Below are 53,726 nucleotides of genomic sequence, written 5' to 3'. Positions count from 1 at the left end.
GGCGACAACGAAGGTCTGACCGATCGACAGCACCACCAGGATCGCGGCGGCAAGCAGGATCGCCTGCATGTTGGCGACGCTGAGGAAGACTGGCGAGGTGACGCCGAACAGGATGACGAGACCGACCAGGCCGACGACGGATGCCCAGTCGGCCCAGAAGGAAGGATCGATGAGGAGAGCCGCCAGGGAGGGACGGCTCTCCTCGTGGACGCCCGCCTGTCGGGAGGCGGGCGCGTTGTCGGCTGGAAGGCTCACTTCAGCATCTCGCGCAAGGGATCCGGATAGTCGCCGCCTGGACGCGGGAAGTTCTTCAGCGAGGCTTCCGCATTGTCCTTGTTGATGAGGAGCACCGGCGCAGGCACGTTGGCGGGGAGTTCCTTACCCATTGCGGCAAGCTTGCACGCCTCGACGCCCATTGCGCCGACCACATAGGGGTATTGCGCGACGGTGGCCGTGAGTTCGCCGGCGGCGACCGATTTCAGAGCGTCGACAATGCCGTCGAGGCCGATCACCTTGACGTCCTTGCCGGACGTCTGCACGGCTCGCTCGACGCCGAGCGCCATGATGTCGTTGGCGGCAAAGAAGCCGGCGAGATCCGGATGCGCGGCCAGGATGTCGGTGGCAGCAGTCAGCGCCTTCTCGCGATCCCAGTCGGCGCTCACCATAACCACCACTTCCAGCTTGCCCTCGACCGCCTGCTTGAAGCCCTTGATGCGGGCGTTCGAGCCGACGTCGCCGACGATACCGGCAATCAGCGCCACCTTGGAGCCTTTCGGCACCAGCTTCAGCATCTCCTCGCCGGCCAGCGCGCCGGCAGCGACGTTGTCGGTGCCGATATAGGTCGAGACGGCGAAGCCCGCGGCCTTGGCCTGTTCGGCATCGATGGTCGAGTCGATGTTGACGATCGGCTTCTTCTTCTGGGCGACCGGCACCAGCGCCTGCACCAGGTTGGAGACGCTGATCGGATTGACCAGGTAGCAATCGTAATCCTGCAGGGCCATGGCCGTCAGCTTGTCGGCCTGCCCCGTCGCATCGCCCATATTGGCGGCGGCCTGCACGGTGACACCAACGCCGTCGGCCTTGGCCTGTTCCTCTATGCCCTTCTGCATGGTCTGGAAGAACGGATTGTCGAGGCCTTTGACGATCGCCGCGACCTTGGCGTCTTCGGCTTGCGCGGGCGCGGCTAGCTGCGTGGCAAGCAGGCCAGCGCCGAGGGCCAGGCAATTGAACATGCGCATATATCTTCCTCCTCCGGATTTTTGGTTGTCGGCTCGTTGTTCTGCGAACGGCATGGCTGACGAAACACGCGCGACCCCGGCGCTTGCGTTGGAAAGACAAGCTTGTGCGCGCACAAGGCGCCCGGTTCGGGTTTCTTTCATATCAGGCGTTGCTCCTCCCAGAGCGCTGATGATATCACATCAGCGTTATCGCATGTTTGGAAATAATTTTACGTACGTCAAGAATTAAAATGGAGCGCAGTGCATTTTTAGTGTGGTCGGCGTCTGTGACGTGCCGCCATTGTGTCTTTAGCAGACGGAGTTCCGAAGACCACGCTTGCGCTCTATCAAAAAGATCGAACCGGCGATCATCGAGGAACCGCACGGTCCGCTGTTCGGAAATGGCTGCGCGTGGCTCGCCGGCTATTTCGCCCGCGGGAGCGACGGCTCCGTCTCGTCCATCATCTGTTTGACGGCATCGGCTGACCTGCGCATCTCCGCCTCGTCCATCGCCCAACCGGCGAAGCGTTCCAGCAGAGCGGCGAACGTCACAAGGTCCTGCTCATTCCACTGCGTCAGCGATCCTGCAAAAATCCGCCATTTGGTCTGGCGCACCGCCGTCACGAGGCGCTCGCTCTTGGCGGTGAGCTTGAGGCATATTCGCCGGGCATCGAGCTGCGACGCGACGCGGAAGGCGTAACCACGCTCGACGAGATCCGCGGAGATGCGACTGGCACGGGAGGGATCGATTCCCATGCGCTCGGCGATGACGCCGACCGTCACCTCGTCCTGCGGGGTGTCGCTGGCGACCGCGCTGAGCGCGATGATCGCATCGAGATGACTCAATTCCAGCGAGGGGTCGATGCGGGCCAGGATCAAACGGCCGAAGTCCCGGCGCTGGACCGAGCGGCGCATCTTGCTCATCACCGCATCGATGGCCGCCACAGCCCCGGCTGCCGCTTCGGACAGGCCATGGCCGCGCGCCAGATCGGCGAGATCCTGATCGCCTCGCGTCTGGCACAGGTTGGAAAATCGGTCGGCCTTGCCCGGCTCGGCATCGTTGCTGCTCATCCCGCAGCGCGCTAGCAAATATATATGCCGATGTCAATTATATGCTAGTAGCATATATTTGATGTTGACATACATCTGCTGTGAGCACATAAACCGCGCCCATGCGTTGGAGGTACCCCATGAGCCTTGACTCAACTCTTCCGGATGCGCCGCCCGTGGAGGCCGAAGCCAGGCCCGATCTTACAACATTGATCGTCTATTGCGGTGCGCTGGTTGCCATGTTCATGGCCACGATCGACATGCAGATCGTCGTCACCGCCTTGCCCACCATTGCCGGAGAGCTCGGCAACCTGCATCTGTTTGGCTGGGTGGGTGCCGCCTATCTGCTCTCTACCGCCGCGGTCTCGCCGTTCTACGGCAAGCTTGGCGATATGTATGGTCGCAAGAATGTCGTCCTGACCGCCATCGGCCTGTTCGTGCTGGGCTCGCTGGTCTGCGGCATGGCATGGTCGATGGAAAGCCTGATCGCCGCGCGCGTGCTCCAGGGCATCGGCGGCGGCGGCCTGATGGTTTCCGCCTTCGCCATGATCGGCGAATTGTTCTCGCCGCGCGACCGCGCCAAGTACCAGGGTTACAGCTCGGCGGTGTTCGCGCTGTCCTCGGTCCTAGGCCCGTTGGCCGGCGGCTACATCACCAGCCTGTTCGGCTGGCGTTGGGTCTTCCTGGTCAATCTGCCGATCGGTATTATCGTTATGGCGGTGCTGGCATTCGCCATGCGCAGCCGCTTCAACGAGAAGAAGCACCATGTCGACTATCTCGGCGGCGCACTGCTGGCCATCGGCACGACGGCCATCGTCTATTGGGGCTACCATGTGCTTGACCCCTCCGGGCCGGACACATTCACCTTCGTGCTGCCGCTGCTTGCGCTGGTCGCAATCATCTTGTTCATCATGGTCGAACGGCGGGCCGGGGAGCCGATTGTGCCTTTGCGGCTGTTCGCCATCTCGACGGTCAGCATCGTCTCGGGCGTCTCGCTGGTTGCCGGAACGGTGACGCTGGGCATGTTCTTCTATTTCGCCCTCTATATGCAGACGCTGACGGGTCTCAGCCCTGCCGAAGTCGGCTTCCTGTTCCTGCCGGCCTCGCTGACGTCGATGGTCATCTCGATCGTCGCCGGACGGGTCATTGCCGCAACCGGACGCTACAAATGGATGCCGGTGGTGGCGATGGGGATGGGAGGCCTGCTGATGATAGGCTTTGTCTTCATCAACCAGCATACGCCGATCTGGGTGCTGGCGGCGATGATGGCTACATTCGGCATCTCGATGGGCCTGCAGTTCCAGGTGCTGATCGTGGCGATCCAGGCAGCCGCACCCTTGCAGGACATCGGCGCGGTGACCTCGCTGATCACGCAGGCGCGCACGCTTGGCGCATCGCTTGGTCTTGCGCTGAACGGCGCGGTGATGATCTGGGCCTTGAACCGGCAGACCGCGGAGCTTCCCGCTGATGCCGCCGCCTTGCTGCCGCAGGGCTTGAACGGGCTCACCCCGCACATCGCTTCGAGCCTGCCCGCCGCGATCCGCGAGGTGGTGCTCGATCATTATTCCAGCGGGTTCAACGTGATGTTCATCTGGGTGGCGGCGCTCTACTTCGTCGCCATGGGGCTGACGCTGCTGCTGGAGAACAGGGAAATCCCGAGGCGGGCCTGAGCCGCCGAGCCGGACGGAACTCGGACAGATTGAAGTCGCGTCAGCGCCTTCCCGATTTCAATTGAAATCATCCGGCTCTGGCGCCGGCCGCTCCGCCGGCCCCGTCGCCTGTCTCCTGGTCCTGCACCATCGAAAGCGCCGTGCCCGGCTCGCCCTCCCACAGGATAAGGCTGGCAGCACCCACCAGCCCGGCGCGGTCGCCGAGCTCGGCCGGCACGATCGGCACGTCGCGATAGGCCTGCATGGCCCGCTCCTCGATCGTTGCCCTGATCCCCGGGGCCAGCAGGTCGAAGCCGTTGGCGAGTCCGCCGCCCATGACGATCACCTCGGGCGAATAGAGATGCAGAAGGTTGGTAAAGCCGATGCCGAGCCATTTCGCCTCCGCCTCGACCAGGTCGCGCGCCGCCGCGTCGCCTGTCCGCGCGGCTTCGATGACATGCCGGGCCGAGACGTCGCCGTCATTGGAGAGCCGCCGCAACTGCGAGCCGTCGCCGGGCGCGGTGAGCCGCGTCGCCCGGCGCCCGAGAGCGGTGCCCGAAGCGACGGCCTCGAAGCAGCCGACATTGCCGCAGAAGCAGCGATCGCCTTCTCCGGTGATCGTCATGTGGCCGATCTCGGCCGCCAGGCCGCGCCTGCCGTGATAGATGTGGCCGTCGGCGATCACGCCGCCGCCGATGCCGGTCGACACGGTGACGAAGACCAGCGAGCCGGCGCCGCGTCCGGCGCCGAAGCGCCATTCGCCGAGCGCTGCCGCATTGGCATCGTTCTCCAACCGCACCGGCAGGCCGAACTGCCGGCTCAAAATGTCGATCATCGGCACGTTGTGCCAGCCGGAGAGCGTCGGCGGTCCGATGACGATGCCTGCCTTGGGATCGAGCGGACCAGGCGCGCAGGCGCCGATACCGATCACTTTGGCCTGCGGGTGGTCGTCCAGCAGCTTGTCGGCGAGCGCGATGATCCGGCCGATGACCGCCTCGGATCCTGCTTCGGTCATCGTCGGTTCCGAGACGCGCGCCACAACCTCGCCGCCGCGCCCGATCAGCGCGCCGCGCAGCTCCGTGCCGCCGAGGTCGAAGGCTAGCGCAAGCGTGCTCATCAGGCGGCGGCCTTCAGTCCGTGCAGCCAGGCCATGCGCCGCGCGAGGTCGGGATCGCCAAAGGCGAGCGAGCCCAGCACCACAGTGTCTGCGCCTGCGGCGCGCAGCAGCGGCACCGTCTCGTGGCGAATGCCGCCATCGGCTGCCAAAATGATGTCGGCCTCGCGCCCGGCCTGTCGCATCAGCGCGCGCGCCTCGATCAGTCGCGGGCAGGCCTTTTCGGACAGGCTTTGCCCCTTGACGCCGATCGCGGTGCCGAGCAGCGTCACGAAGGCGACGTCAGGCAGGAACGGCTCGATCGCGTCGACCGGCGTTTCTAGCCGCAGCACCACGCCCGCCTCGGCGCCGAGCTCATGCGCCAGTTTCACCGCGCGCAACCCGGCCTCGCCGTTTTCGGCGTGGATGGTGACGAGGTCGGCGCCGGCCTCGATGAACTGGCGCGTCTGCGCCTCGACGATTTCCGCCTCGACCATCAGATGCACATGGATCGGTTTGGCGGTCAGCCTGGCGATGCGTGCCACCAGATCCGGGAAGAACAGGAAGCCGGGGGTGAAGCGGGCGTCCGCCACGTCGATGTGGTGCAGGTCGGCATGGGCTTCGATCCGCTTCAGGTCGCGCTCCATGTTGGCGAGATCCGCCGACCAAAGCGAGAATTCGCCGATGAGCCGGTTGCGCGGCAGCGCGGCTATGGCCGCCGGTCCGGAGAGAAGTTTGGCGATCATGACGGAATGAGGCTCCGGGCTTTCGAGTGGGAATGAAGGAAGAAGTTGATCTGCTCATGCAGCTCGGCGAAATGCTTCGCGCTGTCGCGCGCCTTGGGCGTTACTTTCGTGAAGGTCGCGCCGGGTATTGCCGCAGCCAATGCATAGGCGGTCGACAATGGGTGCACGGCATCGATTTCGTTGCCGATGACCAGCGCCGGAATGTCGAGCGCGGCAGCGTCGCGTTCCGAAACGCCGGGTCCATCGCCGGCGATGTCGGCAAGCACCCGCGCGAAGGCTTTGGCGTCGGGCCGGTCGAAATAGCCATGCAGCGAAGCGAGATTGTCAGGCGCGTCGCGGTAGAGCCGCGTGGCGGTCTCGGATTGCGCGAAGATCCTCCTTGCCTCGTCGGCGCTATGTTCGAGGATGAGCTCGGCGGCCTCGGCGATCGGTTCCATGTTCTGCGGCGCTGGCGAAAACGTCCATGCCGGTCGCAGCAGGATAAGGCCTGTGACGCGCTCCGGATGGCGGCAGGCGAGGCGCAGCGCGATTCCTGCGCCCATCGAGACGCCGCCGGCAACGAAGCGGTCGAGGCCGGCCCGGTCGGCCGCGGCAAGCACATCGTCAGCGAACATTTCGAACGAGAACGGTCGCCGTTCACCGAAGCCTGAGCCGCCATGGCCGCGGCATTCCAGCGTGATACGGCGGAAGCCGGTGGGGCAAGTCTGGGCGACCTGCGCCTCACCGCCGCCGAGCCCGTGCTGGAACACCACCGCCGGGCCTTCGCCCGTGTCGGTGCGGAGCAGCGTCGCGCCGTCGCGAAGAAGCGCAATCTGGCCCGCCATCACACCAGCTCCTTGAGAAAACGCGCGACGCCCGGCGCCTCCCTGGCAGAGAGCCCATGCGTCACCAGCGGCCCGTCGAAGCCTGTGGCTTTCAGCCGGGCGATGAAGTCGGCGAAGTCGACCACGCCCTGTCCGGCCGTGGCAAAGCGGCCGTCGGCGAAGCGGTCCTTGGCATGCGCCAAAGAGACATGGCCAGCCACGCACTCGACCGCTTCGGCAACGATGGAGCGTGCCTGTTCGGCATTCGCTCGCTCGAACAGATTGGCTGGATCGAGCACGATGCGCAGCCGCTTCGAGCCCATCTCGCCGATCAGTCGTATCGCGTCTTCAGCCGATGTGACGATGTTGGCTTGTTCCGGCTCGATGCCGAGATCGATGCCGTGGCGCTCGGCAAGCCGAAGCGCCTTTTCCATCTCGCGCGCCATGTCGGCCCAGGCCGTGGGATCGGAATTGTCGGGATGGTACGCCCACTGATCCTCGGCGTTGCGCGTCCCGGTGCAGAGCGTGACGAGCGGGATCGAAAGCCTGGCCGCGGTTTCGATGACAACCGCCAGCCGTCGCAGTCCGTCCTGGCGCATCCGGCTGTCCGGATGCGCCATGTTGTATGTGCCGGAGAGAGCGACGAGACTGATTCCGGTCGCCTTGGCAGCGGCACCGACAGTGTCGATCGCCGCGTCCGGAACCGCGTCCGGCATCGACGGCAGGCCGGCGCAGGCGAGGTTGAACTGCGTGGCCGCGAAGCCCGCATCACGGACAGCGGCAAGCACGCCGGTCGGCTCGCTGCCCGGGAAGGTCTTGGCGAACACGCCGACCTGCATCAGACCGCTCCCGTCACGCTGGCGAGCGCGACGCGCTCGCCGCTCTCAACCGAGCGGGCGATCGCTACCATGGCGCGGATCGAGGCGAGCCCGTCCTCGACCGTGGCGCCGCGCTGCGGCGCGCCGTTGAGCACCGTGTCGGCGAGGCCCTCCAACTGGCGACGGAAGAAATGGCCGTCGGCGCCGAGCGGCTTGCGCGAGGTCGCGTCCTTCTCGTGGAAGATGTCGACCTCGCTGGCGCGGAAATACCAGGGATTGAAAGTCTTCGCGATCACCGAGCCGTTCTGGCCATAGAGCTGGAAGCCTTCGTGCCAGTCCATGCGCACGGCGACGGTGAGGTCGAGATGGCCGAGCGCGCCATTGGCGAATTCGGTCTCGACGAACCAGCAATAGGCGCCGAAGCGCTCGTTGAGGCGGGCACGAACGGCGGTGATCTCGCCGCACAGCAAGCGCGCCGTGTCGACGAGATGCGAGCCATGCGCCAGCATGAAGTACTGCCGCAGGTCCGCCTTCGGATTGCCGCCCGGCTTCTTCGCCAGCTTGCTTGTGATGGGCAGCGGCTGCACTGCGTCGGTGTTGGTGTAGCGATGGGTGGAATCGCAATACCAGGCCTTGAGCGCCAGGATCTCGCCCATCTCGTCGCGCACGAAATCGCGCGCCGCTTCCAGCGCCGGGTCGAAGCGCTTCATGTGCCCGACCTGCAGCACCTTGCCCGAGCGCTTGACCGCTTCGGCAAGCTTCTCGCCTTCCTCGACCGAGACGCCGATCGGCTTTTCGCACAGCACATGCTTGCCCGCTTGCAGCGCCTTGATCGACATCGGCACGTGATAGGCGTCCGATGTGGCGACAATCACCGCCTCGAGCTCCGGATCGGCGAGCATTTCGTCATAGTCGCCATACATCTTGCGCGGCTCGTAGGTGGCGCCCATCCGCGCCAGCAGATCGGGCGCCGCATCGCAGATCGCGTAGAGATCGGCGTTGCTTGCCTTCACGCAGGATTCCAGATGCGCGAACTGCGCGATCGGCCCGCAGCCGAGCACACCGACACGAAGGCGACGGTCTTGCTTGTGGATCATCGTCTCACGCCCCGTAGCCGCGCATGGTCTGGCGGTTGGTCTTGACCGCGCCGGCCGGATCGGCGGCGGCAGTCTCGGATTCCTCCTCAAGCACCAGCCAGCCGTTGAAGTTGGGGGCAGCACTTGCGATCTCGATCACCTTTGCCGTGTCGCAGACGCCCTTGCCGAGCATCGCCCAGGTGCCGTTCGCATCGACGTCCTTCAGATGCACGTAGCGGATGCGGTCGCGATAGGTCGTGAGCGTGTCGGCCATGTCCTTGTGGCCGCGCAAGATGTGCCCCGTGTCCGGCACCCAGCCGACCAGCGAAGCGTCGATCAACCCAAAGATGCTGTCATAGTCGGCGCGGTCAAACAGCAGCGTGTTGTGGTGCGAGCTCGGATGCACCGCGACCTGGACGCCGGCCTTGCGGCCGAGCTCGCCGGCACGGTTGTAGACTTCGGCCGCGATGGCAAACTTGTCCTCGCGCGGACCGTCCGACACGACCGTCGCCGAGCCCATCGACACCAGCGTGCCCGGAAAGGGGGCGGCGAAGTCGATCCAGCGCTTGGCTGTGTCGAGGTCCTCGCCAATTTTCTCTTTGAGCGTAAAGCCGCTTTTCGAGCCGAAGGCGAAGGAGACGAGCGTGAGGCCGGACGCCTTCAGCGCGGCGGCGAATTCGGCCGGCTTGTCGGCATAGCGGCCGATCATCGTGTCGGTGATCTCGATGCCGGCATAGCCGCCGTCGGCGATCGCCTTGATGAGATCATCGGGGCCGCCGGTGAACCGGTCTCCCAGCATTTCCCAGGTGAAGGTCTGGCAGCCGACTTTGAGGTCTCTCACGTTCATCCTTTCATTCCTTGGTTCTCCGCGGGACGTGCCTATTTGACCGAGCCCGCGGTCATGCCGGCGAGGAAGAACCTCTGGGCAATGAGGTAGATCAACAACAGCGGCAATGAGCCGAGCACGCTCATCGCCATCATCTGGTTCCATTCGAAAGCGTGCTGCCCCATCAGAAGCTGGATGCCGATGGGGACGGTGCGCATGGAGGTCGACTTCGTCAGCGTCAGCGCGAAGAGGAATTCGTTCCAGCACAACAGGAAAGTATAGACCGACGTCGCCACGATACCAGGCAACGAGATCGGCACGATCACCCGCCAGAGCGCTGTCCAACTGGTGCCGCCGTCGACGGCGACAGCTTCGTCGAGATCGCGGGGCAAGGTGTTCAGATAGCCCGTCATCAAAAGGATCGCGTAGGGCAGGGTGAAGACCAGATAGGTCAGGATCAGCGCGATATAGGTGTCGAAGATGCGATACGAGACGACGAGCCCGAAGAAGGGGATCAGAAGCGTGATCGGCGGGATGGTCTGCGTGCTGATGATGAGGGTGTTCAGGCTGCCCTTGCCGCGGAAATTGAAGCGGCTGAACCCGTAGGCCGCCAGCAAGGCGATCAGCACCGTCAGCACAGTCACCACGAAGGCCACGAAGTAGCTGTTGAAGAAGAAGCGCAGCTTGACCGGGTCGCCAAGGATCTCTGCATAGGCTTCCAGCGTGAAGGCCTTCGGCAGGATGGTCGGCGGCAGGGCGAAGATCTCGGTGTTCGATTTGAACGAGCTGCTCAGCATCCAGTAGATCGGGAAGGCCGCGAAAAACAGCCCCGCGACAAGCGCGATATGCAGCGCGACGGTGATCAGCCTGTCCTTCGTCGTGTGCCTTTTCCTCATGGTGATTACCGGGCCTTCTGATAACGGATGTAGAACAGCGTCAGGCCAAGCGAGATCAGCAGGATGACCACGGCGCTCGCCGACGCCTGGGACAGGTTGTAGCTCGAGAACGCCAGCTTGTAGGTGTAGGTGCTGAGCACCTCGGTCGAGTAGATCGGACCGCCGCCCGTCGTGATCCAGATCAACGGGAAGACCTGCATCGTCCAGATGAAATCGAGCAGCGAGATGCTGATGATGATCGGCATCAGCTGGGGAATGGTGATGAAGATCAGCTTCTGGTAGGCCTTCGCCCCGTCGATATCGGCGGCCTCGTAGAAATCCTTGGGGATGCCCTGCAGGCCCGCGAGCAGGCTGACCATGAAGAGCGGGTAGCCCGCCCAGATATTGGCGAAGGTGACGGCGTGCAGCGCGGTCTCGGGCGAGGAAAACCACTCGATCTTGGAGCCGATGAGACCCAGCTGCATGAGAATGCTGTTGACGACACCGTTGGGCTCGAGCAGCAGGCGCCAGATCACCGCTATGATCACCGCGGTGAAGAGCCAGGGCAGTATGTAGAGCACGCGCAGGATGTTGCGCAGCGTCGGATTGATGCGGTCGCTGTTCAGCATGAGCGCGAAGATCATGCCGATGGTCATGTGGAAAACGACGCTCATGCAGGTGAAGTAGAGCGTGTGCCACAGCGAGGCCCAGAACACGGGATCGGCAAAGATCGCCTGGTAGTGTTTCAGCCCGGCAAAGGACGGGTCGCGACGCAGCACCGCGCTGTTCTGGAACGAATAGGAAATCACCGTCACCATCGGCAGCAGCATGAGCAGGCCGATGATCACCAGCGAGGGCGACAGATAGAGATAGGGTGCGACCGTTCGTTTCAGTCTGTGACGGGAGCGCTTCTGCCGGGTCATGTGCCAACCTTGGGGTACGCCTTCGAGAGAAGGCGAGCTTCGCGAACACTCGCGTCGCCGGTACGTTGTTGCCGGGAGGCCTGCCCGAAGTCAGGCCTCCCGGTCGAAGATCGTGAAACAGGCCGATCAGAATTTAGCCGTCCATCCTTTCTGAGCGTTGGCCGCGGCTTGTTCCGGAGACTGCTCGCCGGCCAGCATCTTCTGGGCTTCGACGTCGAACTGGGTCATCAGGTCTTCCGCCACCGGCAGACCCGTGAACTCATTGGCGAGGTAACCGGTCTTGAAGATTTCGAAAGCCTTGCCGAAAGCCTTGTCCGAGGTCACGAAATCGGGCTTGGCGTTGACATTGCCCGGGAAGGCGTTGGCCAGCGACACCAGCTTGGCGTTGACCTTCTCGCTCATCAGATATTGGACGAGTTTCCAGGCCTCCTCCTGATGCTTCGAGCCGGCGGAGATGCCGATGCCCCAGGAGGCGTAGGGAAGACCGCGCTTGCCGTTGTAGTTCTCCACGACCGGGACCGGAATGAGGTCGAAGTTCAGCTTCGGATTGCGCTTGCGGATGAGGTTCACATGCGCGAGCGAGTCGATCATCATCCCCACCCGGTCGTTGACGAATTCCTCGACCTTTTCCTGTTCGGTCTTGGTGGCGATGCCGGGCGAGATGGTGCCCGCGTCGTTGAGCGATTTGACGAAGGTGAGCATGTCCACCACCGGCTTGCCCTCGAGGGCGGGCTTGCCGTCAGCCATCATCGACTGGCCCGACGCCCAGACCCACGACATCATGTCGTTCTGGACGCCGGACGGCGACTGCAGCGACAGCGGCAGCACCCAGCCATACTGGTTCTTGTCGGCACGGGTCATCTTCTTGGCGGCCTCGAGGAACTCCGCGCGGGTCGATGGCAGCTTGGTGACGCCCGCCTGGGCGGCGAGATCCAGATTGACGAATACCGGATAGACGAAGGAAGCGACCGGGAACATCACGGCCTTGCCGTCCACCTTGATGATGTCCGCGACTTGCGTCTTGTCGAACTTGCTCGCATCCATCATCGGGTTCATGTCGGCGAGCGCGTTCTGCGCGTTAAGATTGTTCACCCAGGCGCCATCGAGGCCGACGACATCGCTCAGCGTTCCGGTCGCCGCGCCGACCGAGATCTGATCCCGCGTGGCGGCATAGGGGCCACTGACCAGCGTCACCTTGATGCCGGGATTCGCGGCCTCGAATTCGTCCATGATCTTCCGCAGCGAGCCTGCGGGCAATTCGGGCTCCCACCATTGGGCGAATTCCAGGGTCGTGTCCGCCATGGCGCTGGTTGCGCCAAGCAGCCATGCGGCCGCGGCCATCTTCAGCATGGCGGGCTTTATCCGAAATGTCATTTTCTCCTCCTTCTTTGAGATCGGCCGCACAATGCGGGCGATCGTCTGGTTTATTCAGCAGTCTTCATTCGCAGGCGCTTCGCTCCCGCCTGCTGGCCTTGCCGCAAATCTTCAGATCGCCAGATGCGTTTCGGGATCGAAGAAATGGAGCTTGTTATCATCCAGGGCCAGCCGGATTTCCGAGCCGGAGCGGACTGCGCTTTCCGGTTCGAATTTTGCCACCGCATTCGACGCCAGGCCGAAATCCCTCACCGCGTCCGGGTCGCCTGAATCCACCCGGACCGCGTCGATGTTGAGATGGACGATGTGTTCGGACCCGAGCTCTTCGATCGAGGTCACCTTTGCAGGGATCGTCTGGTATTTGCGGCCGGATTCGAGGCTGCTGTCATAGAGATGCTCGGGCCGGATCCCGAACACGATCTTGCGCCCCGCATACGACCTCAAGCCCGGTCTTCGCTCGAAGGCTGCATCCCGCAGCTGGATGGCGAAGGTGCCGGCCGTCAGTTCGTCGCCCGTCAGCGTCCCTTCGAAAAGGTTCATCGAAGGCGAGCCGATGAAACCGGCGACGAAGGCGTTCACCGGCGATTCATAGAGCCGCTTCGGTGTGTCGACCTGCTGCAGCACGCCGCCTTTCAGCACCGCGACCCTGTCCCCCATCGTCATCGCTTCGGTTTGGTCGTGGGTGACGTAAATGGTCGTCACGCCGAGCTGCTTCTGCAGGCTGGTGATCTCGGCGCGCATTTGCACGCGCAGTTTTGCGTCCAGATTGGAGAGCGGCTCGTCCATGAGAAAAGCAGCCGGCTCGCGCACCATGGCGCGGCCCATGGCGACCCGCTGACGCTGCCCGCCGGAAAGGTTGGCGGGCTTGCTGTCCAGCAGCGACGTCAGCTGAAGGGTCTTGGCGATCTCGTCCACGCGCTTCTTGCGCTCGGCCTTCGGCTTGCCCGCCAGCCGCATCGAGAAGGCGATGTTTTCGAACACCGTCATATGCGGGTAGAGCGCATAGCTCTGGAAGACCATCGCGATGTCCCGGTCCTTGGGCGGCATGTCGACGACGTCTATGCCGCCGATGCAAAGGCTGCCGCTGGTGATGTCCTCCAATCCCGCGATCATTCGCAAGGCAGTGGATTTGCCGCAGCCGGACGGTCCAACCAGGATCAGGAACTCGCCATCCTCGATCGACAGGTTCAATCGGTCGATCGCACGAAAACTGTTCCCGTAGGTTTTGCAGATATTCTCAAGAATGACTTCCGCCATATTCCTCCCTCCACAAGTCAAAGCCGATGATTTTGTTCTTCGCCTTGGCTTTTTTGCTTGTGAGAATTTGCTCGGGTAGTTTCAGCCTATGTTCCGGGATCGAGGCGCGCATATTTCACTTCGACCGCCGATGGCGCGCTCGCCGATGCCAGCAATTCCGTGACTTGGTTGTCGGTCGGAAGCGCCTCGCGTCCGCCGCGCCCGGTTATCGAAAGCGCCGCCGCCGCGGCCGCGAGTGCCACCCGGCCCGCGGTGTCGGCTCCGCGCGTCAATGCATGGGCATAGGCGCCATGAAAGCAGTCGCCGGCACCGGTCGAGTCGACGATCGCAACCCGGTGCGGAGGCAGGTGCCAGAGCGTTGTCTCCTCGCGCCCGCGGTAATAGACGCCTCGGCCGCCGTCGGTCAGAACGACTGCGGATCGGGATGGCGACCACAAGGCATCAAGCATCTCGGCGGGCGCTCGGCAGCCCGTGGCGGTCCGCGCAAAGCCGAGCGGAAGAATGAGATGGTCGCAGAGCGCCATCAGCCTGTCCGTGGCTGGGCCGGCGCTCCATTCGACATCGCCGAGGATCGCGAGGCCGAGATCACGAGCCCGGGCCACGGCATCCAGCGAGCGGATCGCGTAGCTGTCGACGATCAGGACAGTCGCGCGGCTGAGGATATCGTCCGGAAAGTCCGGTGCGGTGCCCAGCATCGCGTCGTCGTCATAGGCGATGAACCGGTCCCCGTCCGAGCCGACGGTGATGCGCGAGCGTACCGGGCGCGCGTCGGGATGGCGTGGCGCGAATGCGGTTTCGACGCCGCTGGCGACGAGGTCGCACAAGGCGGCATCGTCATCGGCGCTGCCCAGCCACCCGATAAACCCGGCGCTTCCGCCAAGCCGCGCGACGGCGGCAAGGGCCGTCGCGACATTTCCGCCGAAAGCGCGCGTGCTTTGCAGAACCTTTCCCTTGCCCGCCGACAACGGCTGATCGACATAGACGATGTCGTCGATCGCAATGGCGCCGAAGCCGAGGATCGAGGGGACGGCGCGCATCGTTCAGGCGCCCGCCTTCGCGAGCGCTTCTTGCGCCGAAAGCCCGTCATGGATGACGCCCCGAAAGGCAAGCGCTGCCTTCTGAGGATCGCCGTGCCCCCAGAGATTGCGGCCCACCACGGCGCCGCGCGCGCCGGCGCGGATGGCGTCCGCCGTCTGCCGAAGCGCGCCGAGCAGCGTGTCGGTCTTCGGGCCACCGGCGATCACGACCGGCACCGGGCAGGTCCGGACGGTCTCCCGGAACGACTCGAAATCGCCCGTGTAGCCGATCTTGATGACGTCGACGCCGGACTCGTAGCCGATGCGCGCCGCATAGGCGATCTCGTCGGGGGTGAAGATGATCTTTGCCCCGTCGGTGAAATCGCGCGGATAGATATGCGCCACCACCGGCATGCCGTAGCGGGCCGCCGCATTCACCGAATCGGTCAGCCAGCGTATGTATTTGCCCTCGGTCGCGCCTCGCACCGGAATGGCCACGGCCAACGCATCGGCGCCAGCGCGCACCGCATCTTCGGGCGTCGCGATCAATTCGCTGATGCGGTCGTCCGGCGTGAAGCAGCCGGCCTGGATCACCAGGGCAGCCTTGCCCGCATATTGCGGCCACAGATGGCGCGCGGTGCCGGGCTGGATGCTGACGTAATCGGGCTTGCCCGCCATGACGCGGGCCAGCGCGCCGGGCAGATCGGCAAGGCCGCCTTTGCGCACGTCGCCATAGCCGACGAAGTGGTCGACCGCGCCGCCAAATAGATTCCCCGATGGATGCGAAAAGAGGCGCGCGAGGCGCACTTTGGTCCCTAGGCTCATAATTCCCTAATCTCTTGATTTGCAAGGCCGGCGGCCTGTGATACTGGCCATCGTTTTCACATGCTGTATAAAAATTTTACGCGCGTCAAGATTTAAAATGCGCTATAGCGAGTCACGAAAATTGTCCGTCGCCGTCGTGATGGCTTGTCTCGGGTGTCGCCGATTGGGAGGTCGAAAGGGAAATGCAAGCAAATTCAGGAGCGAAGCTCGGCATCGGCGTCATCGGATGCGGTAACATCTCGATGACCTATCTGCGCAACGCGGCACTTTTCGCCGGCGTGGAACTGCGCGCTTGCGCCGATATCTCCGCCGAGATGGCTGTCTTGCGCGGGAAGGAATATGGCATCCGCGCGCTCGGCGTCGATGCGTTGCTCGCCGACCCGGAGGTCGATCTCGTCCTCAACCTCACCATTCCCGCGGCGCATTTCGACATCTCGTTTTCGGCGCTCTCGGCGGGAAAGCATGTCTTCACCGAAAAGCCGCTCGCCACCTCGGCCAGCGACGGCCGCAAGTTGGTGGCGGAGGCGGCGAAACGGGGATTGCTGCTGGGCTCGGCTCCCGACACGTTCCTCGGCGCCGCCGGACGCCGCGCGCGCCGCCTGATGGACGAGGGCGCGATCGGCCGCGCCGTGACCGGCACCGCCTTCATGATGGGGCGCGGCATGGAGCACTGGCATCCCAACCCGCAATTCTACTACCAGCCAGGCGGCGGCCCGGTCTTCGACATGGGGCCGTACTATCTGACGATGCTCGTCAACCTGCTCGGCCCCGTGACGCGTGTCATGGCGATGGCCACGCGCGGCCAGGAGGAGCGGCTGATCACCGCCGACGGCCCTTACAAGAACACCAGCTTCAGGGTCGGCACGCCGACCAACATCCTGTCGCTGCTCGAGTTCCGCTCCGGCGCCACCTTCACTTTCGGTGCCTCCTGGGATGTCTTCAAGCACTCCAACCACCCCATCGAGCTGCACGGCACCGAAGGGTCGCTCAGGCTGCCAGACCCCGACACCTTCGGCGGCACGGTCTCGCTTTCCGCGCGTGGTGCCGAGTGGACGGATTTCGCCGGCGAAAGCGAGCTCTACGGCGCGCGCAACTGGCCTTATGCGGCGCCGGATCGCGCCAATTACCGCATGCTCGGTGTCGCCGACCTGGCGCGTTCGTTGTCGAAGAAGAGAAAGCCGCGTGCGTCCGGCGAACTGGCACTGCATGTGCTGGAGATCATGGAGGCCATCCTCGCCTCGGGCGAGAGCCGCAACTCGGTCGCCATCGCCGGCACTGTCGACCAGCCGCCGCTGCTTGGCGAGGACGAGGCGGCGAGCCTGCTGGCCTAAGGCGGTCCCATGCCGACATCGCCCGTATCGCTCGACCCGCAGGCCCGGAAGGTCCTCGACCTTGGCCTACAGGCGCATGAGCCGCCCTTCGAGACCGGCACACCCGAGCAGGCGCGACGCGCCTACGAGGAAGGCTTTCCGAGCCTGCAAGGCGAGCGCGAGCCGGTCGCTTCGGTGCGCGAACAAACCATCGTCGGGCCCGGTGGCCCTCTCAACGTTCGGGTTTATCGCGGGCAGCGCGCTGCGGCGGCCGACGCGCCGGCGCTGCTCATCTGCACGGTGGCGGCTGGGTGATTGGCAATCTCGATTCGCATGACGAGATCTGCCGCTGGTACGCCAACATCGCCGCCTGTGTTGTCGTTTCGCCGGACTACCGGCTGGCGCCGGAGCACAAGTTTCCGGCTGCGGTCGAGGATTGCCGTGCCTTCTCTCCTTCATGCAGGATATGCCCGGCGGGCTTGGCATCGACGCCAGCCGCATCGCCGTCGCCGGCGACAGCGCCGGCGGCAACCTCGCCGCGGTGCTGGCGCTGCTTGCCCGCGATGACAAATGCCGTCCGACCGCGCAGCTCCTGTTCTATCCCAACACCGATGCCGCCCAAACGGCGGACAGCTATCGCCGCTTCGCCGAAGGTTTCGGCCTGACGGCCGCGACCATGGCCTGGTTCCGCGACCACTATGTCCGTGACGCGGTCGACATCAATGACTGGCGCGTCTCGCCGCTAAAGGCCAACAGCCTTGCCGGCGCGGCGCCGGCCTTCATCGCCATTGCCGGCCATGACATCCTCGCCGACGAGGGCGAGGCCTATGCAAGGCGGCTCGAGATGGACGGCGTCCCGATCGTGGTCAAACGCTGGCCAGGGCAGATCCATGGGTTCGTCTCAATGGGCCGCCATGGTCCGGCGTCGCGTCAGGCGGTCGAGGCTGCTGTTGCGGCCTGGCGCAATTTCGATCCGGCGTTTGAAGGGGTCTAGGCCGATTGGCGCATTACAAGCGTTGCGTCGAGGCTGACCTTTGGCGTCACGGCGGCCGCATCCTCGTCGAGCATCGCAAGCAGCGTCTCGACACTGCGGCCGGCCATGGCGGCGAAATCCTGCGCCATGGTGGTGAGCGCTGGGCAGGTGTAGCGGCTGAGTGGATGATCATCATGGGCTGCGATGCGCAGGTCGCAACCCGGCTTACGGCCCACCTTCAACCCTTTCGAGAAGGCCGCCGCCATGACGCCGAAGGCCAGGCGGTCGTTGGCGCACAGGATGGTCTTGCCCGGCAGGCCGCCATTGCCGAGCAGCTTCTCCGTCTGCTCGTAGCCGATGCGCTCGAACTCCCAAGTAGTCGGTGTCGCCGAAGACGATCGGCTCGAATCCCAGTCGCTGCATCGAGGCGACATAGCTGCTCAATCGTTCCGCCGAATTGTGATTGACGTGCGGGATGTCGAAATAGACCGGGGCATCGCCGGAACGGCAAAGGTAATCCACGATCGTCGCGACGCTTTTTGCGTTGTTATTGCCAACAAATGGCGTGTCGCCTTCCAGGAAAGTGTCGAAATAGACAATCGGAATGGTCTGCGTGAGCTTTTCCAGGGTTCTCTGATCGGATCGTTTGCCCAGCGGCGCGATCAGCGCGCCGGATACCTTCAGCGACAAGATGGTTCGGGTGGCTTCAATCTCGAGTTCGGTCGAGCCATGCGAGGAAATGACGACCGGCCAGTAGCCTTCGTCGCGCAGCCTGAGCTCGATGCGGCTGACCATCTCTGAATAGAACGGGTCGGTCACCGTCGGCACGACAATGCCGATGCTGCGCGTGCGCTTGCGGTTGAGATTGCGCGCGAAGAGGTTCGGCTGGTAGTCGGACGAGCGCAACGCATCCTCGATACGCTTACGCGTTGCCGGCTTGACGCTGGTCGGATCGTCGAAGAATTTCGACAGTGTCGGTCTGGAGACGCCGCAGGAGCGGGCGAAATCCTCCATGGTCTTGTGCGTCATCGACATTCAAAGCCCTCGCGCCACGGATTTCCCGCTTGGTCCATGCGCCGTCCCGGCGCCTCCATACGGTGCGCCGACCCCGGACTGCAAGTTCAAAACTTTACAGGAAGCGCCTCAACTTTCAATTCGCTCATGGAAATTATTGCGTGCGTAAATTTATTAATTGACGTGAAGAAGAGCGGACCCTATTCAGCCTTCAAGGTTACGCCACACGCGGCACATGCCGGGAGGACGTGATGAAGAAGCTGGTTTCCGCCGGCGAGATCCTCGTCGAGATCATGGCGGATCGGATCGGCCAGAGCTTTCTCGAACCCGGGCCACTGGTTGGGCCGTTCCCGTCCGGCGCGCCCGCGATCTTCATTGGCCAGGCGGCAGCGCTTGGCCAGCCAGCGGGACTCATCGGGGCCGTCGGCGAGGACGATTTCGGTCAGTTGAACATTGACCGGCTGCGAGCGCTCGGCGCCGACGTATCGGCGATCACGTCCCACAAGGGCTATGCCACCGGCACCGCCTTCGTCACCTATAGAGCCGACGCTTCCAGGCATTTCGTCTTCAACATCCGCAACAGCGCGGCGGGCCTGTTGGACATCGATGATGCCGCAAGACACTTGCTTGCCGATACCGACCACTTTCATGTCATGGGCTCGTCGCTGTTCTCGGACAAGGCGACCGACGTTGTGCTCGCCGCGACCGCGGCCGTGAAGGCCAGGGGCGGCACCGTGTCCTTCGACCCCAACGTCCGGCGCGAGATCATGCAGGACTCAGGCATGCGCGAGGCGCTCGACAGCGTGTTGGCGCAGACCGACGTCTTTCTGCCAAGCGGCAACGAGTTGCTCCTGTTCTCTTCAGCGGGCGACGAGCAGGGCGCGATCGCCGAGCTGCTTGGTCGGGGCATAGCCTGCATCGTGCTGAAGAGAGGCGCTGACGGCGCCGTCTATCACGATCGCCAGCGCTCGGTCGCAATGCCCGGATTCGCCGTCGAGGAAGTGGACCCGACTGGCGCCGGCGACTGCTTCGGAGCCGCCTTCGTATCCTTCTGGCTGCGCGGCGCCGCGCCTGCCGAGGCGCTGCGCATCGCCAATGCCTGCGGCGCGCTGGCCGTAACACGGAAGGGACCCATGGAAGGCATTCACCGGCTCGCCGATGTCGAGGCTTTCATAGTCGGGGCCGGTACACGCGCATGAGCTGCGCGACCAAGAGATTCGCGGCCATCGGCGCGCGGCGGGCGGCGGGCGGCAAGGGAGGCATCACCTCGATCTGCTCGGCGCATCCGCTGGTGATCGACGCGGCGCTCCGCCACGGCGCGCTGCATGGCGCGGATGTCCTCATCGAGGCGACCTGTAACCAGGTCAATCACGAAGGCGGCTACACCGGCATGGCGCCGGCCGCCTTTCGCGGCCTCGTCGAAACGTATGCCGGCAGGGCCGGTCTTCCCCTCGATCGTCTGATCCTCGGCGGCGACCATCTTGGACCCAATCCCTGGAAGCACGACTCCGCTGCCGGGGCGATGCGGAAAGCGGCCGCGATGATCGACGCCTATGCGGCCGCCGGGTTCACCAAGCTGCATCTCGACACCAGCATGGCCTGCGCCGACGATCCGGTGCCGCTCCCCGACGAGACGATCGCCGCCCGCGCGGCTGAGCTTGCCAAGGTCGCCGAGGCGGCGGTCGCGCGCGCCGGCGGTGAGAAACCCGTCTACATCATCGGCACCGAGGTGCCGGTGCCCGGCGGCGCGCTCGAACCACTCGAGCACATGCATGTGACCGAGCCTACCGACGCGCTCCGCACGGTCGAGGTCCACCGCAAGGCTTTCTCTCGCCTCGGCCTCGATGGCGCCTTTGACCGCGTCGTCGGCGTCGTCGTCCAGCCCGGCGTCGAATTCGGCAACGCCGATATCGTCACCTATGCGACGGAGAAAGCGACCGAGCTGGTCGCCGTGCTGGAACGCATGCAATTCGTCTTCGAAGCGCACTCGACCGACTACCAGCCGGCGGAAGCGCTGGGCATGCTGGTGCGTGACGGTTTCGCCATCCTCAAAGTCGGCCCATGGCTGACATTCGCGCTGCGCGAGGCGCTCTACGGCCTCAGCCACATTGCCGACGAACTGGCGCCCGATCCGTTGCGTGAAACCCTGCCGGCGGCCATGGAGCGCGTGATGCTCGCCTCGCCCGGCAACTGGCAGAAATACTATTGTGGCACGCCCGACGAGCAGCGTCTGCGGCGGCATTTCTCCTTCAGCGACCGCATCCGTTACTACTGGCTGGCGCCGGAAGCGCAGCGCGCAACCGCAGCGGTGCTGGCCGCGCTTGGCGACAGGGAGATTCCCCGCCCGCTGATCAGCCAATATATTGGCCACCTCGATGTCGAGGTCGGCGCGGGCCGCATCAGACCGACCGCGCATGGGCTTCTGCTCGGCAGCGTGACGCGCGTGCTCGATATCTATCGCAACGCCACGAACCAGTAAGCCGTCTTCGCTGCCGGACCTCGGATTTGATTTAAAGCGCGTCGCGATCTTTCAGATTCGCTCCATGCGCTTTAGGTTTTTGATTTTACGCATGTCTTTATCCCGAAACCGGTTCCCACTTTCGGGAGACATGCTTTAGCCCGCGTGGATCTCTCATGGAGGCGGCCTGAGCAAGCTGCACCTCTGACAGTGGACAGTAAATTCGTTATTGCTCCTTCTTGAACAGGTCCTGGAAGATCAGCGGGCTCCAAGTGCGGCCGCGCGCGTGCACCAGCGCGCCACCCTCGTTGAGCTTTCCCAGCTTGACGGGCGCGAACCCGAGTTGTCTGGCCAAGGCCGCGACGTGAGCGGCCGCGTCCTCGTCGTCGCTCGACAGAAAGACGACCCGGTGGCCGCCCTCGACGACCGGATCGGTAGCCAGGGTGGCCGCAACCAGGTGATTGAAGCCTTTCGCGAGCTTGGCGCCGGTGAACGCCTTCGCGACGAAAGCGGAGGACGGGAGACCGTCCAGCTCTTCAGGGACCGGAAACGCGTTCGTGGCATCGATGACTGTCTTGCCTTCCCAGCTCGGCAGAGCCTTCGCAACGTCGCAATGATTCCCGAACGGAACCGCCAGGATGATGGTGTCGGCCTCGAGCGCTTCCCGCAGCGACTTGGCGACGACCGTCGGTCCAATCGCCCGGGGTTCCGTTCAGGGTCACGGATGCCGAGGCGCAGATCGTCGCGGTGCGGCAGGGGCTCGGGATGACGACTCTGCCGTGCTTCGTGGGAGGTGCCGACCCCCTGCTGGCGAGGGTGCCGGGTACCGACCTGCACATGTACGGAACGCTCTGGCTTCTCACACAGGGAGAGGCACGCAAGACGAAGCGCGTGCGGCTCTTCACGGAATTCGTATCCCGCAGGCTTGCCGCCTACGCTCCGGTTCTCGCGGGATTGTCCGTATCGGGCGACTGATGCCTACCAAGCCGTCGGCGACGGTTGCAATGGACAGGTGCCGCAATCGAACATGCGTGGGACAGGACGCCGACCCCCTCGGTGTTGAGCAACGTCATGGCGGACTATGCGGGTTCCTTAAACAGACCAACGACGCTTTGGCCTTGAAGCGCCTCGATGACTATTTGAAATCATTGATTTACTTGGAAAATTCTGGCTGAGAGAGCGTCTTTCTAACTATCAGTTAAAGCGATGAAACTATTGGCATTTTCTTATCGCTTGTTACCCAGTTTGTTACACAGCCGCGGATGACCGCTATGCCTCCCGTCCGCCTATGCGTTCGCTACCCCAAGTCGTGCAGAAAAGATGACATGGCGGCGGTCGTTTTTCCTCCTCGACGACGCCGTGCGCGACAGCACAGGGGCCCTGCGAGATTCTGTCGATGGCTTCGGAGAGGTCAGCAGCTTCGATCGCGATCCGGCGATCGGCAGATCTGATGACATGACGCACCATCGCGAGTTTCAACTCCCGATGCATCCGGATTGCGCAGCTGTACCGGCGTTCTCGCCCTCTCTATCAGGTCGCCTTCGGAGCGCAACTTCGTGTCCTGCTCGTGAGCGGCATTCTCTGACGGGTTGAGGCGTGCGGTCATATCTGGAACAAACCTTGGCATCTTGAGGCCTCCTTCAGAGGTTCGACATGAAGCGTGGGCGACGGCTGCCAAGCAGGCTTTCTGCGACTGCGATAGCGCAAAAGGTTTTAACCGACGTGGACCCAGGCAGGGGCGTGATCGCTTGGCTTTTCCCACCCACGAGTCTCGACATCGACACCTGCGGCCATAAGGCTTTCCGCAAGTGACGGGCTCACGAGCAGATGGTCCATCCGCAGGCCTGAGCTTCGGTCGTAGCCGCCGCGATAGGAAAAATTCCAATAGGTGTATATGCCCTTGTCCGGATGGATATGGCGCATCGCATCCACCCAGCCCAAGCTCAGCATGTGCGCATAAGCTTTCCTGCTTTCGGGGAAGAAGACAGCATCGCCCAGCCAACGCCTGGGTACTGCAGCATCTATCTCAGTGGGCACGACGTTGTAATCACCACAAAGCACGGCGCGCTCGCCCAACAGCGATCGGCTGTAGTCGACGAGACGGTCGAACCAGCGAAGCTTGTAATCGAATTTGGGGCCTGGCGCGGGATTGCCATTGGGCAGATATATGCAGCCGACGATGAGACCGTCGATCTCTGCCTCCAGATAGCGGCTGTGCGTGTCATCGGGATCGCCAGGCAAGCCACGGCGGCGTTCGACCGGATCCTTCCCGCGCACCAATATCGCCACCCCGTTGTAGGATTTCTGGCCGTGCCAGATCGCGTCGAAGCCGGCGTCCCGTATTGCCTCGATGGGAAAATTCTCGTCGGACGTTTTCAGCTCCTGGAGGCAAACAACGTCATAATCGGTCTCGCCAAGCCACTTCAGGAGCACGGGGAGTCGGCCGTTCACACCATTGACGTTGAAGGTCGCGATCCGGGTCATCCCCTCGGCTCCGACGTGGGCAATCCAAATGCCGGACGCCTCGCTCGCGCGGCAAGAAAAAGCCCCGCCGAGAGTTCGACGGGGCCGCATTTCTTAGAGCGGTGTGGTTCGCCGAACACGATCTCGTTCAGCCTCAATGTCATCATAAGGCTCCGCGGCAGCATCAAATCCTGTCCATCCCCCGGCCTCGTAAGCGCTACGCCGCTCGTCAAGATTGACGGCACGCTCTCCACGCAGGATCCGTTCAGCTTCGCCGGTTAGCCGATCATCCACTCTGGCAGTCACCAGACTGCCGCCGCGGCGCACGCCCTCGGCATAGACATGTGCATCACGTTCCGAAACACCGGATTCCGTGAGCGCCCCGACGATGCCGCCGGCGGCTCCGCCCACCACAGCGCCGCCGACCGCGCCTACAGCCGTAGCGGCGAGCCAACCTGCCGCCACGACGGGTCCCACTCCCGGGATGGCCATGATCCCGAGCCCGGTAAGGAGCCCGCCCGCGCCGCCGACGAGCGCCCCAAGGCCGGCGCCGGCGGCGGCATCTTCACCGGCGTCTGAAGTCTCGTCCTGCCGATACCGATTGTCGGAATTGTTGGCCACAATGCTGATGTCGTCTCGCGGCACGCCGATCGCTTCGAGTTCGCTTACGGCGTCAGCGGCGTCCTGATAGTCATCGAAAAGTCCGGTGACAGTCGTCATGTTTCACTCCATTTCTGAATGGTTATTGAGCGCCGGCAACAACGTTGCCTTTGAAATCGAGCGCGACGGCAACCTGCTTTCCGTCTTTCTCGGCGGTGCCGCGCCAGATGCCCTGGTCATCCTTCGTCAGGGCGCTGACCTTCGAGAAGCCGGCGTCCTGGATCCGCGACTTCGCCTGCGCTTTGGTAAAGCTGTTTGCTCCAGGCACCGGGGCGGATGCGTTCTGGTCTGTGTCTGTCGCCGCAGGTGCGGTGCTGGTCGTTGCCGTACTGTCGGTTTTGCCTGAGGCGATCTTTTCGATCATCTCCTGGTGCATCTTGAGTGTCGGCAGCGTCTGCTGGGCAAATGCCTTCAGTCCCGCGTTGTCGCCGTCGGCCGCATAGTCCTGGAATAGCTTGACCGCGTCGGCATGCGCGTCCTGCTGCATCTTCACGTAGGACTGGTCGGCCGAACCATTGGCCGATTTCAGCGCCTCAAGATCGCTCTTGTGCTTCGCGTCCGTTTCGGCGGGAATCTGCAGTTTCTGCTCGCCGGCGATCGACTGCAGCTTGGCGTTGGCCGCGCCGTGATCAGTTATCATTTTCTGGGCGAACTCATTGACAGCCTGGTCCTTCGCCTTGCCCTGGACGATCTTGCTGGACTCGACCTCGAAGATCCCGCCTTCGGCAGCCTTGTTGACGAAATCCTGCGCCTTTTCGGCACTGAGCGCCGGATGGGCAAAACCCAAGGCGACGCCCGTGCAGAGCGCGGCCGATAACAAACGCAACTTCATAGATGATGTCCTCTAACGCACTGAATTGTGCTCAGAGGCAAACAGAAGGCCGCCGCGTTTGTTCCAACTCCAACTCGATTTCGGTGTACGCTGATGAGCTTCGCAGCTGCGTCGGGCCTAGAGGCTGGGAAGATTTCGATATGCACGGCCTCCTGCGCTGACGGGGCGCAGAACGCGCAGCTCAATTCTCCGGAGCGAAGCTTACGGCCTCGACATTGTGCCCGTCCGGGTCAAGCAAGAAAGCTGCAAAGTAATCCGGCGCGTATTGGGTGCGAATGCCAGGAGCGCCGTTATCGCGACCTCCGGCTGCAAGGCCTGCCTCGTAGAACGCGTATACCATCGCGCGGGAGCCGGCGCGGAACGCCATGTGGATGGGTCCAGGTGGTGGCCCGAATGCCCCGATCCAGAGACGACCGGAGTAGCCGCCCAACATGGCCCAGCCCTCGCCAGATTCCAGCACGCCAAGATCGAGAGGTGCGAACACTGCTTTGTAAAATGCGAGCGATTTCTCAAAGTTCCCGACATTGAAGCCGATGTGGTCGAACATGCTCCTATCCTCTGATTGACCCAACTTAGTAACGCTTAGCTTTGGTGATCTGTCACTCGGGCGGCTGACGGTCGGACACCTCTTCGATCTTGTCCAAAACTGCCTCCGGCGCCACATCGCGCTTGAGTTCCTTGATCTCGTGATCCGCGTCGGTATCTATGTTGAGACGCTTGGCAATCTCCTCCACCAGCTTGATGAGCTTGGTGGTTTCATGCTCGTTAAGCAGGCTGACCTGCAGATCGAGGTCTGCCCTGGAATTATCCTCCGCGGCCATTCGGTTCTGATTGATGAGCACGAAGGTCGAGAGGAAGATGGCCTCGACCGAGGCGAACATGGCCAGGATGACCAGTGACGGGTCCCAGGGTCTGACGGAGCTCAGGATGCCCACATTGAGGGCGATCCAACCGGCGAAGAAGGCAACGTGTAAGTAGACGAAGACCATGCTTCCGGCGAAGCCGCTGATCGCTGCGGCCGCGCGCTCCTCCAGCGTCGCGGCCTTGGCTTCGCGTTTTCGCCTCTCGATCAGCGCCTCAATGTTTCGCGCCAGGGCAGGGGCGAGGCCTTCCGGCGCCGGCTTGGTTGGCGTGAAATATCTGTTGCTTTTCGACGCGGCCATCCGTTCTAGTCCAGTCTCTTCGGTCTAGCCAGCCTAACTCGCCGATTGACAATTCGCTCCATTGAACCTTCTCAGCTGGCAACACGTGGCAGAATGCTTGTCTGCGATCACTGGCGTCGCGGCACAACGGGTTGCCTCTTGAGCCGGCTTTGCTCTGGGATCAGCCCGACCTATTTATCGGATATGCCAGGGCGCCGAAAAACCGAACCTACCGCCAAGTTGATAGCTGAGTGGCCGCTTTCGTCGGCGGCCACCTTGGGATCGTCGATGCGGGCGAGGGGCATCTTCCTCGAGATACGCGCTCGCCTTCCTGCGCCCCTGAAAAAGCTGCTTCACATTGAATCTCGGGTGCTCACCTTGCGCCTCCCGGAGGGCTCGGATGCCGATGTTGAAGCGGCAGCGGTGGTCGTATCCAAAGCCATGCGCGACATCGCAGACCTGCCGGTCATCCCTCGCGAGGTCGAGGATATCCTGACGATCTCGTCCGGCGAGCGGCACCGCTGGCTGAAGGACGGTCGGCTTCAGAGCGCCGGGACGCGAACCGTGAAACTTCGCGGCCGGGCGAGGAAGATCACCTTCCACGTGTTCGACCCTCGCCACATCGAGGATGTGCTTGACCGCGATTTGGTCACCGTCTGGCGTGATGTAGACGCGGCGACAGCTGCCGAGAACCGGAGACGCGCCGCCGCAAGGGCGGCTCTGAAGCGCTCCCAAAAGAATCGCGCTGGGGCCGCAAATCACACCGACGTGAGCCGGGACGATGCGCCCCGCCTGAGAGGCTGGGAAGATTTCGATATGGACGGCCTTTTGCGCTGAGGGAATTACCCGCCGGCGTGCTTCCAAGCGAAGAGTATATCAATCGCCGAGATGGACCGTCGCTGCTAGTGCGTTTCACCGTTTCATAGAAACGGCGAAACGCCCTATCTATTTGTTTTTTTTACGCAATTCCGGACGGAAAACCGCTCACACTTTTCCTGGAATTGCTCTAGCCGAAGCCGGGCCCCTATCGGCGGCGGTTGTTGCTACCCTCAAAATCACGATCCTATCCGGCGATACATGAAAGCATCGTCTCCGGCGGTATTGCTGCGCCGCGTTTCACCGACCAAGGCGGCCATACGGGCGTGCGCTGTCGACTTGATGCAGGCTGGATCTGTTGCAGCGGCATCGCCGACAATCGCTAATGCCTGACACCGGCAGCCGCCCCAGTCGACCTCGCGACGCTCGCAGCTTCGGCACGGCTCCCGCATCCATTCGGTGCCGCGGAAGGCGTTGAAGGCCGGTGAGTCGGTCCAGATTTCGGCGAGGCTGCGGTCTCCGAAGCGCTCGAAGCGCAGCGAGGGAATCGTCTGCGCTGCATGGCACGGCAACACGGTGCCGTCGGGGGCCACCATGAAGGCGTCGCGTGCCCAGCCGCCCATGCATGGCTTGGGGTAGATGGCGAAGTAATCCGGCGTGACGAAATCGATGGTCATGATGCCGGCGAGCTCTTCCTGGGCAGCCGCGACGATGTCGGCCTGCCGGTCGACCGCGGCACGGTCGGGCATCAGCAAACTGCGATTGGCTAGCGCCCAGCCGGCATATTGGACATTGGCGATCTCAAGCCGCTCTGCACCCAAGGATAGGGCTAGGTCGATGAATCCCTGCACTTCCTCGCTGTTTTGTCGATGGATCGGCGCGTTGATGGTGAGCGGCAGCCCGGCCGCGCGGGCGCGGTGCGCCGTCTCCAGCTTCTTCTCATGGCCGCCCCGGTGGTTGCCGATACGATCGGTGGTCACTGGGCGGGCGCCCTGGAAGCTCAGTTGCAGGTGGTCGAGACCGGCTTCGGCAAAGGCCTCGATGCGGCCTGCGGCAATGCCGACGCCGGCGGTGATGAGGTTGGTGTAGACGCCGCGCGCCGAACATCCTGCGATCAGTTGCTCGAGGTCGCGGCGCAGTGTCGGTTCGCCACCGGAGAGATGCACCTGCAGGACGCCGAGATCGGCGGCCTGCGAGAAGAGATCGAGCCAGGTCTGCGTGTCGAGTTCGCGGTTGGCCTTCAGCAGTTCGAGCGGATTGGAGCAATAGGGGCACTGAAGCGGGCAGCGATGCGTCAGTTCCGCCAGCATGCCGATCGGAGGCAGAATGGGCTCGCTCACAGCTTCACCAAAAGCTTGTCCGACCATTCCTGCAGGAAGCGGATGACATCGTCCGCCATGTCCTGCGGATCCGCGTCGTAGTCGGCCGCAAGATCGGCGATGATGCGCTCGACGGTTGATTGCCCGTCGCAGCGGCGCAGTATGTCGAGACTGATGTCATTCGGCCAGAACACCTTCTCCGGCGCAAGCACGGCGAAGGCCAGTCGCACGGGGTCGTGCTGGATGCGCACATGCCTGGGCAGCGATGGCGCGGAGCGCAACGACGCGATGGCTCTTTCGCGCAGCGCCGTCATGAAGCCGTCTCCGGGCGGAAGGCGCCGGGCGGTATGTTCCCCGGCGCGCCATAGGCATGCTGGAGCGCATCGAGCATGGCCCACAGTATATCGCATTTGAACACCAGCGCATCGATCGCCTGCTGCTGGCGTTGGGGCGTGTCGGCGTGGACCAGCACATAGGCGAGGGCGAAGTCGGCGTCGCGCTTCGCCTGCTCCGGTCGCTGCGTGAAATAGGCCAGCGTGTCCTCGGTGATGTAATCGTATCTGGCCAGCATCGCTGCCATGCGCTCGCCGATGATGGCCGGCGAGAACATCTCGGTCAGCGACGACGCGACCGCCTCGAGCAGCGTACGGTTGGTGCAGAAGGAGAGATAGGCGCCGACGGCGAAGCGGGTCGCCGGCAGCGCCAGCCTTTCGCTTTTGACCGCTTCGGCATCGAGCCCGAGCGAGGTCGCCAGATGCAGCCAGCGCGCGATGCCGCCACTCCAGCCGTCCTCGCCGTCATGGTCCTCGATGCGCTTGCGCCAGGCGGCGCGAAAAGCCGGATCCGCCGCACGTGCGACGATCATAGCGTCCTTGCGCGGAATCACGGCCTGGTAACAATAGCGGTTCAGCGCCCAGGCCTGCATCTCGGCCTTCGACAGGGCGCCTGCGGTCATTCTGTGATGGAAAGGATGGCGGTTGTGATAGCGCTCTTCGCCGATCCGCCGCAGCACGGCCTCAAGCTCGCTCTTCGACAGTCCGTCTCGCGCCGCGTCGTGGAAATCGCTCAAAATTCCATCTCCATGCCATCGGCGGCGACTTCCCAGTCAGCCGCCTTGACCGCCGCGTGCTCGGCGGAACTCTCGTCCAGAACAGGATTGGTGTTGTTGACGTGGATGAAGATACGGCGACCGATCTTCACATCGGCCAGACCAGCGATCGAACCCGCTTCTCCCGACATTGCGATATGGCCCATGCGTGCACCGGTTTTCTGGCCGACGCCGGCCGTGATCATCTCGTCGTCCGTGTAGACGGTACCGTCGAACAGAAGGCAGGCGGCTCCGGCGAGGCGCTCGCGCAGCGCGGCATCGATACGCGCGCAGCCCGGAACGTAGAAGACGGCGCCGCGACCGTCGGCCCCGCTGATGCGGACGCCGATCGTGTCGCCCGTGCCGGAGCTGAAATCGGCGTCCGGATCGCCTCGTTGCTCGAGATAGAGCGCGACCTTGCCGGGCACGGGAAAGGCCTCGATGACAACGCCGGTCTCATGGCCGTCCGCGCCGCAGATCGCCATCTCTTCCGTCGGCGCCAGGAGGCGCCGGGGCACGATCGTCGGATCGAGGACATTGAAGATCGAATTGGCCTCCAACGTCGCCAGCACCTGCGCCGTCGCATAGATCGCGAAAGGCTCTCGCTCACGCAGGCTGAGCAAGCCGGCGACATGGTCCACATCGGCATTGGTCAGCACCACAGCGCGGATAGGCGTCGAGCGCAGCGGTGCGTCGACCGCGGGCTGCAGCTCGGGCGTTTGCGCAATCTGCTGACGGATGTCGGGCGATGCGTTGAAGAGAACCCAACCTGTTCCGTCCGCCGATACGGCGACGGACGATTGGGTTCGGGAGCGCAGACCGGGCACACCGGCGCGGGCCGCGCGGCTCAGGCGATAATTGCAGTTCCATTGCGGAAAGCCGCCTCCCGCCGCCGATCCGATGATCTTCACGCGCATGGCAATGCATGCCCCGCGGGCCAACTGACCGGCGCCACTTTTGCGGCTGCGGTCGATTTGCGTCCGCGTCTTCTGATATCGCAAAGGATTGCATGCCCCGTTGAGCAGGGCATGCAATTCACGGGCTACTTTTTCCGCCGGATTTCAGCAGGCAGATATCGCGAAATTTCGAAGCCCGCCGCCACCTGACACATGGTTGGTTTCTTCCAGGTCTTCTTCATCGAGTTCTCCTTTCTGCAGCTCGCACGGAGCGACGGCGCCGCCAATGCAAAGTGTTGGGCGTTGCTAGGCCGCCTGCAAGGCACGTTGATTGGCGTCGCTCTCACCAAGAGCGTTGAGCGCCTCGTCGGTTGCCGATTCTTCCTTCAAAGTCTGCCGGAGCAACGGAAGAGCATCCTTGAGGCCGAGCTGTTCGGCCCATGCGATCAGCGTGCCGTAGCGCGCGATTTCATAATGCTCGACTGCTTGGGCGGCGCCAACCAGCCCTGCGTCAAGCGCCGGCTCGTCCTTGTACTCTTCGAGGATTTCCGAGCCCTCCTCGATGATGCCGTCAATGGCCGGGCAGGTCTTGGCCCTGGCCGGCTTGCCGAGCATGTCGAAGACTTGCTCCAGGCGGTCCACCTGGTCTTCGGTTTCCTTGAGGTGCTTTTCGAAAGCGGCGCTTATCTTTTCGGACTGTGCTGCTTTCGCCAGCTTTGGCAAAGCCTTCAGGATCTTCTTTTCCGCGTAGTAGAGGTCTTTTAGTCCGTCCAAGAACAGGCTTTCCAAGCCGTTCGAGGTCGCGGACGAAGCTTTTTTGGCATCTTAGGTCCTCCTTGGGTGTAGGGATGTGCCTGCGGCACTCTTCCTAATCCGCCCGGAGACCCGAAGTTCCGACAAGAGTGTCATCATCGCTGGCGCCGTACTCTCAACGACTTGGCTCTGAAGGCAGTCCGGTCGATGAAGAAGTTAACTTCCGCCTTGTCCGACATCGCGCATTCGCTCGATTTCCTCCGGCTCTTTGTCGTCCATTCCGGCGATCTCGTTGCGAGCCTTGTCGTTGGCCTTGATCAGCTCATCGAGCTTCGCCTGCAGCGCTTGGGTGTCGCGATGCTCGGCCCTTTGAATAAACAGCGTCATTGCCCAGGTGACCAGCGTCGCGGCGCCATGCCAGTCAAGCGTCTCCCGCTCGAAGAAGTACCAAGCAACAGTGTAGCCGCCCAAAACCAAAAAGGCCGCCGGTCGGGACGTCAGTGTGCCGACTTTGGTCAGCGCTTCTCGAAGCTGCAATGTTGCCATGCCTGCGAACGGCTGAGAGCAATCCGGGTTCCCGCTGGATATGTTGGGCTGCAACCTAACTCGAGGCGGCAACGTCCCCCTCGTGTCAATCGCTCTCGCCGTGGAAAGCCATCGAGCAGATTGCCAGAGTGTTCAAGCTCCCCACGGTGCGGCGATCCGTTCATTCCTCGCGGTCTAGGATTTGCGGGAACATCGGCGTCATCGTTCAGTTATCTCGCGTCAAGGAGGAGGTGCTCATGAACGCGACGAAAGAATTCCTGCGCAGCTGGCTGGAGGAGAATGTCGGCAACTTGCCAACCGACACTGAGATCAGCGTTCCGATGCTGGCGCAGCAATTCGAACAGGACGCCGACGCCGCCGGTTACGGTCGCGAGGTGCGGGAGCAGGAGGTCGGCAATATTGAAGACGCCATCCAACGCGCGCTGGACAAAATCGGCGAGGAAAACAGAGGGTCGGAATCCAGTCCCGATGAAGAGAATTCGCTGGTGCCTGTGATCGACGCCCTGGAAGCCGTTGAGCATGAACAGGGTGATACCGAGGGGTCCGGCAGGCCGGCCGACTAGTCTAGCGGATCTCCTTGGTAAGCGCCGCGATTACCGCGTCCAGAACCGCCTTTGGGCAGGTCTCTCCTTCGCGCAGCGCTTCGAACAATGAGGTCACCACGCTTTCCAGCGTTTCGCCGTGATCCTTCGACAGTTTCGAAGCTGCTTGCGTGAGCGCTTCGAATTCCAAAAGGCTGAGTGGAGAGTGGCGCGTCATGGTTCCTCCATCGCGAGGCGGACGCAGCAGGCAACCGGACGCTTGCCGCAGTCGTAGAAGTGCAGCGGTTCAGCCTCAACCACATTTGTTGCAGTAAGCAGCCGTTGGTTCTGCCCGGTTGCGGAAGGTGGCGAGGCCGGTCGCGCCGCGCACGGAACAAAGGGCGGCCACAGAGGTTTGGACCCTGCTTCCAACCTGCCCGGAAGCTAGCAGACATCCGACCAAAGCGGAGAAGGTGCTCAATGACGAAGTCGCGCCAAAACGACGATACTGTGCGATCCACTCCAAGCAGTGGTAGGACCGTCCAGCAAGCAGGAGCGGACAGGGATTCGCCGCAAGAAGATCCGGTTGAAGGCTCGCGGAAGGTTGTGGATCGCGAGCTCGCCCGGCAAAAGCTGTCGGGCGGGACTGATAAGAAGGAGGCCGAGCAAAGCCTGCGCGACCAAACCGAGGAAGAGACTGATCTGCCTCAGAAAGGGTCGGCCTGATAGCAAGCAGCCCACCACTGCAAAAAGTCCCCTGCTTTCGCACCCCCGCCTAAATTCCAACCATGACGGCAAAGTCCAGGAAGAACCTGCTTCTGTTGCTTGCGGCCGCAACGTTCGGGCTGGCGCTCTATAACAATCTCCTGGCGAGACGGGCGTTGGCCGCACGTCCGCTCGGGCGCTTCATCCATCTCCGGGGAACGAAGCTGCATTTCCTGGAGGCGGGCCACGGGCAACCGCTTCTGCTGTTGCACGGCAATGGCGCGTCGGCGGAAGACTTCACGACAAGCGGCATCTTCGGCAGGGTCGCCGCCAGACATCGCGTACTTGCCTTCGACAGGCCCGGCTTCGGCATGAGTCCACGCCCGGCCGGCAGACCTTGGACAGCAGCTGCCCAGGCCGACCTCATCGATGCCGCGGTCGCGAAACTCGGCATCGAGCGCTACATGGTTGTCGGCCATTCCTGGGGGGCAGCGGTGGCGCTCGAAATGGCGCGCCGGCATCCCCGGTCGGTTGCCGGCGCCGTTGTCGTCGCCGGCTATCATTACCCGTCGCCAAGGCTTGCCCTTGCCATCTCCGCGCTGCCGGCGGTTCCGCTGATCGGGACGGTGCTGCGCCACGCGGTGCTGCCTTCGCTGGTCAGGCTGAACTGGCGCTGGGCGATGAAGAAGATTTTTCATCCGGCAACGATCGCGATCCCTTTCGCGACAACGACAAGAGGGTTGGCGAGCCGGCCCTCGCAACTGCGATCCATCTCCGCTGAATCCTTCCTGATGCTGGCATCGGCACTTTTCCCAAATCGCCGATATGCCGAAATCGCCGTCCCTGTCGGGATAATTGCCGGCGCGGGCGACCAGCTGTTCGATGCCAAGACCGAGGCGCTGCGGTTGCAAGACGAGATAAGCCATTCACTTCTGGATATCGTCCCGGGTGCCGGACATATGGTGCATCAAAGCAATCCGAAGGCGGTCCTAGCGATGATCGACAAGGTTGCGGCTTTTGCCAATATTGGTGACATGGCGAAGCACCGGCTCGTACGACATGATTAAGTGCGCGGCCCGCGGAATAAAGTAATACGGCCGAGGTTCGGCGGGCTTCCAACGGAGAACCAGCCGCGTTTTTTTACCGACAAGAAATTGCAATTCCCGGCCAGGGTGGGAAAGCCGAACCCTGTCTCCGCGCGCGCTGCAGCAGGCAATCGGTGGCGCAAAACCCGAACACGGAGGAACTTTCCCGTGGGTGCGGCTTTATCATCGTAATTTCAAGCGATTGCAACGAGTGGAAGATGTTGCGCACCGTTGCCCGGCCGTGCCGGGCCCTCCTGCCTCTGCTGGCGCTGGCGCTTGCCTCCTGCTCCTCGTCTGAAACCGTCGACCAGCAATCGAAGCTTGCAGCCTCGACGGCACAGTCGGCGGTGCTGGTAAGTGATGCCTGGCTCGCCGGCGCCGCGCCGTCCCGCTACGCATCGTCCGCCTTGCAATCCTTTGCCGAGACACTCGACGACGCCGGCCGGCAAGTGCAATCGGCGTCGCCGTCCGACCGGGCAAAGCGGGATGCGCTGGCAGAGGTTCTCAGCCGGCTGTCGAACGCGGCAAGGCGGGCCAAGGACGCGGTCGAGGCCGGACAGTACGCCGGGGCCAGCCAGGCGCAGCAGGAACTTCGCGCCGCGCAAGGCGACCTCGCCGCCGCCTATCGACAATATTTCTCGCCGGGCCGATGAAGAAGCTGCTCGAGATCTCGCTTGGTGTCGTCACCAGCGTCGGCGGCTTCCTGGAGGTCGGGTCGATGGCGACGGCGGCACAGGCCGGCGCGCTGTTCGGCTTCCAGCTCATCTGGGCGGTCGTGCTCGGCACCATCTGCATCATCTTCCTGGTCGAGATGGCCGGCCGCTTCGCTGCGGTCAGTCATCACACCATCGCTGACGGCATCCGCGAGAGGTTCGGCTTCAACGCGTTCATCTGGCCGCTGCTTGCAGTCTTGCTGGTCAACTTCCTGGTGCTCTCCGCCGAGATCGGCGGTGTTGCCATTGCCGCCGAGCTTGCCACGGGAATCCGTTTCCAATGGTGGGCCTTGCCGGTGGCTTTCCTGGCGTGGCTGCTGCTGTGGAAAGGAACGTTTGGCCTCATTGAGAAAGGGGTGTCGATGCTTGGCCTCGTCACCGTGTGCTTCGTCGTCGCGGCCGCGATGCTTCGGCCTGAATGGAAAGAAGTGGCTGTCGGCGCCGTGCCCAGCCTGCCGCACCACGACACGGCGAAATACTGGTTCATGGCCGTCAGCATTCTCGGCGCCTCGATCTCGCCTTACCTTTTCATGTTCTATTCCTCGGGCGCGATCGAGGACCAGTGGGACAAGAGCTATCTCGGCACAAATCGGGCGATTGCCGGCCTCGGCATGAGTTTCGGCGGGACGATTTCCATCGGCGTTCTCATCGTGGCCGCGCTCGCGCTTGGCGCTCATGGCGTTAACGAGGTGGACGACTACAATCAGCTTCCGCTGATGTTGATCCCGATATTCGGCTTCTGGGGTTTCGTCCTTTTCGTTACTTCTCTGGCCATCGCCTGCTTCGGCGCCGCCCTCGAAGTGGCTCTGCAGCAGGCCTATCTCGTCGCGCAGGGGTTCGGCTGGAACTGGGGCGAGGATCTCAAGCCGCGCGACGATCCCGGTTTCAGCCTGGTCTACACGCTGACGCTCTTCCTTGCCGCCGTTCCGATAGCGCTCGGTCTCGACCCGCTGAAGCTCACCATCTTCTCGATGGCGCTGACCGCGGCGAGCCTGCCGCTGACGGTCGTGCCCTTCCTTTTCCTGCTGAATGACGACCGCTATGTCGGCGAGCACCGCAATGGCGTCGTTTCGAACGCGGCCGTGATCTTCGTCATCGCGCTCGGCTTCGTGCTGGCGGTGGTGTCCATTCCACTGCAGATATTCGGAGGCACGTGATGCAGTTGCTGCGCGACATACTGGACAAGCAGGTCGTCGATCGCGAGCAGGTCAAGATCGGCAAGGTGGACAGCATTGTCGCCGAGCTGACGCCGGGCAAGCAGCCCAGGGTAAGTGCCGTTGAACTCGGCTCGATCGCGCTGGCGCGACGGCTTGGCTCGGCGCCCGCAAGATGGACGGCGAAGCTCGCGGCAAGGCTGAGCGGCAAGCAGCAGGCACGGCCGCACCGGATCGCCTGGAACAAAGTGCGCGATATCGGCGTCGACTTAGAATTCGACATCGACGTCCGCCGGACCAGGATCTTCGCCTGGCAGGACTGGCTGCGCGAACATGTGGTCGGCCGAATACCGGGAGCGTGAGCATGGCGACTGTACACCTCGATCACCTTGCCGGCAGGCGCGTGTTCTCGGAGCACGGCAGGAGCATCGGCTATATCGAGGAGATCGTCGCCGAGCGGGACGGCAGCGACCTTGTCGTCATCGAATTCCATGTCGGGATCTTCGCCGCCCTCGAGCGCTTGTCCGCTTCGACCATCGGCACCGCCTTGCTCGACTTCTTCGCGTTGCGGCGGCGTGAAGGCCTTTATCGCATTCCCTGGGACAAGCTCGATATTTCCGATCCGACGCGCCCCAGGCTGCTCTGCCGCGACGAGGAGCTTGCCGCTTTCAAGGCGCAGCCCGAGGGCAAATGACGATTTGCTAAAAAGCTGCTCATGCGGGGGAACATAGCAGCCTGCGCGAAGTTGGATTCGCATGGAGGAGGCTGCGCCATGAACAGTGTCATCTATCTCATCGGTCTGATCGTCGTTGTGCTAGCGGTGCTTTCCTTCCTCGGTTTTCACTAGGAGGCACCATGCAGCGCGAGAACGACCGGGGCCGCGAGCCCGCCGACTTTGGCAAGGCAAAGGACGAACTTTCCGACAGGATCCAGGAGGAAACCCAAAGCGCGGGTGAAGCGCTTCACGATGCCCGCGACGAGGTCGCCCGCAGGGCGGGGGCGTATGCGGCCGAAGCCCAGCAGGCCGTCGCCGAAAAAGCCGAGCAGGCGCAGCGCGATATCGGATCGAGCCTGTCCGCTTTCGGCGGCGCGCTGCGCGCCGCGAGCGATCACCTGGCCGAGAGCGACCAGGGCGCGGCCTCGAAATTCATGCAGGAGGCCGCGAGCGGGCTGGAACAGCTGTCCTCCTCGTTGAAGGAGAAGCCGTTCGGACAGGTGCTTGAAGACGTCCAGTCCTTTGGCCGCCAGAATCCTGGAGCACTTCTTGCCGGTTCGGTTCTGGCGGGACTGGCGCTTGGCCGTTTCATAAAGGCTTCGCCGCCCGGCACGCGCCTCCCGACGCAGGGCGCGGCCACGCCTGAATATCCCAGCCAAACCGGCATGGGAACGGACGCAGACCGGGATGACCCTCCAGCGAACTGGGGTTCCGACGGCGGCATACCGGGGAAGGCAGCGGAGCTGATGAAATGAGCATTCAGGACAATCCAAGTCTCGGCACATTGGTTGCCGATCTGGCGCAACAGGTGAGCACGCTCGTGCAAACGGAGGCCAGGCTCCTAAGGGCGGAAATCTCGGAGAGCGCGACCAAGGCCGGCGCAGGCGCCGTCGAGGTGCTGGGCGGCGCGATATGCCTGCTCGCGGCGCTTTTGGTCCTGTTGCAGGCGCTCGTCATCGCCCTGGCTCGCCTTGGTCTGGGCGCCGGGTGGTCCGCCTTGCTCGTCGGTGTGGTGGTTGCCGTTCTGGGCGTGATCCTGTTGCGGACGGGCATGGCAAGCATGGCGCCCTCCGAGCTCGCGCCGGACCGTACACAAGAACAGCTCAAGCGTGACGTGAAAGTGATCAAGGAACAAGCGAGATGACCGAGAAATCCGCAGCCGAGCTCGAACGCGAGGCGGAAGCCACGCGCGCAAGGGTGGTGGCGACCGCCGACTCCATTCGCGACAAGATGACTCCCGGCCAGCTCTTCGACGAGTTCACGGGGCTTTTCAGGAATGGCACGGGCTCCGACATGCTCCACAACCTGAAGGTCCAGGTTCGGGACAATCCGTTACCTCTGACCATGATCGGCGCGGGTCTGGCCTGGCTAATGTTGGGCAGTGGCGCTTCGAGCGCGTCGACTGGCACCGATCGCGTGACGCGGCGCGGTCCCGGGCTCGATCAGGGAGCATTTGGGGCTGGAATGAGTTCGACGGCCTCGAATGCGGCAGGCTCTGTTGGCGAAGCGGCCAGTGGAGCGGCCGCAACTGTCTCGGGAATGGCCAGCGAAGCAGCCGGCACAGTGTCGGACATGGCGAGCAGCGCTGCGGACACGCTTGCGAGCTCGGCGGCAGCTACGGCCGACATGGCGACGAGCGCCGGCCGGTCCGCGCACAATCTGCTTCAGGATCAGCCTCTCGCTGCGGCCGCCGTCGGCCTCGCCATCGGAGCTGCGATCGGCGCCATGCTGCCCCACACGGAACTCGAGGACGAGCAATTGGGCGGCTATCGCGAGAAGCTTCGGGACACTGCCGGAGAGACTTTGAAAGAAGCCCTCGACGCCGCAAAGCAAGTTGCGGCCGAAGCCTACCAGACCGCGAGCGACGAAGCCGGACGGCTGGCGTCAAGCGAGGGGACGCTGGCCGATAAGGTCGGCGGTGTCGTCAAGGCCGCGGCCGACAAGACCGACGAGTCGGTGCGCGAGAAGCTCTCCGATTCCGATCCGTTCTCGCGGGAATCGTAACCGGAACTCACGTTCAAGGAACAATCCACGCCGCCGGCGGTTCGGGCGGCGTCAGATCGATGGAGATACTACAATGGCTGAATCGCGCGAATGGCTTGTCCAATGGTTGAGGGACGCTCACGCCATGGAGGAACAGGCAGAGACAATGCTGTCGGGGCAATTGAGCCGGATCGAGAGTTACCCTGAGCTCAGCGAGCGAATTCGTTCTCATCTGGAAGAGACGAAAGAGCAGGCAAGGCGGCTGAAGAGCTGCCTGGACGGGCTCGACGAAGGATCGTCCATGCTGAAGGATGCAGGCGGCAAGCTGACTGCCACGGCACAATCGATCAGCGGCGTGTTCGCCGGCGACGAAGTCATGAAAGGCTCACTGGCGAGCTACACTTTCGAACATATGGAAATCGCCTCCTACACGATCCTCATCTCCGCCGCCAATGCCGCGGGCGAGGCCGAGATTGCCCGCGTGTGCGAACAGAACCTGCGTGAGGAGGAAGCGATGGCCGAGTGGCTGAAGAGCAACCTGCCGCAGGTCACAGAACAATTTCTGGCGCGGGCAGACATGGACAGCGACAGCGCGAAACGCTGATTTTGGAAGCAGGAACAATCGGAGGTTCCACAAGTTGGAGCCCAGGTCGGTCCTCCCACCACCGGTCTAGGCTCCAAGCCCGCCCTGCTTTGCAGCAGGCGGGCTCGACTCGGTTTGCCGTCCAGGAACATTCCTTGCTGAAAATCATTAGGTCGCTGCGGTCCTGGAGTTCCCGTGGCGATTTCGAACATCCAACTTGGCTTGCTCGACATGAGCCTGATGCGGCTGGCGCTGGTGTTTGTCGGTCTGCTCGCCATCGCCGTCCCCGCGCTTGCCGAGCCGCGGACGATGGTGATCGGCTATCTCGGCGAACAACGCAAACTACCTCTACCCCTTGGGCCGTTGGACGAGGCTGTCACCGACGATGGCCTGCAAGGCGCCAGACTGGCCATTGCCGACGACGCCGGCACCGGCCGCTTTCTCGGCCAGCAATTTCGGCTGCAAGAAAGGGTTCTCAAGCCGGGCGAAGCACCTGCCGAAGCTGTCAACGCGTTCGCGGCCGCCGGCATCAGCTTCGTCGTTGCCGATCTCGATGCCGCGCAATTGCTGCAGGCGAGCGCAGCGCCCGGTGCCGAGCGTATGATGCTCTTCAACAGCCGCGATCCTGATGACAGCCTGCGTCAGGAGGACTGCCGAAGAAACGTTCTGCACACCATTCCGAGCCGCGCCATGCTGGCCGACGCCCTGGCGCAATACCTGGTCTGGAAAGGCTGGCAGCACTGGTTCCTGCTGACTGGTCCGCATCCCGACGACCTGGCCATGGCGGCGGCCTTTCGGCGGGCAGCGACGCGTTTCGGGGCGCAGATCACCATCGACAAACCTTGGACGTTCCGGCCCGCCAACGGCCGCGCCGACACCGGACATGTCACGCTCCAGACGGAGATCCCTGCTGCAACGCAGGTCGGCGACTATGATGTTCTGGTCGTCGCCGATGAAGCCGACGAGTTCGGCGCTTATCTCGAGGGGCGCACCGCCTTGCCGAGGACGGTGGCCGGGACGCAAGGGCTGGTGGTCGCCACCGGCTGGAGCGCGGTCGACGAAGAATGGGGCGCCACGCAGCTCCAGGACCGCTTTCACAAGCTGGCCGGACGCTGGATGCTGCCCAGCGACTACGCCGCCTGGCTGGCGGTCAGAAGCGTCGGCGAGGCGGCAACGCGGCTGCACAGCCTCGATCCGACTGCGATAGCAAAGTATCTGCGCAGCGACGATTTCCTGCTCGCCGGCTTCAAAGGACAAGGGCTGAGTTTCCGTCCGTGGGACGGGCAGATGCGCCAGCCCATCTTGATCGCGGGCCCCCGGCTGCTCGTTTCCAGTTCGCCACAACCGGGTTTTCTGCATCAGCGCACGCCGCTCGACACTCTGGGCATCGATCTGGAGGAGAGCACATGCAAACGCTGATCGCGCTCGTGCTGGTGTTGGTCCTTGTCCCGCCCGCGGCGGCCGAGACGATTTACGTCTCTAATGAGCAGGACAACACCGTGGCGGTCGTCGATGGGGCGACCATGACATTGCAGGCGGGGATCGATGTCGGCCGGCGCCCGCGCGGCATGGCGCTTTCGGTTGACAAGAAGACGCTGTTCGTTGCCGAAGGCGACGACAACCGCATCGACGTGGTCGATCTCGCCAAGCGGCAGGTCGTCGGTCAACTGCCTTCGGGCGCCGATCCGGAATTCTTTGTCGTGCACCCGGACGGCAAGCGGCTCTTCGTCGCCAATGAGAACGACAATCAGGTCTCGGTGGTGGATATAGCCGGCGCGAAAATCATCGGCACAGTCGACGTCGGCGTCGAGCCGGAGGGAATGGCGGTCAGCGCCGATGGCCGAACCGTCGCCTGCACGTCGGAGACGACGAGCATGGTCCATCTCATCGACGCCACTACGCTCGAACTCATCGACAATCTGCTCGTCAACACGCGGCCGCGCGCTGCGGCGTTCTCGGTGGACGGCAAGCAATTATGGGTGTCGTCCGAAATCCGAGGCACCGTCACGGTCTTCGACACTGCGACACGCGCACAAACGGGCAAGATCGAGTTCGAGGTGCCGGGCATTCGGCGTGAGGGCGTGCAAGCGGTCGGCATCGAGATGTCACGCGACGGCGCGACTGCCTATGTCGCGCTCGGCCCAGCCAACAGGATTGCCGAGGTCGACACGAAGACATTCACGGTCAGGCGCCTCTATCTCGTCGGCCAGCGGCCCTGGCATGTTGCGCTCTCCGACGACCAGAAGCAATTGATCAGCGCCAACGGCAACTCCGGCGACATCTCCTTCATCGACCTGGAGAACCAGGAGGTCGTGAAATCGCTGCCGGTTGGGCGCGGTCCATGGGGCGTCGTGATCGGCCCATGAACGCCCTGGCCGTCGAGAATCTGAGCCACAGTTTCGGAACCCGGCAGGTTCTCCAGAATGTCTCGTTCACTGTTGCTGAAGGCAGAATGTGCATCCTGCTTGGCCGTAACGGCGCCGGAAAGACGACATTGTTCTCGCTGATCACCGGTCTCTACTACGCGCGCACCGGGCTGGTGCGTGTCTTCGATATGGCGATGCAGGCGAACCCGTCCGCCGCGCTCGCGCAAATGGGCGTCGTCTTCCAGTTGCCGACGCTCGATCTCGATCTGACGGCGGGCGAGAACCTGCGCTACCACGCCGCGCTGCACGGACTTCCGACGGAACTGAGCAAGGCGCGCTCACGGGAGGAATTGAGCCGCCTCGAAGTGCTGGACAGGATCGACGATCGGACCCGCGCGCTATCCGGCGGCCAGCGCCGGCGCGTGGAGATTGCGCGGGCGCTGATGCACGGCCCGCGCCTGCTGCTGCTCGACGAGCCGACCACCGGGCTTGACGTGCCGGGACGGCGCGCGCTCGAGCAGCATGTAAGGGATCTTTGCCGGGAACGTGGCATCGCCGTCCTATGGGCGACGCATTTTCTCGAAGAAGTAGCGCCCGCAGATGACGTCGTGGTGCTGGATCGGGGTAGGGTTTGCTGGACCGGCCCCGCGGACCGCATCGCGCCCGAGCTCGGCGTAGGAAGCGTCGCTGAAGCATTCGCTTTGCTGACGGGTTCGCCATGAAAGTCGATCACGCATTACGGGCACTCGACGGCATCTTGCGGCGGGAAATGCTGCGCTCGCTGCGGCAGCGCGCGCGCCTTTTCTCCGCAATGGTGAGGCCGCTGGTCTGGCTGGCGATTTTCGCGGCCGGCTTCCGCTCCGTTCTCGGCCTGTCGATCACGCCGCCCTACCAGACCTATGTTCTTTACGAGGTCTATGTAGTGCCTGGGCTGGCGGCCATGATGCTGCTGTTCCATGCCATGGCGAGCTCGTTGGCCATGGTCTATGACCGCGAGATGGGCAGCATGCGCCTGTTGCTGACGGCTCCGCTGCCGCGCTGGTACCTGCTTGCCGCGCGCCTGCTGGCAAGCGTGATTGTCGGTCTGCCGCTCGTCTATCTGTTTCTTTTCGTGGCGCGCTTCTGGGACGTGCGGCCGCCGGCCCTGGGCTATGTCGCCGTGTTCCCGGCGCTCGTGCTGTCGGGCTTGATGCTCGGCGCGTTCGGTCTGTTGGTCTCCTCGATGTCCACTCAGATGGAAAACTTCGCCGGCGTGATGAATTTCGTCATCTTCCCGATGTTCTTCGCCTCGACAGCGCTCTATCCGATCTGGCGCCTCGCTGAAGCCGGTCCGGTGCTGGCGACGATCGCCGCCTGGAATCCATTCAGCTCGGCGGTCGAGTTGATCCGCTTTGCGCTCTACCTGCGGTTCGACATGGGTTCCATGCTCGTTGTTGTCGCCTGTCTCGTGGCATTCTTCCTCGCGGCGGTGGCCGGTTATGATCCCGGTCGCGGCCTGTGGTCCCGGCGTGGCGGCGAGGGCTGATCATCTGAGGGCATAGAGATAGGCCGCGATGTCGCGCGCCTGCTGCTCTGTGATCCTTGTCGAGGGCATGGCGGTGTGCGGATTGATTTCCCGTGCCGAGCGGATCCAGCGGATCAGGTTCTCCGGGTTGTTCGCCAGCACACCGCCGATGTAGATGCGCCCGGCCAGGCTGCCGTCCAGCCGCGGCCCGACCTGGCCTTGCGCCCCCGGCACCCCGGGAATCGTATGGCAGCCTGAGCAGCCATTCGCTGTCATGATAGGAATGGCGCGCGCGCCCACGCCGCCGGTCGCCACGTCCGACTCGTGTTGGACACGCTCGCGGCGGTCGAGCCACAAGGTCGTCGCCGCGATTACGACCACCAGAAGCACGATCGCGACGAGGACGCCCCCGAGCAACCTAACCAGGTCGGAGCGCATGGGCCGCCTCCCTGGTTCCGCTGTTGCTTATCCAAAGGCCGGCGAGCAGCAGAGCGGCTCCGCCGTAGATCAGCCCGGCCGGCACCCACATCACAAGCCCGGCGAGTTGCTGATCCTCGAGCGGGCTCAGGCGCCAGAGCGCGGCGCCGGAGGCATTCTCCGGATACCAGAGTTTTGGCGAGACCAGCAGCAGGACACCGAGCAAGCCGGTGTGAAGCGAGGTGAAGAAAAGATGCATGACGGAAATGCCATAGGTCTGTTCTCGGCCGGAGCGCGGCAGAAGCACCCACCAGAACAGCAAGGCGGTGCCGAGGAAGCTCGCATGCTGCGCGTAATGCAGCACACCCTGCTGCAGCGCTGCCTCGAAGAGCACCGGAACATGCCAGATCCAGATCGCTATCCCATGAAGGATCGTCGCGCTGAGCGGGCGAGCGGCGAAAGCCCAGAGCGCCTGCAGCACCTTGCCACGAGTGACGTTTCCCGTCCCTCGGCGGAGTGTGGTTGGCAATGCCCACATCAAGGCCGCGCCGGGACAGGCGGCGACAAGAAGCGGCGCCGCCACGGCCATCAGCAACTCATGCTCGATCATATGGGCGGAAAATACCAGCTCGCCGAGCGCATGGATGGGGCTGACCAGCGCAACGGCCAGCACGCTCCAGCCGGCCGCGAACAACAGAGCTTGCCGTAGCCGTTCGGGACGGCCCCGGCCGCTGCGACGCCACAGACGGCCCGCGCCGAGCGCATAGATTAGTGCTATCGCAGCCAAGGGAGACGTGATGGGAAGCGCCAACGTCCATCCGGCCCCCGGCGCACCGGCGCCGTAGCATATCGAGGTGGAGAAGAAGGCGTCCAAGCTCATCGCAGGCACTCGTCGAGGATGAGCGCTGCGCTGCCCTGCATGATGATGACGAGGGCGAACAGCAATGCCGCGAGAATGCCGAGATCGGCGACGAAACGTTCGGTGCTGCGCGTGCGCTCCGGTTTGAATGCCGCGCCGCCCTGCCGCTTCGCCCGCCATGACAGCGCGCCACCAAGCAGCGAAAACACCGCGAGCAACAGCGCCACCGGTAGCACCACCTGGACCTGGCGATTGCATTGCCAATGCACGAGCGAATAGTTCAGCTGCGTCGAGATTGCCCAGGCCAAAGGCCCCGACAACAAACCTCCCCAGGACGTGCCCAGCCGCAGCGCGCGCATCTCAGCCTAACCTCGGTAGCCAGTAGATGAGGAGGTAGATCGGAATCCAGGTGAGGACCACGAAGTCCCAGTAGAAGACATTGTCGCCGACATCGCCGAAGCGCCGGCCGCTATAGCCATGGTGCGTGAACATCAACACCGTCAGGACAATCGTATCGCCGACATCGGTGATCAGATGCGTGGTGTGGAGACCAAGCAGCACCCAGAGCATCGAGCCGTAGGCATTCGTGTCCCAGTAGATATTCAGGGCGGGAAACTCGAACCAGCGCACGACAAGAGGCGCGAGGCCGAGCAGCGACATCACCACCATTCCGATCCGCACGGGCCGCATGGCGCATCGCTTGGCATAGCCGTTGAGGATGTGGTTGGGCACCAGGCTGGCGATGAGAAGCAGCGTCACGATGGTTCCCGGCCAATGGTTGGGCTGCGGAGCGCTCAGGCGCCAGTTGGGCCACAAAGTAACGAGGTAGAGGTAAGCGCCGGCGGCTAGCGCGAAGCCCATGCCTTCCAGCGCCATGAAGCCAAGCGTGCCCCACCAGGTCGGGCTGCGCGGGCCATGGCCAAAGGTCGGGAGGCCGGTAAGATCGAGGGCGGGACGCTGGTTCATTCCTCGTCCTCCGGATCGGCCTTCGGCCAGAACCAGCCGACCAAGGTGACGGCGATCGGCGCGGCGCCCCAGATGATCGCCCAGGGCGTGAAGATCGAGTACAGGAAGGTGGCGCCGACGGCGATGGCCGCCAACAGCGGCCAGATCGACGGCGTCGCCGATTTTTCGCGGATGTCGGGATGGGCTTCCGCCACGGTGGAGACGAGCAATTCGCGAACGTCGACCCGAAGCCCGGTCGCGACAGGAAGCGCCCCGCGTTCGGCCCAGAGCGGCTCGACATTCGTCACGATCGGAATGCGCGCGAAATTATAGCCGGGCGGTGGCGAGGACGTCGCCCATTCAAGCGTGCCGGCATCCCAGGGATTGTCGCCTGCGGGCGTGCCCCTTAGCGCGCCATGAACCAAGTTGAACGCAAACAGCACGAAGCTCAGGAAGAAGAGCACCGCGCCGGCGCTGATGAAGAGATTGATGTTCCCCCAGCCGAGCTCGGCCGGATAGGTGTAGACCCTGCGCGGCATGCCCCACAGGCCGACGATGTGCATAGGGAAGAATGCCGCGTTGAAGCCGATCATCGCCAGCCAGAAATGCCAGCGTCCGAGGCGCTCGCTCATCATGCGGCCGGTGATTTTGGGGAACCAGAAATAGGCGGCCGCGAGCAGCGGGAAGACCGAACCCCCGATCAGCACGTAGTGGAAATGGGCGACGACGAAATAGGTGTCGTGCACCTGCAGGTCGAGCGGCACCGAGGCGAGCATGACGCCGGTAAGTCCGCCGATGACGAAGGTGAAGAAGAAGCCGAAGACGAACAGCAGCGGTGTACGGATCATCGGCCTGCCGTCCCAGAGAGTGGCCAGCCAGCAGAAGATCTGAACGCCGTTGGGGATGGCGATCAACATGCTGGATGCGGTGAAGAAGCTCGCGCCGAGCTTCGGCAGCCCGGTTGCGAACATGTGGTGGACCCAGAGGCCGAACGACAGGAAACCGACCGCGATCAGCGACAGGACCAGCCCGAGATGGCCGAAGGCCGGGCGCCGGGCGAAGACCGGAATGATTGCGGAGACCATGCCGGTGGCCGGCAGGAAGATGATGTAGACTTCGGGATGGCCGAAGAACCAGAACAGGTGCTGGAACAGCAGCGCGTCGCCGCCCTCGGCCGGGTTGAAGATATGCGTGCCGACGAGCCGGTCGAGGATCAGGAAGGTCGAGGTGATCATCACCGCCGGCATGGCGAAGACGACGAGGAAGGACGTGACCAGGAGGGCCCAGACATAGAGCGGGATCTTGTCCAACGACATGCCCGGCGCGCGTTGCTTGAACACGGTCACGATGGTCGCGACGGCGACGGCCAGTGAGGATACCTCGGTATAGGTGATCATCTGCGCCCACACGTCGGCGCGCTTGCCCGGACCGTATTCCGGTCCGGACAGCGGCACATAGGCGAACCAGCCGACATCCGGCGCCATCGCGAGGGCGAACGACACCCAGGCAAAGAGGCCACCCGAAAGATAGACCCAATAGCTGAAGGCGTTGAGGCGGGGGAAGGCGATGTTGCGGGTGCCGACCATCAACGGCACCAAGTAAATGCCGGTCGCCTGCACAATGGGCACGGCGAACAGGAACATCATGGTGACGCCGTGCATCGTGAACAGCTGGTTGTAAAGGTCCGGGCCGATCAGGCCACGCTGTGGGCCCGAGAGCTGGATGCGCATGGCCACGGCGTTGAGCCCGCCCAGGCAGAGAAAAAGGAAGGCGGTGATCAGGTAGCGGCGTGCGATGACCTTGTGATCGACGCTCGACAGGGCGCCGATGATGCCGGGAGGCGTCCGCCATGTCCGGGCCAGCCTGCGGTGCAGGCTGGCATCGTCCATGCCGGTGTCGCGCGGCCCGTCACGCTCGGGTGCGATATCGCCTTTGGCGGAGGCTTCGCGCTGCGGCGGCAGATCGCGTTCGCTGGTGAGATCCGCGCTGCTCATTTCAGCCCCTCGAGATAGGCGACGATGGCGTTGAGCTCGTCGCCGCTCAAATCGACCACCGGCATATGCGAGCCGGGCTTCACGCCTTGTGGGTCGGCTATCCAGGCGGCGAGGTTGCCGCGGCTCATCGTCAATGTTCCGGCCGCGAGCGTCTGCCGGCTGGCGATATGGGTGAGATCCGGCGCGACCGTTCCGCCTGCCGGCGTGCCGCCGATCTTGTGACACATCACGCAGGGGCGTTTCAGGAAGAGGTTCTCGCCGGCCTTGGCCTCGTCGCCCGTTGGAGCGGCGGCCGGCTGCAACTGGTCGTTCCACCAGGCGTCGAACTTCGCGCGCGGCTCGGCGATGATGAAGGTGCCCATATTCGCGTGCTGCGCGCCGCAGAACTCGGCGCATTGGCCTCGGTAGACGCCGGGCTTGTCGGCCTTGATATCGAGCACATTCATTCGGCCGGGAATGAGGTCTAGCTTGCCGGAAAGGCTCGGCACCCAGAAGGAGTGGATAACGTCGGTCGAGGTGAGAAGAAGCCGCACGGGTTCGCCGGCGGGAATATGGATCTCGTTGGCCGTAGTCAGGATGCGGCTCGGCGTGGCGTCTTCGTAGCGCACCTCCCACCACCATTGATGACCGGTGACGCGAATGGTCAGCGCGGCATCCGAGCCGATCGCGGCAAGCGTCCTGTTGGCGAAGAAGCTGAGCAAGGTCAGCCCGACCAGGATCACGGCGGTCAGTCCGACGGCGACCATCACCACGCGCAGCTTGCGGCTGTCGGCGCCGGCGTCCAGCGCAAGCGGCTCGGCATGTTGCCGCGAGCGCATCAGCAACGGCACGGCAAGGGCGGCCATCACCAGCACCCACACCACCGCGCACAGGCCGGTGAAGAACCAGATCAGCCATGCGAGCTCGCTCGCCGCCGGACCTTTTGGGTCAAGCGCCGATTGCCAGCCTGCGCATCCCTGAAGAAACAGGGTGATTGCCGTGGCGAACGCAATCGAGGCGAGGCGTTTCACGGCGACTTCCCCAGCGTGGCGGCATCCGGCATGCGGTTTTCGGACGGATGCGCCATCATGTCGTCGTTGCGCGACGGCGCGGCGGAGGAGGGCGCGTTGCCGCTAAGCGAGCGAACGAAGGCCGCAAGCTCCCAGATCTGGTCGTCCGGGATCTTGTGGCGGAAGCTCGGCATGCCGTTCGGGCGACCGTCGCGGATCGTGGCATGGATGCTTTCCATCGAGCTGCCATAGATCCATTTTTCGTCCATCAGCGCGGGGCCCATGCCGCCGCCGCCATTGGCATGGCATCCCGAACAGTTGAACCAGCCGAACAGGCGCTTGCCTTCGCTGAGATGAAAGGCGTTGGCCTCGAAGCTCGCCGCCTTGTTGTCCGTGGGCGAGGGGCGCTGCCCGCCGGGTTCCAGCGTTGTAACCGGAGTCGGCTGTTCGCCGGAGCCGAGCGCCGATTGCGGGCGTGTGTCCCGTTCCTCGCGCTGGCAGGCAGCAAGGGCCAGCGACGCGAACAGGAGCAGCGCGACAACCGGTCTCATCGCACAGGGCTCCCGGAGGCATCGAGACGCGGCACTGCATATTGAACCAACAAGGCGTCTATCTCGGCCTTGTGCCTGGCGAGAGCGCTGTTCACATCGCCACGCAGCGCATCGTCCTCACGCCGAACGCCCATGGAGATATCGTAAATCATGGGCAGTTGCGGTCCGTCTATGCGCGGCGTGACCGGCGTGATGCGTAGCGGCACCCTCTGCTTCTGGGCGAAATAGCCGGCAAGCGGACCCCATACCACGGCGACGTCGATCTCGCCGCTCGCCACCGCGTCGACGATGCGCGCCGGCGGATTGGGAGCGGAGTAATCGCCATAGACGGGGTAGCCGATGAGATGCCCGACGATGCCGCGGCGGCCAAGCGCCTGGACAGGAGGCGAGTTGGCGCCGTCGTCGCCGATGAGCTGAACGCCGATGCGCAAGTCACGCAGCCGCGGGTCGTTGAAGGAGGTCACATCCGGGCTGTGCTGGCGGGTCACGAAGACATAGGACGACCGATAATAGGGCGTGGTGGTGCGCAGCATTTCGAGATTGGCAGGCGTGCCGGGCACGAGGTCGCACAGCCCCGCCTTCAGCGTGTTGCGCACGAAGCCGCGGCGCTGCGCCCACCAGGTGTAGGTCAGCTTGGCCCCGAGATCGTCGGCGATGATTTGCGCGATCCTGTTTTCGAAGCCCTGGCCGGCCGCGTTGGAAAAGGGCAGGTTGTTCGGGTCGGCGCAGACCCTGAGCTCACGAGCGCCGGCCGTCGCCGGCAAGAGCAGCAAGGCGAGCGCGGCGATGCCGAGCGCCATGCGCGTGAGCAGCTTCTGGGCCGCGCCGTGGATCAAGCCGAATGCATCAGGGCAGACGGAACACATAAAGCGTGCCTCCCGCCGTGGTCGCGTTCTTCAGGTCCTTCATCGCATTGACGAAACCGAGCGCGGCGGTGGCATCGCGCGGGTCGAGGTCGCCCGAAACGATGGCGCCGGCCCAGCCGCCGACGCCGGACAAAACGGCGACATATTGGTGGCCATCCGGGCCACGATAGGTGATGGGTTGGCCGATGATGCCGGACGAGGTCTTGAACTGCCAGAGCAGGTCGCCGGTCTTGGCGCTCACCGCCTTGAACCAGCCTTCCATCGTCCCATAGAAAACCACGTCGCCAGCGGTCACGACCGCACCGCTCCACACCGGGAAATTCTCCTTGAGGCTCCAGGCTGGTTTCTCGGCGGCGATATCCCAGGCGGTGAAGGCGCCGCGGTTGCCGCCCGGCCCGGGAATCATGCGCACGTTCATTCCGACATAAGGCGTGCCGGCGATGTAGTTCACCTCGACGCCTTCTTCGTCCATGCACAGATTGTTGTGCGGGATGTAGAGCAGGCCAGTCCTCGGCGAAAAGGCCGAAGGCTGCCAGTCCTTGAGGCCCGACGCGGTCGGACAGATGTCGCGGACGACCTTGCCGGTACCCGTCAGCTTGTCCGGATTTTCCATCAATCTGCCAGTCTTGAGATCGACGCCCTTGCTGGAATTGACGGGGCCATAAGGTTTTGCAGACAGGACCTCGCCGGTGGCGCGATCAAGCACGTAGAGATAGCCGTTGCGTTCCGGGCGGACCAGCACCTTGCGCGGCTTGCCCTGCCAGTTCATGTCGAGCAGGACCTGCTCATTGATGCCGTCATAATCGTGGAGATCGTGCGGGGTCCATTGATAGAACCATTTCGCCGCTCCGGTGTCGGGGTCGCGCGCGAAGATTCCCGATGTCCATTTGTTGTCGCCAGGCCGCAGGTCGGGATTCCACGGGCCGGGATTACCGGTGCCGTGGAAGATCAGGTTGAGGTCGGGATCGTAGGAAATCCAGCCCCACATGTTGCCGCCGCCGATCTTCCACGCCTCGGGCGGCCATGTCGTGACGCCGAGGTCCTTGCCCTTGTCCATGTCGTAATGCGGCTTGAAGTCCGGGCCGATCAGCACGTCCTTGTCGGGCCCGGTGTTGTAAGCCGTCCACACGACATGACCGTCGCCGGCGTCGAGCGCCTTGACCCAGCCGCGCACGCCCATCTCGCCGCCGGAATTGCCGACCAGCACTTTGCCTTTCACCACGAGCGGCGCCATGGTGATGGTCTCGCCGATATTGATGTTGCCGATATGGGCGTTCCAGATCGGCTGGCCGCTGTTCGCGTCGAGCGCGATGGTGTGGCCGTCCAGCGTGTTGAAGAAGACGCGCCCGTCCGCGAAGGCTGCGCCGCGGTTGACGACGTCGCAGCACGCGACCCCTTGCGCGGCCGGCTCGGGGTTGGGCTCGTATTTCCATTTTATCGGCGCGCCGGGCTTGGAGAGGTCGAGCGCGTAGACGATGTTCGGAAAGGGCGTGACGATATACATCGTGTTGCCGACGACCAGCGGCGCCGCTTCCTGGCCCTTGTTCACTCCGGTCGAGAAGGTGAAGGCGACCTGCAGGTTCTTGACGTTGCCTTCGTTGATTTCCGCGAGCTCGCTAAAGCGCGTCGAGGCGTAGTTCTTGGCCGGCATCGTCCATTGCCCGTCATCGGGCGGCGCGGCCGCGGCAGGCGGAGAAATCGCCGGTGCCGGCGGAGGCTGTGAAGCGGCCATCAGCGACGTAGCGCAGGCCAGCAGCAGGGTCGGAAAGATGCTTGGAGAATATCTTCGGAGTGCCGACGGGTAGCCGGCCAGTGAGGCGTGATCCCTGGATCGTGCTGGGTGCGCTTGCTTCATTTGGGCGTCGAACCTCCGACGCCGGAACCGATTTCCGCCGCGATGTCGGCCTCGTGGCCGGCACAAAGCGGATGCCCCCAGCCGGAGGCGCTTTTCCCGCCGGGATCGAGATCGTAGATGATGGCGTCCTTTCGGTTGGGATTGACGCCCGCCGGGACCTTGTCGAAGCCAAGGGCTGCGCGCACGCGCCAGGCGATATTGTGATCGGCGCAGGAGGAATCGCCACTGACACCGAGGCCGCCGACAATTGTTTTGCCGTCGTAAAGTGCCAGGCCCCCGCCAAACACGACGACGCCTCCGATCGGCTTGCCGATCAGCGGGTCACTGGCGCTGCCAAACGTCTTGGGGTCGCCTGCGTAAGCCGCTGCTTCGTTGACGGGGTTGGTCGCCTGCAGGCCGAACAGCGGCCCACCGGGCTGCACCCCGGCAAAGAGGTTGGCTGTCGAAAGCGCCATGTTCGCAAGGCTAAGCCCATTGGCCGTGTTCGCTTTCTCGGCCGCGATTAACCGGCTGCCCGGCCACTGCGCATCAACCGTGGGTCCACTGAAGGCGACCGCGCAGACGGTGCCGTCGCGAGCTACGATCGCTGCCCATTCATTGGTCTCGAAGCCGCCATTCGCGGGGCCGCCGCTCGCCTTGACATTGGCCTTCAAGGCCGAGAGCAGCTTGTCGTGATCGGCCGGGCAGGGCGCCTGGGCCCGAGCAGTGCCTTGCTGCATCGAGCTAAACGCCAAGACAAGCAGGCCCAGAGCTAGTGGCAAGAACCGACGATGAGACATGATCAGAAAACGCTTGTTGATGTTACTGAACTGGCAATCGGCTGCTTTGTTCCTCGAACATCGCGAAGGGTTGCACCGGCGAGGTTTGCTGGCCGAGGCTGCCGGATCGGAAGAGGATCGGACGGAGCCGAATCCGCAGCAGATCGCTTCGTCCCATCACGGCTGTTTGATACGCACGCCCGTTTATAACTGTCGCCGGTTTGCGATCTTGCCGGCTCCGGGGCTGAGGTGACCGATCGGCGGCTCGGAGAGCTTTACCCCTTCCGGCTTCCCTGCGAGTCCGATGGAGCAGGAGGCCAGGGTTTCTGAACACAAGTCCGGTCTGGGCGTTACAGGAGATGTTCGTCGATATCCTGCAATTCGTCGTCGGAGCCCTTGTGGTCTGGTTCACGCTTCGCGATGTCTTTGACACCGTCGTTGTACCGGGCGAGAGCCGGGCGTCCCTGCGTCTCGCAAGCCGGATGGTGTTCGCCGGTTTATTCGGGCTGTGCCATACGCGCAAGGCCGGCGCCGCCATTCCGGCGGCGTTCGCGCCTTTCGTGCTGGTAGCGTCCTTCACCGGCTGGATGCTGCTTCTCATTTTCGGTTTCGGGCTGATGGTGGCTGCTCTGAGCGGTTGGTACCGGCCCGCGGTGCCGACCTTCTCCCAGTCGGTGTTCGTTGCCGGAAGCAGCCTGGTTACGGTTGGCCTGAGCGAGACGGACGCAACCGGTCCTGCCCGTTGGGTCAACATCGCGGCGGGATTCTGCGGTCTGTCGGTCATGACGATGGCCGTCACCTACCTGCTCCAGGTGCAGACCAGCATCGGCAGGCGTGACTCCGGCATCCTCAAGATCACCACCGCTTCAGGCGATCCGCCGTCCGCGGTGGCGCTGCTGGAGCGCTATGCTTCACTCGGTTGCAAGGATGAGCTGGAACAGGTGCTCGTAAAGGGCAGAGATTGGTGCGCAGAGGTGCTGCAGAGCCATGCATCGCACCCATTCCTGATCTATTTCCGGTCTTTGGAAACTGGTGCGGGGTGGCCTGCCACTCTCGCGGCGTTGTTGGACCTTGCTGCCGTCATCGAGGCGATCGATGAGCCCAAACTGCGCGGCAAGGCTGTCCTGCTGCGTGAGGAAGGCACCCACCTTGCAGACGAGCTGAGCAAGTTGCTTCGGCTCGACATCGACCGCCCGACAACCGATAGAGAGGTGCTGCAGCTGGTCCTGGAACGTGCGGCAAGGGCAGGCTACGGAACCCCAAAACCGCATGGCTTGGAGCGACTGGCATCGCTCAGAAAGCGCTATGCCCCAATTGTCGAAGCATTGTCGCGTCATCTGGGCAGT

The 53,726-nt window shown here is 63.6% G+C and carries 60 protein-coding genes and 4 pseudogenes (2 of these 64 cut by a window edge); 24 read left to right on the top strand and 40 right to left on the bottom strand.

Going from position 1 to position 53,726, the window contains the following annotated elements; all coding sequences use genetic code 11:
• The 3 genes from EJ068_RS08525 to EJ068_RS08515 all read right to left on the bottom strand — a co-directional run.
• On the bottom strand, window positions 1-255 hold the 5' end (the start) of the coding sequence (locus EJ068_RS08525) for an ABC transporter permease (RefSeq protein ID WP_127249171.1). Its footprint begins 750 nt before the window's first position; 255 of the gene's 1,005 nt are visible here — the first part of the coding sequence; the start codon lies at window positions 253-255; its stop codon lies off the left edge, out of view.
• Window positions 252-1,238, bottom strand: coding sequence for a substrate-binding domain-containing protein (locus EJ068_RS08520; protein WP_127249172.1), 987 nt, complete (start codon window positions 1,236-1,238; stop codon window positions 252-254). Before EJ068_RS08520 ends, EJ068_RS08525 begins: the two co-directional genes overlap by 4 nt.
• Before the next feature lie 402 nt (window positions 1,239-1,640).
• Window positions 1,641-2,162, bottom strand: coding sequence for a MarR family winged helix-turn-helix transcriptional regulator (locus EJ068_RS08515; protein ID WP_245463377.1), 522 nt, complete (start codon window positions 2,160-2,162; stop codon window positions 1,641-1,643).
• Between the two features lie 245 nt (window positions 2,163-2,407).
• Here EJ068_RS08515 and EJ068_RS08510 point away from each other — a divergent pair, with 245 nt between their 5' ends.
• Window positions 2,408-3,937 (top strand): MDR family MFS transporter, encoded by a 1,530-nt coding sequence (locus tag EJ068_RS08510; RefSeq protein ID WP_127249174.1) that lies wholly within the window; start codon window positions 2,408-2,410, stop codon window positions 3,935-3,937.
• Between the two features lie 67 nt (window positions 3,938-4,004).
• Here the strand turns inward: EJ068_RS08510 and EJ068_RS08505 are convergent, their stop codons facing one another.
• The 12 genes from EJ068_RS08505 to EJ068_RS08450 all read right to left on the bottom strand — a co-directional run bounded on the left by EJ068_RS08505 (window position 4,005) and on the right by EJ068_RS08450 (window position 15,548).
• The gene (locus tag EJ068_RS08505) at window positions 4,005-5,033 is read right to left on the bottom strand and encodes an ROK family protein (protein WP_129554514.1); all 1,029 of its coding nucleotides are present in this window, start codon (window positions 5,031-5,033) and stop codon (window positions 4,005-4,007) included.
• Complete coding sequence (locus tag EJ068_RS08500; RefSeq protein ID WP_127249176.1) at window positions 5,033-5,755, bottom strand: ribulose-phosphate 3-epimerase; 723 nt, start codon at window positions 5,753-5,755, stop codon at window positions 5,033-5,035. Before EJ068_RS08500 ends, EJ068_RS08505 begins: the two co-directional genes overlap by 1 nt.
• A complete protein-coding gene (locus tag EJ068_RS08495; RefSeq protein WP_127249177.1) occupies window positions 5,752-6,579 on the bottom strand; it encodes an alpha/beta fold hydrolase in 828 nt (275 codons plus the stop codon). The genes EJ068_RS08500 and EJ068_RS08495 overlap by 4 nt, the downstream gene beginning before the upstream one ends.
• A complete protein-coding gene (locus EJ068_RS08490) occupies window positions 6,579-7,397 on the bottom strand; it encodes a sugar phosphate isomerase/epimerase family protein (RefSeq protein ID WP_126081271.1) in 819 nt (272 codons plus the stop codon). The genes EJ068_RS08495 and EJ068_RS08490 overlap by 1 nt, the downstream gene beginning before the upstream one ends.
• Complete coding sequence (locus tag EJ068_RS08485) at window positions 7,397-8,473, bottom strand: Gfo/Idh/MocA family oxidoreductase (protein ID WP_127249179.1); 1,077 nt, start codon at window positions 8,471-8,473, stop codon at window positions 7,397-7,399. The genes EJ068_RS08490 and EJ068_RS08485 overlap by 1 nt, the downstream gene beginning before the upstream one ends.
• 4 nt (window positions 8,474-8,477) lie before the next feature.
• Complete coding sequence (locus EJ068_RS08480; RefSeq protein WP_127249180.1) at window positions 8,478-9,299, bottom strand: sugar phosphate isomerase/epimerase; 822 nt, start codon at window positions 9,297-9,299, stop codon at window positions 8,478-8,480.
• Window positions 9,300-9,331: 32 nt separating this feature from the next.
• Entirely contained in the window at window positions 9,332-10,174 is an 843-nt protein-coding gene (locus tag EJ068_RS08475; RefSeq protein ID WP_126081274.1) for a carbohydrate ABC transporter permease, read from the bottom strand.
• Between the two features lie 5 nt (window positions 10,175-10,179).
• The gene (locus EJ068_RS08470) at window positions 10,180-11,076 is read right to left on the bottom strand and encodes a sugar ABC transporter permease (RefSeq protein WP_042639037.1); all 897 of its coding nucleotides are present in this window, start codon (window positions 11,074-11,076) and stop codon (window positions 10,180-10,182) included.
• Window positions 11,077-11,202: 126 nt separating this feature from the next.
• Window positions 11,203-12,450 (bottom strand): sugar ABC transporter substrate-binding protein, encoded by a 1,248-nt coding sequence (locus tag EJ068_RS08465; RefSeq protein WP_127249181.1) that lies wholly within the window; start codon window positions 12,448-12,450, stop codon window positions 11,203-11,205.
• Window positions 12,451-12,561: 111 nt separating this feature from the next.
• Entirely contained in the window at window positions 12,562-13,707 is a 1,146-nt protein-coding gene (locus tag EJ068_RS08460; protein ID WP_127249182.1) for an ABC transporter ATP-binding protein, read from the bottom strand.
• 86 nt (window positions 13,708-13,793) lie between these two features.
• Window positions 13,794-14,744, bottom strand: a complete 951-nt coding sequence (locus tag EJ068_RS08455; protein ID WP_127249183.1) for a PfkB family carbohydrate kinase — start codon at window positions 14,742-14,744, stop codon at window positions 13,794-13,796.
• Window positions 14,745-14,747: 3 nt separating this feature from the next.
• Window positions 14,748-15,548, bottom strand: coding sequence for a class I fructose-bisphosphate aldolase (locus tag EJ068_RS08450; protein WP_127249184.1), 801 nt, complete (start codon window positions 15,546-15,548; stop codon window positions 14,748-14,750).
• 182 nt (window positions 15,549-15,730) lie between these two features.
• Between EJ068_RS08450 and EJ068_RS08445 the strand changes: the two genes are divergently transcribed.
• Entirely contained in the window at window positions 15,731-16,879 is a 1,149-nt protein-coding gene (locus EJ068_RS08445) for a Gfo/Idh/MocA family oxidoreductase (RefSeq protein ID WP_127249185.1), read from the top strand.
• Between the two features lie 9 nt (window positions 16,880-16,888).
• A pseudogene (locus EJ068_RS08440) lies at window positions 16,889-17,852 on the top strand (alpha/beta hydrolase).
• Here the strand turns inward: EJ068_RS08440 and EJ068_RS08435 are convergent.
• Window positions 17,849-18,866 (bottom strand): annotated as a pseudogene (locus EJ068_RS08435) (LacI family DNA-binding transcriptional regulator). The pseudogenes EJ068_RS08440 and EJ068_RS08435 overlap by 4 nt on opposite strands.
• Window positions 18,867-19,096: 230 nt before the next feature.
• Here EJ068_RS08435 and EJ068_RS08430 point away from each other — a divergent pair.
• A complete protein-coding gene (locus EJ068_RS08430) occupies window positions 19,097-20,044 on the top strand; it encodes a sugar kinase (RefSeq protein WP_127249186.1) in 948 nt (315 codons plus the stop codon).
• A complete protein-coding gene (locus EJ068_RS08425) occupies window positions 20,041-21,324 on the top strand; it encodes a D-tagatose-bisphosphate aldolase, class II, non-catalytic subunit (RefSeq protein WP_127249187.1) in 1,284 nt (427 codons plus the stop codon). Before EJ068_RS08430 ends, EJ068_RS08425 begins: the two co-directional genes overlap by 4 nt.
• A gap of 205 nt (window positions 21,325-21,529) precedes the next feature.
• On the opposite strand, the pseudogene EJ068_RS08420 reads toward EJ068_RS08425, so the two are convergent.
• Window positions 21,530-22,006, bottom strand: a pseudogene (locus EJ068_RS08420) (NAD(P)-binding domain-containing protein); the annotation flags it as partial.
• Between EJ068_RS08420 and EJ068_RS08415 the strand changes: the two are divergent.
• Window positions 21,994-22,278: pseudogene (locus tag EJ068_RS08415) on the top strand (LysR substrate-binding domain-containing protein); the annotation flags it as partial. The pseudogenes EJ068_RS08420 and EJ068_RS08415 sit on opposite strands and share 13 nt — an antisense overlap.
• A gap of 738 nt (window positions 22,279-23,016) precedes the next feature.
• On the opposite strand, the gene xth reads toward EJ068_RS08415, so the two are convergent.
• From xth to EJ068_RS08385, 5 genes are all read right to left on the bottom strand, one after another.
• Window positions 23,017-23,787, bottom strand: coding sequence for an exodeoxyribonuclease III (gene xth, locus EJ068_RS08405; protein WP_127249188.1), 771 nt, complete (start codon window positions 23,785-23,787; stop codon window positions 23,017-23,019).
• 93 nt (window positions 23,788-23,880) lie between these two features.
• Window positions 23,881-24,486, bottom strand: a complete 606-nt coding sequence (locus EJ068_RS08400) for a general stress protein (RefSeq protein ID WP_127249189.1) — start codon at window positions 24,484-24,486, stop codon at window positions 23,881-23,883.
• 22 nt (window positions 24,487-24,508) lie between these two features.
• A complete protein-coding gene (locus EJ068_RS08395) occupies window positions 24,509-25,258 on the bottom strand; it encodes a DUF4142 domain-containing protein (protein WP_127249190.1) in 750 nt (249 codons plus the stop codon).
• A gap of 181 nt (window positions 25,259-25,439) precedes the next feature.
• Entirely contained in the window at window positions 25,440-25,805 is a 366-nt protein-coding gene (locus tag EJ068_RS08390) for a VOC family protein (protein ID WP_127249191.1), read from the bottom strand.
• Window positions 25,806-25,857: 52 nt separating this feature from the next.
• Window positions 25,858-26,421 (bottom strand): DUF1003 domain-containing protein, encoded by a 564-nt coding sequence (locus EJ068_RS08385; protein WP_127249192.1) that lies wholly within the window; start codon window positions 26,419-26,421, stop codon window positions 25,858-25,860.
• Between the two features lie 267 nt (window positions 26,422-26,688).
• Between EJ068_RS08385 and EJ068_RS08380 the strand changes: the two genes are divergently transcribed.
• Complete coding sequence (locus EJ068_RS08380) at window positions 26,689-27,237, top strand: hypothetical protein (protein WP_245463376.1); 549 nt, start codon at window positions 26,689-26,691, stop codon at window positions 27,235-27,237.
• Window positions 27,238-27,455: 218 nt separating this feature from the next.
• On the opposite strand, the gene pqqE is transcribed toward EJ068_RS08380, so the two are convergent.
• The 7 genes from pqqE to EJ068_RS08345 form a co-directional block, all read right to left on the bottom strand.
• Window positions 27,456-28,556 (bottom strand): pyrroloquinoline quinone biosynthesis protein PqqE, encoded by a 1,101-nt coding sequence (pqqE, locus tag EJ068_RS08375; protein WP_127249193.1) that lies wholly within the window; start codon window positions 28,554-28,556, stop codon window positions 27,456-27,458.
• On the bottom strand, window positions 28,553-28,849 hold the full coding sequence (gene pqqD / locus EJ068_RS08370) for a pyrroloquinoline quinone biosynthesis peptide chaperone PqqD (protein WP_127249194.1): 297 nt from the start codon (window positions 28,847-28,849) through the stop codon (window positions 28,553-28,555). Before pqqD ends, pqqE begins: the two co-directional genes overlap by 4 nt.
• Window positions 28,846-29,604 carry a pyrroloquinoline-quinone synthase PqqC gene (pqqC, locus tag EJ068_RS08365; protein WP_127249195.1) on the bottom strand — a complete coding sequence of 253 codons (759 nt, stop codon included), beginning with the start codon at window positions 29,602-29,604 and terminating at the stop codon, window positions 28,846-28,848. The genes pqqD and pqqC overlap by 4 nt, the downstream gene beginning before the upstream one ends.
• The gene (gene pqqB / locus EJ068_RS08360) at window positions 29,601-30,539 is read right to left on the bottom strand and encodes a pyrroloquinoline quinone biosynthesis protein PqqB (protein WP_128315024.1); all 939 of its coding nucleotides are present in this window, start codon (window positions 30,537-30,539) and stop codon (window positions 29,601-29,603) included. The genes pqqC and pqqB overlap by 4 nt, the downstream gene beginning before the upstream one ends.
• 125 nt (window positions 30,540-30,664) lie before the next feature.
• Window positions 30,665-30,760, bottom strand: a complete 96-nt coding sequence (locus tag EJ068_RS08355; RefSeq protein WP_126064473.1) for a pyrroloquinoline quinone precursor peptide PqqA — start codon at window positions 30,758-30,760, stop codon at window positions 30,665-30,667.
• Between the two features lie 64 nt (window positions 30,761-30,824).
• Window positions 30,825-31,307, bottom strand: coding sequence for a ferritin-like domain-containing protein (locus EJ068_RS08350; RefSeq protein WP_129554513.1), 483 nt, complete (start codon window positions 31,305-31,307; stop codon window positions 30,825-30,827).
• A 180-nt stretch (window positions 31,308-31,487) separates the two neighbouring features.
• Complete coding sequence (locus EJ068_RS08345) at window positions 31,488-31,817, bottom strand: low affinity iron permease family protein (protein WP_127249197.1); 330 nt, start codon at window positions 31,815-31,817, stop codon at window positions 31,488-31,490.
• A gap of 236 nt (window positions 31,818-32,053) precedes the next feature.
• On the opposite strand from EJ068_RS08345, the gene EJ068_RS08340 reads away from it, so the two are divergent.
• A complete protein-coding gene (locus EJ068_RS08340; RefSeq protein WP_127249198.1) occupies window positions 32,054-32,380 on the top strand; it encodes a DUF768 domain-containing protein in 327 nt (108 codons plus the stop codon).
• A gap of 1 nt (window position 32,381) precedes the next feature.
• Here the strand turns inward: EJ068_RS08340 and EJ068_RS08335 are convergent, their stop codons facing one another.
• Window positions 32,382-32,576 carry a hypothetical protein gene (locus tag EJ068_RS08335; protein WP_127249199.1) on the bottom strand — a complete coding sequence of 65 codons (195 nt, stop codon included), beginning with the start codon at window positions 32,574-32,576 and terminating at the stop codon, window positions 32,382-32,384.
• Between the two features lie 242 nt (window positions 32,577-32,818).
• On the opposite strand from EJ068_RS08335, the gene EJ068_RS08330 reads away from it, so the two are divergent.
• From EJ068_RS08330 to EJ068_RS08265, 14 genes are all read left to right on the top strand, one after another.
• A complete protein-coding gene (locus EJ068_RS08330; protein ID WP_127249200.1) occupies window positions 32,819-33,064 on the top strand; it encodes a hypothetical protein in 246 nt (81 codons plus the stop codon).
• Window positions 33,065-33,126: 62 nt separating this feature from the next.
• Window positions 33,127-34,110, top strand: a complete 984-nt coding sequence (locus tag EJ068_RS08325; RefSeq protein ID WP_129554512.1) for an alpha/beta hydrolase — start codon at window positions 33,127-33,129, stop codon at window positions 34,108-34,110.
• A gap of 236 nt (window positions 34,111-34,346) precedes the next feature.
• The gene (locus tag EJ068_RS08320) at window positions 34,347-34,781 is read left to right on the top strand and encodes a hypothetical protein (RefSeq protein ID WP_127249202.1); all 435 of its coding nucleotides are present in this window, start codon (window positions 34,347-34,349) and stop codon (window positions 34,779-34,781) included.
• Window positions 34,778-35,998, top strand: coding sequence for a divalent metal cation transporter (locus EJ068_RS08315; RefSeq protein WP_127249203.1), 1,221 nt, complete (start codon window positions 34,778-34,780; stop codon window positions 35,996-35,998). The genes EJ068_RS08320 and EJ068_RS08315 overlap by 4 nt, the downstream gene beginning before the upstream one ends.
• Window positions 35,998-36,357 carry a hypothetical protein gene (locus EJ068_RS08310; RefSeq protein ID WP_127249204.1) on the top strand — a complete coding sequence of 120 codons (360 nt, stop codon included), beginning with the start codon at window positions 35,998-36,000 and terminating at the stop codon, window positions 36,355-36,357. Before EJ068_RS08315 ends, EJ068_RS08310 begins: the two co-directional genes overlap by 1 nt.
• Before the next feature lie 2 nt (window positions 36,358-36,359).
• A complete protein-coding gene (locus tag EJ068_RS08305; protein ID WP_127249205.1) occupies window positions 36,360-36,689 on the top strand; it encodes a hypothetical protein in 330 nt (109 codons plus the stop codon).
• A 161-nt stretch (window positions 36,690-36,850) separates the two neighbouring features.
• Entirely contained in the window at window positions 36,851-37,465 is a 615-nt protein-coding gene (locus tag EJ068_RS08300; protein ID WP_189342362.1) for a hypothetical protein, read from the top strand.
• Window positions 37,462-37,854 carry a phage holin family protein gene (locus EJ068_RS08295; RefSeq protein WP_127249206.1) on the top strand — a complete coding sequence of 131 codons (393 nt, stop codon included), beginning with the start codon at window positions 37,462-37,464 and terminating at the stop codon, window positions 37,852-37,854. Before EJ068_RS08300 ends, EJ068_RS08295 begins: the two co-directional genes overlap by 4 nt.
• Complete coding sequence (locus EJ068_RS08290) at window positions 37,851-38,714, top strand: DUF3618 domain-containing protein (protein ID WP_127249207.1); 864 nt, start codon at window positions 37,851-37,853, stop codon at window positions 38,712-38,714. Before EJ068_RS08295 ends, EJ068_RS08290 begins: the two co-directional genes overlap by 4 nt.
• A gap of 73 nt (window positions 38,715-38,787) precedes the next feature.
• Window positions 38,788-39,297, top strand: a complete 510-nt coding sequence (locus EJ068_RS08285; RefSeq protein ID WP_127249208.1) for a ferritin-like domain-containing protein — start codon at window positions 38,788-38,790, stop codon at window positions 39,295-39,297.
• Between the two features lie 174 nt (window positions 39,298-39,471).
• A complete protein-coding gene (locus EJ068_RS08280) occupies window positions 39,472-40,695 on the top strand; it encodes an ABC transporter substrate-binding protein (protein WP_245463375.1) in 1,224 nt (407 codons plus the stop codon).
• Entirely contained in the window at window positions 40,683-41,642 is a 960-nt protein-coding gene (locus EJ068_RS08275; protein ID WP_127249209.1) for a PQQ-dependent catabolism-associated beta-propeller protein, read from the top strand. Before EJ068_RS08280 ends, EJ068_RS08275 begins: the two co-directional genes overlap by 13 nt.
• Complete coding sequence (locus tag EJ068_RS08270) at window positions 41,639-42,364, top strand: ABC transporter ATP-binding protein (protein WP_127249210.1); 726 nt, start codon at window positions 41,639-41,641, stop codon at window positions 42,362-42,364. Before EJ068_RS08275 ends, EJ068_RS08270 begins: the two co-directional genes overlap by 4 nt.
• Entirely contained in the window at window positions 42,361-43,167 is an 807-nt protein-coding gene (locus EJ068_RS08265; protein ID WP_127249211.1) for an ABC transporter permease, read from the top strand. Before EJ068_RS08270 ends, EJ068_RS08265 begins: the two co-directional genes overlap by 4 nt.
• Here EJ068_RS08265 and EJ068_RS08260 read toward each other — a convergent pair whose 3' ends face one another.
• From EJ068_RS08260 to EJ068_RS08215, 10 genes are read right to left on the bottom strand one after another with little or no spacing between them, the layout of a single operon-like run.
• Window positions 43,168-43,584, bottom strand: a complete 417-nt coding sequence (locus EJ068_RS08260; RefSeq protein ID WP_126064492.1) for a c-type cytochrome — start codon at window positions 43,582-43,584, stop codon at window positions 43,168-43,170.
• Window positions 43,565-44,443, bottom strand: coding sequence for a cytochrome c oxidase assembly protein (locus tag EJ068_RS08255; protein WP_127249212.1), 879 nt, complete (start codon window positions 44,441-44,443; stop codon window positions 43,565-43,567). The genes EJ068_RS08260 and EJ068_RS08255 overlap by 20 nt, the downstream gene beginning before the upstream one ends.
• The gene (locus EJ068_RS08250) at window positions 44,440-44,781 is read right to left on the bottom strand and encodes a hypothetical protein (protein ID WP_126081311.1); all 342 of its coding nucleotides are present in this window, start codon (window positions 44,779-44,781) and stop codon (window positions 44,440-44,442) included. The genes EJ068_RS08255 and EJ068_RS08250 overlap by 4 nt, the downstream gene beginning before the upstream one ends.
• 1 nt (window position 44,782) lies before the next feature.
• On the bottom strand, window positions 44,783-45,388 hold the full coding sequence (locus EJ068_RS08245) for a cytochrome c oxidase subunit 3 (protein WP_126064495.1): 606 nt from the start codon (window positions 45,386-45,388) through the stop codon (window positions 44,783-44,785).
• Window positions 45,385-47,361: a cytochrome c oxidase subunit I gene (ctaD, locus tag EJ068_RS08240; protein ID WP_129554511.1), complete on the bottom strand. Its 1,977-nt coding sequence runs from the start codon at window positions 47,359-47,361 to the stop codon at window positions 45,385-45,387. The genes EJ068_RS08245 and ctaD overlap by 4 nt, the downstream gene beginning before the upstream one ends.
• Window positions 47,358-48,371, bottom strand: a complete 1,014-nt coding sequence (coxB, locus tag EJ068_RS08235) for a cytochrome c oxidase subunit II (RefSeq protein WP_189439035.1) — start codon at window positions 48,369-48,371, stop codon at window positions 47,358-47,360. The genes ctaD and coxB overlap by 4 nt, the downstream gene beginning before the upstream one ends.
• Window positions 48,368-48,901 (bottom strand): c-type cytochrome, encoded by a 534-nt coding sequence (locus tag EJ068_RS08230; RefSeq protein ID WP_127249214.1) that lies wholly within the window; start codon window positions 48,899-48,901, stop codon window positions 48,368-48,370. Before EJ068_RS08230 ends, coxB begins: the two co-directional genes overlap by 4 nt.
• The gene (locus tag EJ068_RS08225; protein ID WP_245463446.1) at window positions 48,898-49,701 is read right to left on the bottom strand and encodes a substrate-binding domain-containing protein; all 804 of its coding nucleotides are present in this window, start codon (window positions 49,699-49,701) and stop codon (window positions 48,898-48,900) included. The genes EJ068_RS08230 and EJ068_RS08225 overlap by 4 nt, the downstream gene beginning before the upstream one ends.
• A gap of 46 nt (window positions 49,702-49,747) precedes the next feature.
• Window positions 49,748-51,622 carry a methanol/ethanol family PQQ-dependent dehydrogenase gene (locus tag EJ068_RS08220; protein WP_127249216.1) on the bottom strand — a complete coding sequence of 625 codons (1,875 nt, stop codon included), beginning with the start codon at window positions 51,620-51,622 and terminating at the stop codon, window positions 49,748-49,750.
• On the bottom strand, window positions 51,619-52,341 hold the full coding sequence (locus EJ068_RS08215) for a heme-binding protein (protein WP_126081317.1): 723 nt from the start codon (window positions 52,339-52,341) through the stop codon (window positions 51,619-51,621). Before EJ068_RS08215 ends, EJ068_RS08220 begins: the two co-directional genes overlap by 4 nt.
• A 58-nt stretch (window positions 52,342-52,399) precedes the next feature.
• Here EJ068_RS08215 and EJ068_RS08210 point away from each other — a divergent pair, with 58 nt between their 5' ends.
• Window positions 52,400-52,633, top strand: coding sequence for a hypothetical protein (locus EJ068_RS08210; protein WP_127249217.1), 234 nt, complete (start codon window positions 52,400-52,402; stop codon window positions 52,631-52,633).
• 106 nt (window positions 52,634-52,739) lie between these two features.
• Window positions 52,740-53,726: the 5' portion of a hypothetical protein gene (locus tag EJ068_RS08205; RefSeq protein WP_127249218.1), read on the top strand. Its footprint extends 66 nt past the window's final position; the window shows 987 of its 1,053 coding nt (coding positions 1-987); it begins with the start codon at window positions 52,740-52,742; its stop codon lies off the right edge, out of view.

It is taken from the genome of Mesorhizobium sp. M2A.F.Ca.ET.043.02.1.1 (assembly GCF_003952405.1).
In the GTDB taxonomy this organism is placed as follows: domain Bacteria; phylum Pseudomonadota; class Alphaproteobacteria; order Rhizobiales; family Rhizobiaceae; genus Mesorhizobium.
The sequence above is the reverse complement of the archived record's forward strand: the minus strand, read 5'-3'. Positions and strand labels throughout refer to the sequence as shown.

Excerpts from the sequence above, each read along its gene's own strand:
- EJ068_RS08520 (WP_127249172.1), bottom strand. The coding sequence starts at position 1,238 with ATGCGCATGTTCAATTGCCTGGCCCTCGGCGCTGGCCTGCTTGCCACG.
- EJ068_RS08510 (WP_127249174.1), top strand. The coding sequence starts at position 2,408 with ATGAGCCTTGACTCAACTCTTCCGGATGCGCCGCCCGTGGAGGCCGAA.
- EJ068_RS08505 (WP_129554514.1), bottom strand. The coding sequence starts at position 5,033 with ATGAGCACGCTTGCGCTAGCCTTCGACCTCGGCGGCACGGAGCTGCGC.
- EJ068_RS08500 (WP_127249176.1), bottom strand. The coding sequence starts at position 5,755 with ATGATCGCCAAACTTCTCTCCGGACCGGCGGCCATAGCCGCGCTGCCG.
- EJ068_RS08495 (WP_127249177.1), bottom strand. The coding sequence starts at position 6,579 with ATGGCGGGCCAGATTGCGCTTCTTCGCGACGGCGCGACGCTGCTCCGC.
- EJ068_RS08490 (WP_126081271.1), bottom strand. The coding sequence starts at position 7,397 with ATGCAGGTCGGCGTGTTCGCCAAGACCTTCCCGGGCAGCGAGCCGACC.
- EJ068_RS08485 (WP_127249179.1), bottom strand. The coding sequence starts at position 8,473 with ATGATCCACAAGCAAGACCGTCGCCTTCGTGTCGGTGTGCTCGGCTGC.
- EJ068_RS08480 (WP_127249180.1), bottom strand. The coding sequence starts at position 9,299 with ATGAACGTGAGAGACCTCAAAGTCGGCTGCCAGACCTTCACCTGGGAA.
- EJ068_RS08475 (WP_126081274.1), bottom strand. The coding sequence starts at position 10,174 with ATGAGGAAAAGGCACACGACGAAGGACAGGCTGATCACCGTCGCGCTG.
- EJ068_RS08470 (WP_042639037.1), bottom strand. The coding sequence starts at position 11,076 with ATGACCCGGCAGAAGCGCTCCCGTCACAGACTGAAACGAACGGTCGCA.
- EJ068_RS08465 (WP_127249181.1), bottom strand. The coding sequence starts at position 12,450 with ATGACATTTCGGATAAAGCCCGCCATGCTGAAGATGGCCGCGGCCGCA.
- EJ068_RS08460 (WP_127249182.1), bottom strand. The coding sequence starts at position 13,707 with ATGGCGGAAGTCATTCTTGAGAATATCTGCAAAACCTACGGGAACAGT.
- EJ068_RS08455 (WP_127249183.1), bottom strand. The coding sequence starts at position 14,744 with ATGCGCGCCGTCCCCTCGATCCTCGGCTTCGGCGCCATTGCGATCGAC.
- EJ068_RS08450 (WP_127249184.1), bottom strand. The coding sequence starts at position 15,548 with ATGAGCCTAGGGACCAAAGTGCGCCTCGCGCGCCTCTTTTCGCATCCA.
- EJ068_RS08445 (WP_127249185.1), top strand. The coding sequence starts at position 15,731 with ATGCAAGCAAATTCAGGAGCGAAGCTCGGCATCGGCGTCATCGGATGC.
- EJ068_RS08430 (WP_127249186.1), top strand. The coding sequence starts at position 19,097 with ATGAAGAAGCTGGTTTCCGCCGGCGAGATCCTCGTCGAGATCATGGCG.
- EJ068_RS08425 (WP_127249187.1), top strand. The coding sequence starts at position 20,041 with ATGAGCTGCGCGACCAAGAGATTCGCGGCCATCGGCGCGCGGCGGGCG.
- xth (WP_127249188.1), bottom strand. The coding sequence starts at position 23,787 with ATGACCCGGATCGCGACCTTCAACGTCAATGGTGTGAACGGCCGACTC.
- EJ068_RS08400 (WP_127249189.1), bottom strand. The coding sequence starts at position 24,486 with ATGACGACTGTCACCGGACTTTTCGATGACTATCAGGACGCCGCTGAC.
- EJ068_RS08395 (WP_127249190.1), bottom strand. The coding sequence starts at position 25,258 with ATGAAGTTGCGTTTGTTATCGGCCGCGCTCTGCACGGGCGTCGCCTTG.
- EJ068_RS08390 (WP_127249191.1), bottom strand. The coding sequence starts at position 25,805 with ATGTTCGACCACATCGGCTTCAATGTCGGGAACTTTGAGAAATCGCTC.
- EJ068_RS08385 (WP_127249192.1), bottom strand. The coding sequence starts at position 26,421 with ATGGCCGCGTCGAAAAGCAACAGATATTTCACGCCAACCAAGCCGGCG.
- EJ068_RS08380 (WP_245463376.1), top strand. The coding sequence starts at position 26,689 with ATGCGGGCGAGGGGCATCTTCCTCGAGATACGCGCTCGCCTTCCTGCG.
- pqqD (WP_127249194.1), bottom strand. The coding sequence starts at position 28,849 with ATGACGGCGCTGCGCGAAAGAGCCATCGCGTCGTTGCGCTCCGCGCCA.
- pqqB (WP_128315024.1), bottom strand. The coding sequence starts at position 30,539 with ATGCGCGTGAAGATCATCGGATCGGCGGCGGGAGGCGGCTTTCCGCAA.
- EJ068_RS08355 (WP_126064473.1), bottom strand. The coding sequence starts at position 30,760 with ATGAAGAAGACCTGGAAGAAACCAACCATGTGTCAGGTGGCGGCGGGC.
- EJ068_RS08345 (WP_127249197.1), bottom strand. The coding sequence starts at position 31,817 with ATGGCAACATTGCAGCTTCGAGAAGCGCTGACCAAAGTCGGCACACTG.
- EJ068_RS08340 (WP_127249198.1), top strand. The coding sequence starts at position 32,054 with ATGAACGCGACGAAAGAATTCCTGCGCAGCTGGCTGGAGGAGAATGTC.
- EJ068_RS08335 (WP_127249199.1), bottom strand. The coding sequence starts at position 32,576 with ATGACGCGCCACTCTCCACTCAGCCTTTTGGAATTCGAAGCGCTCACG.
- EJ068_RS08330 (WP_127249200.1), top strand. The coding sequence starts at position 32,819 with ATGACGAAGTCGCGCCAAAACGACGATACTGTGCGATCCACTCCAAGC.
- EJ068_RS08325 (WP_129554512.1), top strand. The coding sequence starts at position 33,127 with ATGACGGCAAAGTCCAGGAAGAACCTGCTTCTGTTGCTTGCGGCCGCA.
- EJ068_RS08320 (WP_127249202.1), top strand. The coding sequence starts at position 34,347 with ATGTTGCGCACCGTTGCCCGGCCGTGCCGGGCCCTCCTGCCTCTGCTG.
- EJ068_RS08315 (WP_127249203.1), top strand. The coding sequence starts at position 34,778 with ATGAAGAAGCTGCTCGAGATCTCGCTTGGTGTCGTCACCAGCGTCGGC.
- EJ068_RS08310 (WP_127249204.1), top strand. The coding sequence starts at position 35,998 with ATGCAGTTGCTGCGCGACATACTGGACAAGCAGGTCGTCGATCGCGAG.
- EJ068_RS08305 (WP_127249205.1), top strand. The coding sequence starts at position 36,360 with ATGGCGACTGTACACCTCGATCACCTTGCCGGCAGGCGCGTGTTCTCG.
- EJ068_RS08300 (WP_189342362.1), top strand. The coding sequence starts at position 36,851 with ATGCAGCGCGAGAACGACCGGGGCCGCGAGCCCGCCGACTTTGGCAAG.
- EJ068_RS08295 (WP_127249206.1), top strand. The coding sequence starts at position 37,462 with ATGAGCATTCAGGACAATCCAAGTCTCGGCACATTGGTTGCCGATCTG.
- EJ068_RS08290 (WP_127249207.1), top strand. The coding sequence starts at position 37,851 with ATGACCGAGAAATCCGCAGCCGAGCTCGAACGCGAGGCGGAAGCCACG.
- EJ068_RS08285 (WP_127249208.1), top strand. The coding sequence starts at position 38,788 with ATGGCTGAATCGCGCGAATGGCTTGTCCAATGGTTGAGGGACGCTCAC.
- EJ068_RS08275 (WP_127249209.1), top strand. The coding sequence starts at position 40,683 with ATGCAAACGCTGATCGCGCTCGTGCTGGTGTTGGTCCTTGTCCCGCCC.
- EJ068_RS08270 (WP_127249210.1), top strand. The coding sequence starts at position 41,639 with ATGAACGCCCTGGCCGTCGAGAATCTGAGCCACAGTTTCGGAACCCGG.
- EJ068_RS08265 (WP_127249211.1), top strand. The coding sequence starts at position 42,361 with ATGAAAGTCGATCACGCATTACGGGCACTCGACGGCATCTTGCGGCGG.
- EJ068_RS08260 (WP_126064492.1), bottom strand. The coding sequence starts at position 43,584 with ATGCGCTCCGACCTGGTTAGGTTGCTCGGGGGCGTCCTCGTCGCGATC.
- EJ068_RS08255 (WP_127249212.1), bottom strand. The coding sequence starts at position 44,443 with ATGAGCTTGGACGCCTTCTTCTCCACCTCGATATGCTACGGCGCCGGT.
- EJ068_RS08250 (WP_126081311.1), bottom strand. The coding sequence starts at position 44,781 with ATGCGCGCGCTGCGGCTGGGCACGTCCTGGGGAGGTTTGTTGTCGGGG.
- EJ068_RS08245 (WP_126064495.1), bottom strand. The coding sequence starts at position 45,388 with ATGAACCAGCGTCCCGCCCTCGATCTTACCGGCCTCCCGACCTTTGGC.
- ctaD (WP_129554511.1), bottom strand. The coding sequence starts at position 47,361 with ATGAGCAGCGCGGATCTCACCAGCGAACGCGATCTGCCGCCGCAGCGC.
- EJ068_RS08230 (WP_127249214.1), bottom strand. The coding sequence starts at position 48,901 with ATGAGACCGGTTGTCGCGCTGCTCCTGTTCGCGTCGCTGGCCCTTGCT.
- EJ068_RS08225 (WP_245463446.1), bottom strand. The coding sequence starts at position 49,701 with ATGGCGCTCGGCATCGCCGCGCTCGCCTTGCTGCTCTTGCCGGCGACG.
- EJ068_RS08220 (WP_127249216.1), bottom strand. The coding sequence starts at position 51,622 with ATGAAGCAAGCGCACCCAGCACGATCCAGGGATCACGCCTCACTGGCC.
- EJ068_RS08215 (WP_126081317.1), bottom strand. The coding sequence starts at position 52,341 with ATGCAGCAAGGCACTGCTCGGGCCCAGGCGCCCTGCCCGGCCGATCAC.
- EJ068_RS08210 (WP_127249217.1), top strand. The coding sequence starts at position 52,400 with ATGATCAGAAAACGCTTGTTGATGTTACTGAACTGGCAATCGGCTGCT.